At 69.1% G+C, this 57,671-nt stretch carries 47 protein-coding genes, 1 pseudogene and 1 riboswitch (1 of these 49 cut by a window edge); of the genes and pseudogenes, 18 read left to right on the forward strand and 30 right to left on the reverse strand.

Features of this window, described 5'->3' with window-relative positions; translation table 11 throughout:
- The 3 genes in view from AMK34_RS08925 to AMK34_RS08935 are tightly spaced (at most 58 nt apart) and all read right to left on the reverse strand, a layout consistent with a single transcriptional unit that may run on beyond the window.
- Positions 1-313, reverse strand: partial view of a hypothetical protein gene (locus tag AMK34_RS08925; RefSeq protein WP_073844237.1) — the 5' portion only. It extends 146 nt beyond the left edge of the window; 313 of the gene's 459 nt are visible here — the first part of the coding sequence; its start codon is at positions 311-313; its stop codon lies off the left edge, out of view.
- A gap of 3 nt (positions 314-316) precedes the next feature.
- On the reverse strand, positions 317-2,659 hold the full coding sequence (locus AMK34_RS08930) for a molybdopterin oxidoreductase family protein (RefSeq protein WP_073844239.1): 2,343 nt from the start codon (positions 2,657-2,659) through the stop codon (positions 317-319).
- 58 nt (positions 2,660-2,717) lie between these two features.
- Positions 2,718-3,353, reverse strand: coding sequence for a DUF4230 domain-containing protein (locus tag AMK34_RS08935; protein ID WP_073844704.1), 636 nt, complete (start codon positions 3,351-3,353; stop codon positions 2,718-2,720).
- A gap of 111 nt (positions 3,354-3,464) precedes the next feature.
- Between AMK34_RS08935 and mptB the strand changes: the two genes are divergently transcribed.
- Entirely contained in the window at positions 3,465-4,904 is a 1,440-nt protein-coding gene (mptB, locus tag AMK34_RS08940; RefSeq protein ID WP_073844241.1) for a polyprenol phosphomannose-dependent alpha 1,6 mannosyltransferase MptB, read from the forward strand.
- Here mptB and AMK34_RS42970 read toward each other — a convergent pair.
- A complete protein-coding gene (locus AMK34_RS42970; RefSeq protein ID WP_158073279.1) occupies positions 4,808-5,353 on the reverse strand; it encodes an SRPBCC family protein in 546 nt (181 codons plus the stop codon). The genes mptB and AMK34_RS42970 overlap by 97 nt on opposite strands.
- Before the next feature lie 59 nt (positions 5,354-5,412).
- Here AMK34_RS42970 and AMK34_RS08950 point away from each other — a divergent pair, with 59 nt between their 5' ends.
- The gene (locus AMK34_RS08950; protein ID WP_073844243.1) at positions 5,413-5,994 is read left to right on the forward strand and encodes a TetR/AcrR family transcriptional regulator; all 582 of its coding nucleotides are present in this window, start codon (positions 5,413-5,415) and stop codon (positions 5,992-5,994) included.
- A gap of 2 nt (positions 5,995-5,996) precedes the next feature.
- Here the strand turns inward: AMK34_RS08950 and AMK34_RS08955 are convergent, their stop codons facing one another.
- A complete protein-coding gene (locus AMK34_RS08955; protein WP_073844245.1) occupies positions 5,997-6,899 on the reverse strand; it encodes a LysR family transcriptional regulator in 903 nt (300 codons plus the stop codon).
- Positions 6,900-6,981: 82 nt separating this feature from the next.
- Between AMK34_RS08955 and AMK34_RS08960 the strand changes: the two genes are divergently transcribed.
- Positions 6,982-8,193 carry an MFS transporter gene (locus tag AMK34_RS08960; protein ID WP_038511878.1) on the forward strand — a complete coding sequence of 404 codons (1,212 nt, stop codon included), beginning with the start codon at positions 6,982-6,984 and terminating at the stop codon, positions 8,191-8,193.
- A gap of 79 nt (positions 8,194-8,272) precedes the next feature.
- Positions 8,273-8,341, forward strand: a riboswitch (guanidine-III (ykkC-III) riboswitch).
- An 11-nt stretch (positions 8,342-8,352) separates the two neighbouring features.
- Positions 8,353-8,667: a DMT family transporter gene (locus AMK34_RS08965; RefSeq protein WP_073844706.1), complete on the forward strand. Its 315-nt coding sequence runs from the start codon at positions 8,353-8,355 to the stop codon at positions 8,665-8,667.
- A gap of 363 nt (positions 8,668-9,030) precedes the next feature.
- On the opposite strand, the gene AMK34_RS08970 is transcribed toward AMK34_RS08965, so the two are convergent.
- Both AMK34_RS08970 and AMK34_RS08975 read right to left on the reverse strand, forming a co-directional pair.
- Positions 9,031-10,356 (reverse strand): alpha-lytic protease prodomain-containing protein, encoded by a 1,326-nt coding sequence (locus AMK34_RS08970; protein WP_037339582.1) that lies wholly within the window; start codon positions 10,354-10,356, stop codon positions 9,031-9,033.
- A gap of 133 nt (positions 10,357-10,489) precedes the next feature.
- Positions 10,490-11,473 (reverse strand): LysR family transcriptional regulator, encoded by a 984-nt coding sequence (locus AMK34_RS08975; RefSeq protein WP_037339585.1) that lies wholly within the window; start codon positions 11,471-11,473, stop codon positions 10,490-10,492.
- Positions 11,474-11,635: 162 nt separating this feature from the next.
- Between AMK34_RS08975 and AMK34_RS43410 the strand changes: the two genes are divergently transcribed.
- Both AMK34_RS43410 and AMK34_RS08985 read left to right on the forward strand, forming a co-directional pair.
- Positions 11,636-12,949, forward strand: coding sequence for a hypothetical protein (locus AMK34_RS43410; protein WP_241832722.1), 1,314 nt, complete (start codon positions 11,636-11,638; stop codon positions 12,947-12,949).
- An 83-nt stretch (positions 12,950-13,032) separates the two neighbouring features.
- Positions 13,033-13,347, forward strand: a complete 315-nt coding sequence (locus tag AMK34_RS08985; RefSeq protein WP_073844247.1) for a hypothetical protein — start codon at positions 13,033-13,035, stop codon at positions 13,345-13,347.
- 124 nt (positions 13,348-13,471) lie between these two features.
- Here the strand turns inward: AMK34_RS08985 and AMK34_RS08990 are convergent, their stop codons facing one another.
- From AMK34_RS08990 to AMK34_RS09005, 4 genes are all read right to left on the reverse strand, one after another.
- The gene (locus AMK34_RS08990) at positions 13,472-14,659 is read right to left on the reverse strand and encodes a cation:proton antiporter (protein ID WP_073844249.1); all 1,188 of its coding nucleotides are present in this window, start codon (positions 14,657-14,659) and stop codon (positions 13,472-13,474) included.
- A gap of 92 nt (positions 14,660-14,751) precedes the next feature.
- Complete coding sequence (gene secD / locus AMK34_RS08995; protein WP_073844250.1) at positions 14,752-17,022, reverse strand: protein translocase subunit SecD; 2,271 nt, start codon at positions 17,020-17,022, stop codon at positions 14,752-14,754.
- A gap of 55 nt (positions 17,023-17,077) precedes the next feature.
- Positions 17,078-17,464: a hypothetical protein gene (locus tag AMK34_RS09000; protein ID WP_241832723.1), complete on the reverse strand. Its 387-nt coding sequence runs from the start codon at positions 17,462-17,464 to the stop codon at positions 17,078-17,080.
- A 30-nt stretch (positions 17,465-17,494) separates the two neighbouring features.
- On the reverse strand, positions 17,495-18,070 hold the full coding sequence (locus AMK34_RS09005; RefSeq protein ID WP_038511870.1) for a TetR/AcrR family transcriptional regulator: 576 nt from the start codon (positions 18,068-18,070) through the stop codon (positions 17,495-17,497).
- A gap of 81 nt (positions 18,071-18,151) precedes the next feature.
- On the opposite strand from AMK34_RS09005, the gene AMK34_RS09010 reads away from it, so the two are divergent.
- Positions 18,152-18,481, forward strand: a complete 330-nt coding sequence (locus AMK34_RS09010) for a rhodanese-like domain-containing protein (RefSeq protein ID WP_073844252.1) — start codon at positions 18,152-18,154, stop codon at positions 18,479-18,481.
- Here the strand turns inward: AMK34_RS09010 and AMK34_RS09015 are convergent.
- Positions 18,472-19,122, reverse strand: coding sequence for a maleylpyruvate isomerase family mycothiol-dependent enzyme (locus AMK34_RS09015; protein ID WP_073844255.1), 651 nt, complete (start codon positions 19,120-19,122; stop codon positions 18,472-18,474). The genes AMK34_RS09010 and AMK34_RS09015 overlap by 10 nt on opposite strands.
- A 106-nt stretch (positions 19,123-19,228) precedes the next feature.
- On the opposite strand from AMK34_RS09015, the gene AMK34_RS09020 reads away from it, so the two are divergent.
- Positions 19,229-19,642, forward strand: a complete 414-nt coding sequence (locus tag AMK34_RS09020; protein WP_038511862.1) for a RidA family protein — start codon at positions 19,229-19,231, stop codon at positions 19,640-19,642.
- A 76-nt stretch (positions 19,643-19,718) separates the two neighbouring features.
- Here AMK34_RS09020 and AMK34_RS09025 read toward each other — a convergent pair whose 3' ends face one another.
- Positions 19,719-26,099 (reverse strand): DUF7927 domain-containing protein, encoded by a 6,381-nt coding sequence (locus AMK34_RS09025; RefSeq protein ID WP_073844257.1) that lies wholly within the window; start codon positions 26,097-26,099, stop codon positions 19,719-19,721.
- 213 nt (positions 26,100-26,312) lie between these two features.
- Here AMK34_RS09025 and AMK34_RS09030 point away from each other — a divergent pair, with 213 nt between their 5' ends.
- The gene (locus AMK34_RS09030) at positions 26,313-27,263 is read left to right on the forward strand and encodes a hypothetical protein (RefSeq protein WP_241832724.1); all 951 of its coding nucleotides are present in this window, start codon (positions 26,313-26,315) and stop codon (positions 27,261-27,263) included.
- 112 nt (positions 27,264-27,375) lie between these two features.
- Here the strand turns inward: AMK34_RS09030 and AMK34_RS09035 are convergent, their stop codons facing one another.
- From AMK34_RS09035 to AMK34_RS09050, 4 genes are all read right to left on the reverse strand, one after another.
- A complete protein-coding gene (locus AMK34_RS09035; RefSeq protein ID WP_073844710.1) occupies positions 27,376-29,079 on the reverse strand; it encodes an ABC transporter ATP-binding protein in 1,704 nt (567 codons plus the stop codon).
- The gene (locus tag AMK34_RS09040) at positions 29,076-31,598 is read right to left on the reverse strand and encodes an ABC transporter ATP-binding protein/permease (RefSeq protein ID WP_073844258.1); all 2,523 of its coding nucleotides are present in this window, start codon (positions 31,596-31,598) and stop codon (positions 29,076-29,078) included. The genes AMK34_RS09035 and AMK34_RS09040 overlap by 4 nt, the downstream gene beginning before the upstream one ends.
- Positions 31,598-32,296, reverse strand: coding sequence for a TetR/AcrR family transcriptional regulator (locus AMK34_RS09045; protein WP_073844260.1), 699 nt, complete (start codon positions 32,294-32,296; stop codon positions 31,598-31,600). The genes AMK34_RS09040 and AMK34_RS09045 overlap by 1 nt, the downstream gene beginning before the upstream one ends.
- A 598-nt stretch (positions 32,297-32,894) precedes the next feature.
- Positions 32,895-33,446, reverse strand: a complete 552-nt coding sequence (locus AMK34_RS09050; RefSeq protein WP_073844263.1) for a TetR/AcrR family transcriptional regulator — start codon at positions 33,444-33,446, stop codon at positions 32,895-32,897.
- A 98-nt stretch (positions 33,447-33,544) separates the two neighbouring features.
- Between AMK34_RS09050 and AMK34_RS09055 the strand changes: the two genes are divergently transcribed.
- Together AMK34_RS09055 and AMK34_RS09060 are read left to right on the forward strand one after the other, a co-directional pair.
- Complete coding sequence (locus AMK34_RS09055; RefSeq protein WP_073844265.1) at positions 33,545-34,057, forward strand: carboxymuconolactone decarboxylase family protein; 513 nt, start codon at positions 33,545-33,547, stop codon at positions 34,055-34,057.
- Complete coding sequence (locus tag AMK34_RS09060; RefSeq protein WP_073844267.1) at positions 34,054-34,539, forward strand: HPP family protein; 486 nt, start codon at positions 34,054-34,056, stop codon at positions 34,537-34,539. Before AMK34_RS09055 ends, AMK34_RS09060 begins: the two co-directional genes overlap by 4 nt.
- A gap of 2 nt (positions 34,540-34,541) precedes the next feature.
- On the opposite strand, the gene AMK34_RS09065 is transcribed toward AMK34_RS09060, so the two are convergent.
- From AMK34_RS09065 to AMK34_RS09075, 3 genes are all read right to left on the reverse strand, one after another.
- The gene (locus AMK34_RS09065) at positions 34,542-36,080 is read right to left on the reverse strand and encodes a S8 family serine peptidase (RefSeq protein ID WP_073844269.1); all 1,539 of its coding nucleotides are present in this window, start codon (positions 36,078-36,080) and stop codon (positions 34,542-34,544) included.
- A 27-nt stretch (positions 36,081-36,107) separates the two neighbouring features.
- The gene (locus AMK34_RS09070; protein ID WP_073844712.1) at positions 36,108-37,565 is read right to left on the reverse strand and encodes a S1 family serine peptidase; all 1,458 of its coding nucleotides are present in this window, start codon (positions 37,563-37,565) and stop codon (positions 36,108-36,110) included.
- A 160-nt stretch (positions 37,566-37,725) separates the two neighbouring features.
- The gene (locus AMK34_RS09075; RefSeq protein WP_241832725.1) at positions 37,726-40,539 is read right to left on the reverse strand and encodes a LuxR C-terminal-related transcriptional regulator; all 2,814 of its coding nucleotides are present in this window, start codon (positions 40,537-40,539) and stop codon (positions 37,726-37,728) included.
- Positions 40,540-40,924: 385 nt separating this feature from the next.
- On the opposite strand from AMK34_RS09075, the gene AMK34_RS09080 reads away from it, so the two are divergent.
- Together AMK34_RS09080 and AMK34_RS09085 are read left to right on the forward strand one after the other, a co-directional pair.
- Positions 40,925-41,515, forward strand: coding sequence for a papain-like cysteine protease family protein (locus tag AMK34_RS09080; RefSeq protein ID WP_073844273.1), 591 nt, complete (start codon positions 40,925-40,927; stop codon positions 41,513-41,515).
- A gap of 4 nt (positions 41,516-41,519) precedes the next feature.
- Positions 41,520-42,272 carry a hypothetical protein gene (locus AMK34_RS09085; RefSeq protein WP_072026539.1) on the forward strand — a complete coding sequence of 251 codons (753 nt, stop codon included), beginning with the start codon at positions 41,520-41,522 and terminating at the stop codon, positions 42,270-42,272.
- Positions 42,273-42,376: 104 nt separating this feature from the next.
- Here the strand turns inward: AMK34_RS09085 and AMK34_RS09090 are convergent, their stop codons facing one another.
- Genes AMK34_RS09090 through AMK34_RS09100 form a run of 3 tightly spaced genes read right to left on the reverse strand, consistent with a single transcriptional unit; the run spans position 42,377 to position 45,647 of the window.
- Positions 42,377-43,858, reverse strand: coding sequence for a flavin-containing monooxygenase (locus AMK34_RS09090; RefSeq protein ID WP_073844275.1), 1,482 nt, complete (start codon positions 43,856-43,858; stop codon positions 42,377-42,379).
- On the reverse strand, positions 43,855-44,703 hold the full coding sequence (locus tag AMK34_RS09095) for an SDR family oxidoreductase (protein ID WP_073844277.1): 849 nt from the start codon (positions 44,701-44,703) through the stop codon (positions 43,855-43,857). The genes AMK34_RS09090 and AMK34_RS09095 overlap by 4 nt, the downstream gene beginning before the upstream one ends.
- Positions 44,700-45,647, reverse strand: coding sequence for a patatin-like phospholipase family protein (locus AMK34_RS09100; RefSeq protein ID WP_241832726.1), 948 nt, complete (start codon positions 45,645-45,647; stop codon positions 44,700-44,702). Before AMK34_RS09100 ends, AMK34_RS09095 begins: the two co-directional genes overlap by 4 nt.
- Before the next feature lie 48 nt (positions 45,648-45,695).
- Here AMK34_RS09100 and AMK34_RS09105 point away from each other — a divergent pair, with 48 nt between their 5' ends.
- Positions 45,696-46,328 (forward strand): TetR/AcrR family transcriptional regulator, encoded by a 633-nt coding sequence (locus tag AMK34_RS09105; RefSeq protein ID WP_038511819.1) that lies wholly within the window; start codon positions 45,696-45,698, stop codon positions 46,326-46,328.
- A gap of 99 nt (positions 46,329-46,427) precedes the next feature.
- Here AMK34_RS09105 and AMK34_RS09110 read toward each other — a convergent pair whose 3' ends face one another.
- Genes AMK34_RS09110 through AMK34_RS09130 form a run of 5 tightly spaced genes read right to left on the reverse strand, consistent with a single transcriptional unit; the run spans position 46,428 to position 51,280 of the window.
- Positions 46,428-47,372 (reverse strand): helix-turn-helix transcriptional regulator, encoded by a 945-nt coding sequence (locus tag AMK34_RS09110; RefSeq protein WP_073844714.1) that lies wholly within the window; start codon positions 47,370-47,372, stop codon positions 46,428-46,430.
- A gap of 5 nt (positions 47,373-47,377) precedes the next feature.
- Positions 47,378-48,178, reverse strand: a complete 801-nt coding sequence (locus AMK34_RS09115; protein ID WP_073844281.1) for an HpcH/HpaI aldolase/citrate lyase family protein — start codon at positions 48,176-48,178, stop codon at positions 47,378-47,380.
- Positions 48,175-48,963, reverse strand: coding sequence for a mesaconyl-C4 CoA hydratase (locus AMK34_RS09120; RefSeq protein WP_073844283.1), 789 nt, complete (start codon positions 48,961-48,963; stop codon positions 48,175-48,177). The genes AMK34_RS09115 and AMK34_RS09120 overlap by 4 nt, the downstream gene beginning before the upstream one ends.
- A complete protein-coding gene (locus tag AMK34_RS09125) occupies positions 48,960-50,114 on the reverse strand; it encodes a CaiB/BaiF CoA transferase family protein (RefSeq protein WP_073844285.1) in 1,155 nt (384 codons plus the stop codon). The genes AMK34_RS09120 and AMK34_RS09125 overlap by 4 nt, the downstream gene beginning before the upstream one ends.
- Before the next feature lie 17 nt (positions 50,115-50,131).
- On the reverse strand, positions 50,132-51,280 hold the full coding sequence (locus AMK34_RS09130) for an acyl-CoA dehydrogenase family protein (RefSeq protein WP_073844287.1): 1,149 nt from the start codon (positions 51,278-51,280) through the stop codon (positions 50,132-50,134).
- A gap of 86 nt (positions 51,281-51,366) precedes the next feature.
- Here AMK34_RS09130 and AMK34_RS09135 point away from each other — a divergent pair, with 86 nt between their 5' ends.
- The 4 genes and pseudogenes from AMK34_RS09135 to AMK34_RS42535 form a co-directional block, all read left to right on the forward strand.
- Positions 51,367-52,314: a LysR family transcriptional regulator gene (locus tag AMK34_RS09135; protein WP_073844289.1), complete on the forward strand. Its 948-nt coding sequence runs from the start codon at positions 51,367-51,369 to the stop codon at positions 52,312-52,314.
- Complete coding sequence (locus AMK34_RS09140) at positions 52,311-53,093, forward strand: alpha/beta fold hydrolase (protein ID WP_073844291.1); 783 nt, start codon at positions 52,311-52,313, stop codon at positions 53,091-53,093. The genes AMK34_RS09135 and AMK34_RS09140 overlap by 4 nt, the downstream gene beginning before the upstream one ends.
- A 64-nt stretch (positions 53,094-53,157) precedes the next feature.
- Positions 53,158-54,504: an MFS transporter gene (locus tag AMK34_RS09145; RefSeq protein ID WP_073844293.1), complete on the forward strand. Its 1,347-nt coding sequence runs from the start codon at positions 53,158-53,160 to the stop codon at positions 54,502-54,504.
- Positions 54,505-54,902: 398 nt separating this feature from the next.
- Positions 54,903-55,028, forward strand: a pseudogene (locus AMK34_RS42535) (transposase); the annotation flags it as partial.
- A gap of 272 nt (positions 55,029-55,300) precedes the next feature.
- Here the strand turns inward: AMK34_RS42535 and AMK34_RS09155 are convergent.
- Together AMK34_RS09155 and AMK34_RS09160 are read right to left on the reverse strand one after the other, a co-directional pair.
- Positions 55,301-56,539 (reverse strand): HNH endonuclease signature motif containing protein, encoded by a 1,239-nt coding sequence (locus AMK34_RS09155; protein WP_241832727.1) that lies wholly within the window; start codon positions 56,537-56,539, stop codon positions 55,301-55,303.
- 54 nt (positions 56,540-56,593) lie between these two features.
- Entirely contained in the window at positions 56,594-57,646 is a 1,053-nt protein-coding gene (locus tag AMK34_RS09160; protein ID WP_073844718.1) for an FAD-dependent oxidoreductase, read from the reverse strand.
- Positions 57,647-57,671: the final 25 nt, after the last annotated feature.

A 57,671-nucleotide genomic window follows, 5' to 3' on the forward strand; every position in this document is an offset into this window, starting at 1 on the left:
CGGTCCAGGTGATGTCGGTGAACGACGAGAGCGCGTAGAGGTCCTGCAGGTCCCGCAGCAGGCCGACGCCACCGCTACGGGTGCCTTCCAGGCCCGCGGCGTGGAGCCGCTCGGGCTCCTCTTCACGGGCTTCGCCGTACCGCTCGACGATCGGGGCGAGCGCTTCGGTCTGCCGGTCGATCCGTCCGGCGAGCAGCAGGCACGTGTGCTCGACGTCGGGCTCCTCGCCGTGGCCGCTACCGACCTCGCGGAACGCGTCGGCGAGGGTGTTCAGCGAGGTGTGCAGAAGCCCGAGGTAGGTGGCGAGATGCATGGGTCAGCCCTCCACCTTCCGGACGCGGACGGCACCGATCTTGAACAGCGGCTGTTTGGACACCGGATCCCATTCCGTCATGGTCAGTTCGTTGGCGGCGCGGGGATGCCCATCGCCGCCGGTGTCCCAATAGCCGTAGTGGAACGGCAGGAACACGACGCCGGGACGGACCCGGCCGATCCGGGCGGGCACTTCGACCCGGCCCCGCGCGGACTCGACCAGGACGAGATCTCCGTCCGTGACCCCGAGTTCGGCGGCATCGGACGCGGCGACTTCCGCCCACGGTTCCGGCGCGGCCCGCCGGAGCTTCGGGGCGCGGCCGGTTTTGGTCCGTGTGTGGAAGTGGTACACCGTGCGCCCGGTCGTGCAGACGAACGGATACCGCTCGCCGGGCTCCTCCGGCGGTGCCGTGTACTCGGCGGCCTTGAGGAACGCGCGTCCGTCCGGGTGCAACGCCTGGTGTTCCTTGGCCGAAACCGTCCCGCCGGTGAGCAGGTCGTGACCGAAGTCCTCGCAGGCTTCCGAACTCGTGGTGAACACGCCGTCCGCGTAGAGCCGTTCGGTGCCGTCCGGCCGCTCGCCGTCGCAGGGCCATTGGATCCCGCTGCCACCGCGGAGTTTGTCGTACGACAGCCCGGTGTAGTCGCACAACCGGCCCCGGCTGCACTCCTGCCAGGCACGGAAGGCGTCCTCGGGGGTCTGCCAGCCGATCAGCGGATCGCCGTCGCGGTCACGGAAGTCCATCCGCCGCGCGTAGTCGAGGAAGACGTCCAGATCCGCCCGCGCCTCGCCGGGCGGCTCGACCGCCTTCTCCGACAGATGCACCGTGCGGTTGGCGTTGGTGAAGGTCCCCTGCTTCTCGCCCCAGAGCGCGGCGGGGAGGACGACGTCGGCGAACTCGGCCGTCTCGGTCCGGAAACCGTCCTGCACCACGACGAACAGGTCCTCCTTGCCGACGATTTCGCGGATCCGCGGCAGTTCCGGCATGGAGACGGCGGGATTCGTCGCCGAGATCCAGAGGAACCGGATCGAACCCTGCTCGGCGTACCGCCAGATCTGCATGGCGTGCGTCGGCGGCGACCAGTGCGGGATGGTCAGTTCGTCGACGTTCCACAGTTCGGCCAGTTGCCGGACGTGGTCGGGGTTCTCCCAGTTGCGGAACCCGGGAAGGTCACCGTCGGCACCGCATTCGCGCGTGTTCTGCGCGGTGGGCTGGCCGTTCATCTGCAGCACCCCGCCGCCCGGTTTGCCGAGCATGCCCCGCAGCAGATGGAGGTTGTTGACCTGGCAGGCCGCGGCGGTGGCCTGATGCGACTGGTAGAAGCCCTGCAGCACGGTCGACAGCACCCGCTCGGACGTGCCGAAGATCTCCGCGGCCCGCACCAGCGTGTCCGGCTCGATCCCGCAGATCTCGCCGACGTGCGCAGGCGTGTACGGCTCGACGGTCTTTTCGAGTTCGGAGAAGCCGAGGGTGTGCGCGGCCACGTAGTCCTCGTCGATCCACTTGTTCACGATCAGCTCGCGGACCAGCCCGTTCATCAGGGCCTGATTGGTACCGGGCAGCGGCGCGAGATGGAGACCACCGGACTCCACCGCCGCCTCGGCGACCTTCGTCCGCCGCGGATCGACGGCGACGACCACGGGCGGCTCGGGTCCGGCGAGCCGGTCGAGGACCCGGCTCCACAACACGGTCTGCGTCTCGGCCATGTTGTGACCGAAGAGGAAAAGCGCGTCGCAGTGGTCGATGTCGGCGTACGTCCCGGGCTGGCCGTCGGAGCCGAAGCTCTCCTTCATCGCGGCGGCGGAAGTGGCCGTGCACAGCCTGGTGTTTCCGTCCATATGCGGGGTGCCGAGGCCGGCTTTGCCGATGACACCGAGCGTGTAGTACTCCTCCAGGAACAGCTGCCCGCTGGTGTAGAACCCGTGCGACAACGGCCCGGCCTCGTCCAGCAGTTCCTGGGAACGCCGCACGATCAGGTCCATCGCGGTGTCCCAGTCGGACTCCACCAGCTCGCCGTCGCGACGGATCAACGGCCGCGTCAGCCGGTCCTTCCCGTTCCACTGCCAAGACCCGTAGAGCCCCTTGGGTCCCATCCGGCCGTGGTTGACCAGGTCGGTCTCGCGGCCGCGGACGCCGACCATCCTGCCGTCCTTCACCGCGATGTCGCACGCGCAGCCGTTGCTGCACAGGACGCAGGCCGACCGGACCCAGCGGTCCACATCGGATTCCCCGACACCCTCCTCGAGATGGATGTCCGCTCTGCGAGGCCAAGCGTCCCCTCGCCGGTACGGGGTCCGCGCGCCCCAGACCTCCGCGATGCGCTCCGGTACCGCGTCTGCGTTCATGCGGAAGCCGTACCACGCCGCTCACCAGCCGAAACACCGGACAAAGCGGGCGGACGGGTCAGGTGGCCGGTTCCGCCGGGAACACGACCTGGAAGCCCAGTCCTCGCAGCAGCTGCGTGAGCATCGCCCTGGTGTTGGCCTTGGCGCGTTCGAGCAGACCGGAGTGCTGCGCCGCTTCACCGATCCGCTTCTCCGCGGCGAGATAGAACGGCCGCTGATCCTGCACGGACACCAAGGCGCCGAGCCGGTCGATCAGGCCGCGCTCCTGACCGAAGACGTAGCTGCGTCCGTTGTCCAAATTGGGTTTCGCCAGCTTCGGTTCGGGCAGCCGCACCTCGACCGTCCTCCGGTCTTCGGACACGGTCAGCGAATTCTCCACCAGCGGCCCGAAATCGACGTACGCGTCGACGGAGCCCGCCGCGACGAACAACGTGCGTTCCCCGGCGATACTCGCCGGCACCCACGCGACGTCCTTCTCGATGTCCACGACGACCTGGTAGTCACCGACGGCCGCGTGGTACTGGCTCAGATCCCGCACCGCCTGGAGCACCGCGGGCTGCGAACGGTCCACAGTGGACGTTCCGAACGGGTCGAGCTTCGGCAGGAGGCCGGTGACCTGCAGGGCCGCGGCGACGACCAGCAGCCCGACCAGCACGAACGCCCCGAGACGCACCCAGCGTTTCTTCACGCCCACCACCGCCTCTCGTCCGCGGGGAGTACCCGGCGGACGCGGTCCCGAAGCGTCGGCGGCGGATTCCCGTACGATCGGCGGAACCCGGTTCCGCACTTGGAGTAGTTTGGCCGCATGCAGAACGTCTTGCCCGCGCCGGAGAAGGCCGGGCTGAACATCTCGGCGTTGCACTGGGCGGGTTTCCTCGGAATCGCCGTACTCGTGCTGGTCACGTCCGGGATCGGCCTGCCCTCGGTGCTGGTGGTGGCGCTGGGCGTCGCCGGGATGGCCACCCTCGTGCTGTCCTGGCTCGGCATCGGACGGCTCGCCGCCGGGCTGCCCGAGCGGCGGCTGTACTGGATCGCGGTCTCGTGGTGCGCGCCGCTGCTCGTCGCGCGTCCCCTGTTCAGCGGCGACATCAACAGCTACCTGGCGCAAGGCCTGATCGCGGCCAAGGGGCTGGACACCTATCTCGTCGGGCCCGCCGAGGCGCTCGGCGCCGATTCCCCGGTGACGATGGCCGTCAGCCATTACTGGCGGGACACGCCCGCGCCGTACGGTCCCGCGTTCGTCGCGCTGGCCCGCACGATCGCCCAGATCGCCGGGGACGCCTTCGTGCCGACGGTGCTGCTCCACCGGCTGCTGGGCCTGATCGGGATCGTGCTCATGGCGTGGGCACTCCCCCGGCTCGCCCGCCGCGTCGGGGTCTCGCCGTCGATCGCGTTGTGGCTGGCCGTGCTCAATCCGCTGGTGCTCTGGCACATCGTTGCGGGCGTGCACAACGACGGGCTCATGGTCGGGCTCATGGTCGCCGGGCTGGAGCTCGTCCTCATGGGCGCTGCGAAGTCCGGCGCGGCCCGGCCCGCCCTGATCGCGGCGGGTGTGGTCGCGGTGAGCGCGGCCGCGAACATCAAGATCGTGGCCGTCGCGGGCCTGCTGTTCGTCGGCGTCGACCTGTTCCGCCGGGCGACGCCCGCCGGCCGGGTGGCGGTGGCGCTCGGGCTGCCCGCCGGATTCGCCGCCGTCACCGCGGCGATCTCACTCGGCAGCGGGCTCGGCTTCGGCTGGGTCCGCGTGCTCTCCGGGGTCTCGGGCCAGGTCCACAGCTGGATGGCACCCACCAACGAACTCGGCTTCCTCGTCGGCGGGGTCGGCAAGATCTTCGGGGCCGACCTGACCGACGGCGCGATCGAGGTGTTCTCGCTCATCGGCGCGATCCTCGGTCTCGCCGTCGGCGCCAGGCTGCTGTGGCTCACGTACCGGCAGAAGCTGCACCCGCTCTACGCCGCGGGGCTGACGTTCGCCGCGATGCTGGTCCTCGGGCCGGTCGTGCAGCCCTGGTATCTCCTGTGGACGGTCGCACTGCTCGCCGTGAGCCTCACGACCGACCGCGGGCGGTGGATCCTCGCCGTGATCAGCGCCGTGTTCGGCGTGCTGCTCCCGCCCGCGAACGGCGGCGCCGTGTCCTTGGCGCTGGGCTACTTGATCGCCGTCGTGCTCATCGGCGGCACCTTGTTCGTGCTCAAGCGGAAGGGCCTCTTGCCGGAGATCAGGTTCCGCAAGAGCCGGACGTAAAGGCTCCATCGAGCGGGTGTCCCGACCGTGCCGGTGAGTTCACGCTCGGCGCGGTCGAGGCAGTCCTCCAACAGGGCGTCGTGCATCGGCCGCCACAGCAGCGGATACGTCAGCCACGCGGGATGCCGGAGCCGCAGCACCATGAGATGCGCGAGCTCGGTCTTCCCGTTTTCGGTCGTCCGCAAGGTGAATTCGTGGAACCCGTCGAAGCCGCGCGGCGCGGTGAATCGGAACCGCACCGACTTCCCGGGTTCGTAGGACTCGACCCGATACCGCACCGGCCCGTGCCCGCCGGTCGCTCCCACCCCGAGCGGCCGGTCGAACCGCATCGGCGGCCACGCGTCGACGGGCCAGAGCCTGTCGCCGTCCGTGGCCAGCGTGTCGATCAGCGCACCGACGCGTTCCTGTGCCACGTCGACGATCCGGTGATGCCTGTTCCATACGCGCATCGCGCCTCCCAGTTCTAGAGACCTTCCCCTAAAACGATAGTAGAGGATAGTCTCTGAAAATGGGACGGCCACCGCGGCACACCGCCGACGACTTCCTCGACGCCGCCGTGCGGATCTTCGCCACCGAAGGGGCGGCCGGGGTGACCATGTCGGCCGTCGCCCGCGAGGTCGGCGCGCCGAGCGGGTCGATCTACCACCGCTTCCCCGGACGTCCGGCGTTGCTCGCCGCCGTCTGGCTCCGCACCCTGGACGGCTTCCAGCAGGGCTACCTCGAAGCGCTCGAACAGGAACCGGCCGTCGAAGCCGCCGTCGAAGCCGCCGCGCAGGTCGTCCGGTGGTGCCGCGACCATCCCGCCGAGGCGAAACTGCTCTACGGGGGCGACAGGGCACTCGGCGTCGACGACTGGAGCGTCGAGGATCGCGCCCGTGTCGGGGCCGCCAACCACCGGCTCGACACGGCGATCACCAAGGTGCTGCGGAAGCTGCGTCCGCTGACCGGCCGGAGTACGGACGAGCTGATGCTGGCCCTCGTGGACCTCCCCTACGCCGCGGTGAGGCGACATCTCGACCGTGGTGAGGCACCGCCGCCGCGTACCGTCGACCTGGTGACGCGGACGACACGCACGCTGCTGACGGGCTGAGCTCAGGTCCGGGCGGGGATCACGAGGGAGAACTCCCCGCTGTCGACGAGGTCGAGCAGCAGCCGGGCGGCCCGGCTCGGCGGACGCTCTCCCCGGGTGGCGATGGTCAGCGGCCAGGTGAGGCCGGGCTCGTCGAGCGGGATCGTCCGGACCCCCGCGAGCAGCTTGAGATCGGGCACGACGGCGACACCGAGCCCCGCCGCCACATAGGAGGGCACGGCACGCAGGTCGGCGACCTCGACGATGACCCGGCGCGGCGCCCCGAGTGCCTCGAAAGCGCGGTCCAGGGCCACCCGGTTGCCGAAGCCGCGGGGATTGTCCACGAACGACTCGCCCGCGAGGTCGGCCAACGTCAGTGACCGCCGTCCGCTCAGCCGGTGGCCGTCGGGCAGCACGGCGACGAACGGCGCCGAACCGAGCAGTTTGGCTTCGAGCCCGGTGAGATCGGATTCGGGCAGACCGAGGAGGGCGACGTCGAGCCTGCCCTGACGCAGGTCCTCGGCCAGTCCGGTCGAGCCGGTGATCGACACCGAAACATGCAGGTCGACCAGCGGATAACGGCGATGGAACGCGCCGAGCAGATCGGGCAGGTCGAGATCGCCGACGCTGGTCAGCGTGCCGATGCGGAGGCTGCCCCGCAGGCCGGCGGAGGCGTCGGTGACCACGTCGCGCGCCCTGTCGAAGGCTTCCAGCGCGGCCTTCGCCTCGGGCAGGAACACCTTCCCCGCCGGGGAGAGCTCGACCCTTCGCGTGGACCGATCGAACAGCTTGACCTCCAGTTCGTTTTCGAGGGCCTGGATCGTCGCCGAGACGGTGGACTGCACCGCGTACAACCTCTGGGCGGCGCGAGTGAAGCTGAGTTCCTCGGCGACGGCGACGAAACATTCGAGTTGGCGGGTCTCCACGGCTCCGATTATCGCATTCGTCGATAACTGTGACCAGGATTGTTCGTTGGACTTGGATGATCCGAAGATTCACAGTGGAGACATGCTGAACAGCGTCGCCCTCCCCCGTCCCGCGTTCCGGCGGATCAGCCATGGTCGCGGTTTCTGGATCATCGCGGCGGCCTACGCCGCCTCGCTCGCCTTCTCCACCGTCCCCACCCCGCTCTACGTGCTTTACCAGCAGCGCGACGGCTTCCCGACCTACGTCGTGACCATCGTCTTCGCGGCGTATGCCGTCGGTGTGATGGGCAGCCTGTATCTGGCCGGCCACGTCAGCGACTGGCTGGGACGACGGCGAGTGATCCTCGCCGCGACCTTGGCCCAGGCGCTGTCCGCGACACTTTTCCTGGCGTGGCCGGATGTTCCGGGTCTGATCCTGGCCAGGCTCGTCGGCGGCGCGGGCATCGGCGCGCTGACCGCGACCGCCACCGCGCACCTGTCCGAACTCCGCGCTGTCGCCCGGCCGCGGGAGGACCACGGCCGCGCGGGGCTGATCGCGACCGTCGTCAACATGGGCGGGCTGGCGCTCGGGCCGCTGTTCGGTGGCGTGTTCGCGAGCTATTCGACCGAGCCGCTCACCACCCCGTTCGTGTTCTTCCTGGTCCTCCTGCTCGCCGCGGCCATCGCCGTCGCGCTCGTGCCGGAAACCGTGGAACGCGCCGAAGAACGGCCCGCCTATCGGCCGCAGCGCGTCTCGCTGCCGTCGAGCGCGCGGCCGGCCTTCTTCGGCGCGGCGATCGGCGCCTTCGCGGCGTTCGCGATCACGGGCCTGTTCATGGCGCTGACGCCGACGTTGCTGGCGCAGGGCATGCACGAGAGCTCGCGGCTGCTGGCCGGTCTCGCGTCGTTCTCCGTGTTCCTCGCGGCGGCCACGGCGCAGGTGCTCTTCGCCGGTCTGGCCAGGAAAACCCAGCTGCGGCTCGGCCTCGGGCTGATGGTGAGCGGGCTGGTGGCGCTGCCGGTCGCGGTGACGACGTCCCAGCTGTGGCTCTTCGTCGCGGGCGGGATCGTGGCGGGCGCCGGTGTCGGGCTGGGCTTCCGCGCGTCGGTGGCCACCGTCGCCGCCCTCGCCGAACCGCCGGTGCGCGGCGAGGTCCTCGCCGCCCTGTTCCTGGCCGCCTACGCCGGGCTGGTCCTGCCCATCCTGCTCGTCGGCATCGCGCTGATCTGGCTGCCGAGCGCGTGGGCGCTGATCGGATTCTCGGTGCTGGAACTGGGTTTGCTCGCCTGGTCGGCCCCCAAGGTGCTGACCTGACCGTCCACAATGGCGCGCCCGCGTGGTGACCCTCGTCAAACCGGCGGGCGGTCCACGCGCGCGGTGTGCCATCCTGGTCGAGGAACCTCCTGAACGAGGTCCCCGGACGAGTGGGTGCCGTACCCGGCCAGCGACAAGACGGCGCTCTGGGAGCGCGTCATGTCGTGGCTTGTCCTCGTCGTCTCGGGTGTACTGGAAGCCGTGTGGGCCACCGCCCTCGGCAAATCCGAAGGTTTGTCCCGGCCGGTGCCGTCGGTGATCTTCGGCGTCACGCTGGTGGCCAGCATGGTGGGTCTCGCTTACGCGATGAAGGCCCTCCCCGTCGGCACCGCCTACGCGGTCTGGGTCGGCATCGGGGCTTCGCTCACCGTCGCCTACGGCATGTGGTCCGGCGCGGAAACCGTTTCGGTGGCCCGGATCCTGCTGATCGTGGGGATCGTCGCCTGTGTGGTGGGCCTGAAGGTCCTGCACTGACCCGGCACAGGTGGTCGTGAGCGGCGTTTCGGGTTCTAACCCGAAACGCCACTCACGACCCGCGCTCGACCATCGCTGGCCCGCCCACCAACACGACACGCGTGATCAGACGGACGACACGCGTGTCCAGGCGGACGACTCGTGACGGGACCCGGCCGCGCTGATGTCGCGAAAGCCACTTTCGGGACATCAGACGTCCCGAAAGTGGCTTTCGCGACACGCCACCTTTGCCTTACCCCTCAATAGAACCCGAAACGCCACTCACGACCCACCCGGCAAAAGGGACCGCCCCCGACGCACGGACGACGTCGGGGGCGGTCGGGTCCGGGCGCACCCCTGCGTGTGGCCCGGACGGCTAGGTGGTCAGGCGCGCGCCCAGAGCGCTGGGACGTTCGGCGGCTCCCAACCGACCTGAGCGGTGTGGCCCTGCAGGGCCCGGTACGAAACGCCGTCGTAGGTCACCGTCGCGCCCGCGGCGTAGGTGGTACCGGCCGCCCAGGTTCCGCCGGGCGGGTTGTTCGACGTCGTGGTGGTCGGCGTCGTGCTCGACGGCGGGTTCGAGCCCGAGGTCACCAGGCGGAGGCTGTAGACGCTCAGGATCTCCGAGATCGGCTGGAAGTAGAACGTGCCGCCCGAGCTGCAGTTGCCGGAGCCACCGGAGGTGACGCCCTGTGCCTGGTCGCCCGCGAGCCACGAGCCGCCGGAGTCACCCGGCTCGGCGCAGGCGTTGGTCCGCGTGAGGCCGGAAACGGTGCCCTGCGGGTAGTTCACCGAAGCGTTCTTCTGCTGGATCGTGCCGCAGTGCCAGCCCGTCGTGGAACCGGAGCGGCAGACCGACGCGCCGATCGCGGCCTCCTGCGAACCCGCCACCGGAACGGTGCCCGGGTAACGGTTCACCAGTCCGCGCGGGGTGTTGCCCGCGTCAACCCGGACCCACGCGTAGTCGTTGCCGGGGAAGCTGGAGCCCGCGACGGTCCCGCTCGGGTTCGACGTGCGTGTGCCGGTGGTGCCACAGTGGCCCGCGGTGACGAAGCCGCCCTCGACCGAGAAACCGATCGAGCACCGGCCCGAGCCGAAGGTGTAGGCGTTGCCGCCGATGACGTCGATCAGCGGCACCGGGCTTTCGGTGCTGGTCTCGACCCGCACCGCGTCGGCGCGCACGCCGGAAGCGGTCGCCCACGACTTCGCGGCGGCTTCGCCACCGGCGTTGGCCAGGACGACGATCGAGTTGGTGGTGGCGTCGACGTACCAGCCGGGCACGGTCTTCGGCGCGCTGGTTCCCTTGGCGTCCAACGACAACTTCGCCGCGTCGAGCTGCGCGGCGCTCCGGGCGACCGTCTTCGGGGTCGCGCCGGCCGCACGGACGACGCCTTCCAGGGCCGCGTCGGTGACCGCGACGGTCAGCGTGGTCCCGGACGCGTCCAGCCACGATCCGGCGTAGGACGGGCCGAGCCGGGTCTTGAGGTCGCCGTCGGCGCGGGCCGCCTTCTGCTCGCCGGCGAGACGGGTCTTCGCCTGATCCGGGCTGATCTTCAGGTCGCGCGCCAGTGCGGCGACGATCTCCGACTGGACCTGGTCGGCCGCCGAAGCGGTCTGGCCGGCGCTGGCGCTCGGCGTCAGCGCGACGGCCGTGACCAGGCCCGCGCCGGTAAGGGCCGCCGCGGCGGCCGCTACGATCTTTCGGTTCATTTCAGGCGTTTCCTCACCGCGTTCCGGAAGAAGATCTCGTCCCAGACCGTACGAGGCACCTGCTACAAATGGTACATACCATTTAGGTCATATCCACCAAGTGGACTGGACCTTTCGACTGCTTCCGCGCTGGTCAGCCCACTCCCGCGTCCGTGTAGTCGACGCCATAGCCCGGATTCAACTCCAGGTACTTCGAGTAGGTCGGCCGCCGGTCGATCAGCTCGCCGTACACCGCGCGCGACAACGCGATCATCTCCGCGGCGAAGGGACCCATCTCCCCGCGCTCCGACCAGCCGACGAGATTCCGCCAGCTCAGCGGATTCCCCGCGATCGGGACCGCGACGATCCCCGGGATCTCGTGGAACAGCGGCTGACACAACACCACCGCGTGTCCCGACTCGACCATCTCGATACAGGTCAGCACATCGGTCTCGTACAACGAACGCGGCGTGAATCCCGATCTCGCGCATGCGGACGCGAAACAGTCGCCGAAGCATCCGTCACCCGGCGTCGCGCACCAGCGTTCGTCCGCGAGGGCGCCGAGTTCGACCTCGTTCTGCTGCGCGCGCTCGTCTCGCGCGGACATCAGCACGAACACCGGATGATGCGCGAGCGTCCGCCAGCGAAGACCGGGCTCCGGCGGCGGACCCGCGTCACCGCAGACCCCGACGAAGGCGAAGTCCAGCGCGCCCTCGGCGGTCATGTCCGCGAGTTTGTTGGCCGACCACGACGTATGCGTGGCGACGTGGATGTCGGGATGGGTGGTGCCGAGGCGTTGCAGGAGCGCCCCCAGCATCGGCCCCGTCGCCGAGCCGAGCCGCAGGGTCACCGGCTCGCCGGTGCCCGCGTGCTGGGCGAGACGTGCCGCTTCGTCGTGCAGCGACGACACGGCGGGGAGCACCATCTTGGCCCGGTCGAGGACGAGGAGACCGAGCGCGGTCGGCCTCGTGCCGGTGTGATCGCGGAGGAACAGCTTCCCGCCGAGGGTCCGTTCGATGCGCTTCAGTTGTGCTGTCAGTGCAGGCTGGGCCATTCCGAGCGTATTCGCCGCCTTGGTGATACTCCCGAGTTCGGCGATCGCGCACATGATGCGCAGGTGGCGCAGTTCCAGCTCCATCCCTCTACGTTAGTAGACATAACTGGACTGGACCAGACAAACGGTTGAGCCAAATGGCTTCGTATCGCTTGGTTCGCGGTATGCCATCGATGTCAGCAATCCCGGACATGCCGGGGCGTCCGGCCGATACTGTCTCCACGCAACCGACGACGAGGGGGTTCAGTGGCGGACGAGCGTGGACGGATCCGGCGATCGCTGGCGCGGGTGATCACCGACGACAACCTGGATCTGTACGTACTGGGCACCGTCGCCTTGGCGTTCACCGTCCTGGGCGCGACCGGGATCTCGGACGTCAAAACGCTTTCCTCCGTGGTGACGGCGCTGCTGGCCCTGCTCGCCTTCTCCCAGATCCGCTCGCGGCGGCTGACCGAACAGGTCCGGGATTCGAATCGCGGCGGCCCCGCGGCACTCTTCGAACCGGAGTTCCCGGCGGATCTCATCTCCCGGCGAGCGGCGGCCTTCGACATCCTTCTCATCGGCCATTCGATGACCAGGACCGTGCAGGGCATGCGCAGCGATATCCGGTCGATCCTCGACTCGGGCGGACGGATCCGGGTACTGGTCCTGGATCCGACCGACGAAGCGATCGTGGAAGTCGCCGATCGCCGGATTTCCCAAAGCCTCGGACAAGGACGGCTGCGGCAGCGGATCCTCGCGACCCTGGACGAACTGACGTCCTTGAAGAGCAGGACGAGCGGGAGGCTGGAGATCAGGGTGTCGTCGCGGATCTCCTCCGCGGGCTTCAACTGTCTCGACGTCTCCACCAAACGGGGGTTGATCTGCGTTCAGCACTACGAATACCGGCCGACCGGTGAAGCCTCGCCGGTGTTCACAGTGGAACCGAAGGACGCGCCCTGGTACCGGCACTTCGCCGACGAGGCGGAACGGCTGTGGGAGGACGGCACTCCCTGGCCCTTGTCCGCCGCGGATCAACTCGCGCGGGCACGTCGTCCGGTGTTCAGCGAGGACTTCGACGCCGGACTCGCCGAGGCGATCGACGGTACGAGCGCGCTGCTGGTCACCGGGATGGCCCGCAACACCTTGGTGAACAACAGTTACGGCAAGCTCGAAGAACGGTTACGCGCCGGGACGAAGATCCGGTTCGTGCTGATCGACCCCCATTCGCCCGCGATCGACACGGCGGCCTCCCGCTACTACGCCGTGCGTTCGCCGGAAAACGCGAGAGACCGTGTCCTCCACACACTACGGGCGCTGGCCGAACTGAAGAGCTCGACCGGCGGTGACCTCTCCGTCCGGCTCGTCGCGCACCCCGTCGCCACCGGAGTCGTCGTCGCCACAGGCGCGGCCCTGTTCGCCGAGTACTACACCTATCAGGCGGCGGGCAGGCCCAAGTTCGTCCTGCAGCCCGCGGACGGTGCGGCGTACCGGACGTTCCTCGGCGAGGCGGAGGCGTTGTGGAACAACGCCGAACCGTACGACCTGACCTTGGACGACGTGGAGACACCAGGCAACTGACCCGGTAACGGTTCGGGAACGGCGGCTCGTCCGCTCGATTCCCCTCTCATAGAGTGCCCTCTTTCGCGCCCAGGGGAGGGTTCGTGCACATCCACGCCAGACGCCGATCCATCAGCTTCAGCGGCCGGACGATCACGATCAAGGCCGCGGTCAGCAGGCTCAACTACAAGAAGCACACGTTCAGCCTCGAGAAGGTCACAGCGATCAGGAACATCCCGCCGACGGCGTTCAAGCCGGGAAGGCTCGTCTTCGAGGTGACCGGCGCGTCCAAAGCGATCGTCGAGGACGTGCCCATGTACGCCGACAAGGTCGACATGAACACCTTCACTTATGGCGGCATGAATTCGAAGCACGTGAAAGAGCTCGAAGCGGCGATCAGAAAGGCGATGAGCGGCTGACCGGGGCCCGCCGGCGCCACGAAGCCGGTCACGATTGGGATGAAGGCTCCCTTCACCGCATCTGATGCGGTGAAGGGAGCCTTCACCTCGCTCAGAGGCGAGGTGGCCGACGCCACCAAGTCGGTCAGGTCCTCTTGGACTTCCGGTTCAGGAACGCCGAAGCCCCCACACCGTGCGCGGCGACGCTCGCCAGCACGGTCACCGACATGACGCTCAGCGCGACGTCGGCCGCTTCCCCGTCGAGCGAGTTGAACGCCAGCAGCCCGAACACGATCGACGCCGCGCCGCGCGGGGCCAGCAGGCCGATGGTCATCCGGTCCCGCCACCGGAAGTCCGTCCGCAGCAAGGTGAGCAGCACCGGGATCAGCCGGGCGACGGTCAGCGCGACGACACTGACGAGCACGATGCCCCACGTCAGGCCGAACGACAGCACCAGCACCGCGGTGCTGCCGAAGACGAACCACATCAGCAGCCCGCACAGCGAACTGACGTCCTCGGCGAGCCCGAGTTCCTCTTCACCGGGGTGCCGGGCGGTCTTGTAGGCGATCCCGCAGATGAACGCGGCGACGAACCCGTTGCCGCCGATCGCGACGGCTGCGGTGTAGGTCAGCAGCGGCAGGGCGACGGCCGCGACCCGCGCGGAATGCCGGGTCGACCAGCCGTGTTTGGCCGTCACGTTCATCGCCACCGCGGCCACCGCCCCGATGACGGAGCCCGCCAGCACGGCCAGCAACGCCGCCGGGATCGCGGCCTGCAGCGCCTCGCCCGGCGTGTTCGCCTGGTGATGACTTCCCGCGAGGGTCAGCGCGAAGATGAAGACCGGCGCGACGACGCCGTCGTTGTATCCGCTCTCGACGTTCAGCAGATGCCGCACGCGTTCGGGCACCCGCACGTCGTGCACCACCGACGTCGCCGGCGCGAAATCCGTCGGGGCGATGATGCAGGCGATCAGCAGGACCGCCGCCCAGCCGAGGCCCGGCAGCGTCAGCAGGCCGACACCCATGACGATCAGGATCGTCAGCGGCAACGCGACCAACAGCAGCCGCACCGCCGTTTTCGCGTCGTGGCCGAGGTAGCCGCCCTTCACCGCGGTGGCGTCCACGAACAGCAGCAGCGCCAGGATCAGTTCCGCCGCGTTGAGCGCGATCTCGGTGTTGAGCCCGTTGCCGAGATCGTTGCGGGTGGTGAACCCGATCGCCAGCCCGGCCGCGACCATCGCCATCGGCGCGGTGATCTGCCAGCGCTCCAGCCGTGCCGCGGTCATCGTCCAAGCCAGCACGACGACCGCGCCGACGAGCACGCTCTGGATCATCTACCCCGCCCCTCGTTCCCGGTGGACTCCCCTGCCACCGGGAACGAGCATAGAGGCCGGTCGGAGCGCGGCGGTCCACAAAGGAACGTCGATCACACCACCGCGCCGTTGTCGTCCCGCTGCCGTGTCGGATTCGCCTTCCGGGCAGGACGTCCGGCCCCGGGCCACCGCTTGTCGAGCAGGATCGCGACGGGACCCGCGGTGGCCACTGTGGACACCGTGCCGGCGACGAGACCGAGCAGGAGCGCGAGGGCGAAGTCGGCCAGCGAACCGTCTCCGAGGACCAGCAGCGCCCCGAGGACGAACAGCACCCCGATGCCGGTGTTGATCGTCCGCGGCAACGTCTGCAGTACCGCCGTGCCGACGACGCGTGGGAACGGTTCCTTGCGGCGTTGTCCCCGCACTTCCCTCACCCGGTCGAAGACCACCACCGAGTCGTTGACCGAATAACCGATCACTGTCAGCAGCGCGGCGAGGAAGACGCCGTCCATCGACTTGCCCAGCCAGGCGAAGATCCCGAGGATGATCAGGACGTCCTGGGCGAGCGCGGCGACCGTGGCCAGGCCGAGCCGCCAATCGAACCGCACCGCCAGGTAGATCAGCTGCGCCAGGACCGCGAGGCCGAGTGCGATCACCGCCTTGGTGCGCAGTTCGGCGCCGAGACTCGGGCCGATCTTCTCGTCGCGGATCTCGGTGGCGTCGCCCGCGACCCCGGCGACGGCGGTCCGGATCCGTTCGGTGGCGTCCTCGTCGATCGGCTCGGTGCGGACCGAGATGTCCTTCTCACCGGACATCTGCACGACGGCGCGGGGGAATCCGGCGTCGGAGACCGCGTCCCGGACCCGCTCGACGTCGGCGGGCGCCGAAGTGCTGTATTCGACGACCCGGCCGCCGGTGAATTCGACACCGAGGTTCGGCCCGGCCACGAACAGGCCCGCGATCGCGGCGATCACGACCGCGCCCGCCACCATCAGCCAGCGTTTCGGTTTCCCGAGGAATTCGGGATCGCGGAGGTTCACCCACTGCCGGACCCGGCCCTCGTGGGTCAGCCCGGACAGCCGCGATTTGCGCGCGACCACGCCCCGCATCGTGAGGTGCAGCAGCAAACGCGTGAGCACCAGCGAGATGAACAACGCGACGACGACGCCGATCGACAGCGTCACCCCGAAGCCTCGCACCGGACCGGACGCCAGCCAGAACAGCAGGCCCGCGGCGAGCAGGGTGGTCACGTTCGAATCGACGATCGCCGACAACGCGCCGCTGAACCCGCGGCTGACCGAGCGTGGCAACGAGCCACCCCGTTTGACCGAGTGTTCCTCTCTCGCCCGTTCGAAGACGAGCACGGTGGCATCGACGGCCATGCCGATGGCCAGCACGAATCCGGCGAGTCCGGGCAGGGTCAGCGTCGCGCCGACGGCGAGCAGCGCGGCATAGGACACGGCCGCGTACGCCACCAGCGCGCCCACGGCGATCAGCCCGGCCAGCCGGTACACCGCGAGCAGGAACAGCGCGGTCAGCGCCAGCCCGATCACGGCGGCGCGGGCACTGGCGTCGATGGCGGCGGCGCCGAGAGTGGGCCCGACGGTGCGCTGCTCGATGATCTCGACCGGTGTCGGCAGCGCGCCGGCGTTGATCAGCAAGGCCAGATCCTTGGCCTCGGCGGGCGAGAACCGCCCCGTGATCTGCGTGCTCCCGCCGACGATCCCGACCCCGCAAGCCACCTGCGGGCTCACCTGCGGCGACGAGATCACCTTGTCGTCGAGCGCGATCGCCACCCGGCGGGCAGGATCGCCTGGCGGCGAGCACGCGGCCTGCCCGGTCAGGCGTTCCCAGGCACGGCCGGAATCCCCTTTGAAGTCAACCGAAACGAGCCAGCCGCCGCCTTGCGAATCGATCGACGAGAGCGCCTCGTCGACGCCTTCGCCGGTCAGCGCGGCGGGTCCCAGGGTGATCGGCTGCCCGCTCTCGTCGTTGAACACACGGGAGTCCGCGGCGCCAGTGGCGAGGACGGGATGGAAGGACAGCTGCGCGGTGCGGCCGATCACTTCGACGGCCTCGCGCGGATCCCGGACGCCGGGCAGTTCGACGATGATCCGGTTGTCCCCCGAGCGGGCCAGCATCGGCTCGGCGACGCCCAGGGCGTCGACGCGGCGGCGCAGCACCTCGAGCGTCCGGTCGGTGGTCTCCGCGTCGGCGGTGACGGTGGGCGAATCCTTGGTCTCCAGCACGATCTGCGTGCCACCACGCAGATCGAGCCCCAGTCTCGGGGCGGTGGTCAGCAACAGGTACACGGTCGCGGCGAGAACGACCAGCGAGACGACGGCTCGCCCGGTCATGCCCCGCCGCGCGGTTTCGCGCGGCACGAAGTTCTCCTTGGTGATTTCCCGGTTCGGGCGCGCGAGTACGCGCCCGTGAGCGTCAGACGGCTACCGGGAAAGGAGGAGCGCGATCACCCAGCGCGAGGCGGTTCGCCGTGCGCGAGGCGGGAGTGGCTTCGTCGTGGAGTTCGCTGAGGCGGAGCAGCGTCGTGGACGCGGGCCCGTGCGGGACGGTGCCGAAGAGAGGCAGATCACCGTGACCGTGCACACCCAGGAGCGCGGGTTCGGCGGCGAGCCTGCCCGCGGCGCGCACCGGCGCGACGGCCTTGGATACCGAGGAATCGACCGTCGCGTTCGCCCCGCGCGACTCGTCCGCCGAAGCGGAACCGCCCGAGTGGAGCGCGAAGAACAGGCCGAGCGCGGTCAGTACGGCGGCGAGCAGCACCGGCACGGCCTGCTTGGCCGTCCTTCGGCTCGCCACCATCATCGACACACTCCCGGGGTTCTCGCCGACACCCTACTGGGATCCGGCCGCCCGCCACAGGCGCGTGATCCCGGCGCGGACGCGGTCCTCCCCCAGTTCCGGCAGCAACGCGGTCAGATGTTCGGCCGCCAGCGGGGCCAGCAGGGCATGCGCGGCGTGCTCGGGGTCGGGGGTGCCGTCGAGCAGGATCGCGACGTGCCGGTGCCAGAACCGGTACGCCCCGATGCGGTAGCGCGCGCCCGGCGCGGCGGTCTCCGACATCCGCACCAGCGGCAGATGTTCGAGCACGTAGTCGACGTACGCGTCGGCGAAGGCCACGAGCCGGTCGGCCGACGGAGCACCCGGGCCCAGCGGGGGCGGCCCGTGCAGGATTCCTTCCTGGAGCAGGCGTTCCCGCGCGTCCAGCAGCGCGACGGCCAGCCCGGCCTTGTCACCGAAGCGGCGGAAGAGCGTTCCCTTGCCCACCCCCGCGGCCGCCGCCACCTGATCCATCGACACCGCTTCGACCCCGTGTTCGGCGAACAGCGACGCCGCCGCGTCCAGGATCGCGGCCCGGTTGCGGGCGGCGTCGGCGCGCTCCTTGGGCGGCGGCGTGCGCAGAAGATCCAACGAGGTTGCAAAAGCGGACTGCGGTCCGTTATGGTCGTGAGGCACATGCGGACTATAGTCCGATTAACTGGAGGTAGCGACATGACCGCACTCATCACCCGTGACGAGCTGAAGGCCGCGATCGAAGCGAAGACCGTGACGGTGGTCGACGCACTGGGTGGCGAGTACTACGCCAAGCAGCATCTGCCCGGCGCCGTTCCCCTCGTCCTCGCCGACGTCGACGCGCGCGCCGCGACCGTGCTGCCCGATCGCGGCGCCGCCATCGTCACCTACTGCTCGAACCCCGCCTGCCCCAACAGCGGCCAGGTCGCCGACCGGCTCACCGCGCTGGGCTACACCGACGTCCGCAAGTACCGGGAAGGCATCGAGGACTGGGCCGGCGCGGGCCTGCCCCTCGAGTCTCAGGTCTGAGCGGGGACGCGCTCCCGCAGGATCGGGACCCCCTCGCCGTCGAGATCGGCGAGGTAGGCCGTCCGTCCGGTCATGGCCATGATCAGGGCCAGTGTCGTGCCCGAGATAAGCGGCCCGGACCCGACGGCGAAGGGGCCATCGGTGGCTTGCAACCGCAGCCCGCCGATGCGCCCCTTCGCCGTCACCACCAGGTCCGAGCCCCCGTAGTACCCGGCCAGTTCGGTGAGGACGGGGATCGGGTAGTCGCGGCGAAGGCCGAGCGGGCGGCGGATGTCCTCGGCGTGCACGATCGCCTCACCCAGCATCGCGATCTTCGGCAACGGCGGTTTCGTCGTGCTGGTGACCACGCCGCGGAAGCGCTCCAGAGTCTCGGCGCCGTCGGCGCCCATCTGCTCGGCGAGCCGCATGGCGACCTGCTTGTCGAAGTCCCATCGGCAGCGGATCACCCCGATCATCCACCTCAACGGTGTGAGGCTCGCCCCTGAGGTGACATGCGCGAGCACCTCGCGCACCGTCAGCCCGGTACACAGCGACGGCGTCTCCCACTGCTCCTCCGTGAGCTCCGCGAGGTCGTCCGCCAGTGCCGCCCGCTCGGCGTGGACCAGCGGCCAGAGCTCGGTCTTCGTTCCCGTATCCGTCATCCGGAACCCTCCAGTCGTCGTTCGTCGAAGGTGAGACTCCCGGCGCGACCCGGAATCATCGGTACGTTGGAGACGATTTTCCCGAGTGGACGAAAGAAGAGGACTGATGATCCAGCGGTGGAACCCGGAGACCGTCGCGGCGCCGATCGGCCCGTACAGCCATCTGGTCCGCGTGCCCGCCGATCACGAACTCGTGGTCGTGTCCGGTCAGATCGGCGTGCTGCCCGACGGCGAACTCGCCGGGCCCGACGCCGAGTCCCAGACCCGCGCGTTGCTCGTCAACCTCGAGCGGCTGCTCGAAGCCGCGGGTGCCGGACCTGAGCACCTGGTCAAGGTGTTCAGCATGCTGTCCGGCACCGAACACCTCGCCGGGTTCCGCACGGCGTTGCGCGAGACCTTCACCCGCTGGTACCCCGAAGCGGACTGGCCCGCCCAGTCGCTGATCGTCGTGGCGGCACTGGCCCGTCCCGAGCTCGTAGTCGAGGTGGAAGCCCTGATCGCGGTGCCGCGCGCCGTTTAGCAGTGGCTCGGCCCCGGTCCGTGAAGGCCTCCTTGAGGGACTCTGGGTCCCTCAAGGAGGCCTTCACGGCCTCGACCTAGGACTCCCGGCGCCTCCGTCCGGCGAGGAGCAGCAGCGCGCCGATGGCCAGCATCCCGAACGCCAGCACCGTCATCGTCTTCACCGGTGAGCCGGTCACGGCGAGACCGGGCGGACGCGGGGTGGTCGGCGGCTGCGGGTTCGGCTTCTCCGGCGGCTGCGGGTTCGGCGGTGTCGGCGGCACCGGGGTGTCCGTGCCGCAGTCGGGGTTCGCCGAGCCCGGCGGGCAGTTGCCGCCGGGTGTGTCCGACGTGACGACGTTGCGGAGGCGGTGGTCACCGGTCGCCGGCTTCCGCACGGTGACCGCGTAGGTGACGGTGGCCTTCTCCCCCGGCTTCAGCTCGCCCTTCCAGGTGAGCTTCGGCGCGGAGTAGGTGACCGTGCCCATGCTCGCCTTCGCGGTGCCGTCGAAGGTCGCGTCGTCCAGCACCTGGCTCAGGTCGTCGGTGAACGTCGCGTCGTCCACCACGGCCTGCCCGGTGTTCTCCACCGTGACGGTGTACGTGACGACCTCGCCCGGCTTCGCCTCCGTCTTGTCGACCGTCTTCTTGATCTTCAAGCTGGACAGCGGCGTCGTCGTGCCGCACTTCGGATCCTTGCTGCCCGGCGGGCAGTTGCCGCCCGGGGTGTCGGACGTGATCACGTTGGTGAGCTTGCCGTCGCCGTCGGTCTTGGTGACCTTGACGCTGTACGTGACCGTCGCCGTCTGCCCGATCTCCAGGTCGCCGGTCCAGGTCAGCTTCGGCTCCTCGTAGGTCACCGAACCGATCGTCGCCGCACCGTCCTTCTGGAACACGGCGTCGTCGAGGACCTCGGTGAGGTCGTCGGTGAACGTCGCACCGGTCAGCTTCGTCTTGCCCGTGTTGCGCACGGTCACCGTGTACTTCACGACGTCGCCCGGATTCGCCGTGGCCTTGTCCGCCTTCTTCTCCAGCGAGATCCCGGGCACCGGGGTGACGGTCGAACACGCCGGATCGTCGGACTGCGGCGGGCACGTGCCCGGCGTGTTGGTGCTGACGGTGTTCCGCAGTTCGTGATCGCCCGTCACCGGGTTCTTCACCTTCACCGAGTACTTCAGCGTTGTCGTCGCTCCGACCGGCAGATCGCCCACCCACACCAGGTTCGGCGCGGCGAAGGAGAACGTGCCGCCGACCGGGGCCGCCGTGGCGTCGTCGGAGTAGTCGGCGTCGTCGAGCACCTCGGACAGGTCGTCCGTGACCCGTGCGGCGTCCTCTCCGACCAGGGGCACCTTGCCGGTGTTGGTGACGGTCACGGTGTAGGTGACGACGTCACCCGGGTTCGCGGTCTGCTTGTCCGAGGTCTTCTTGACCGTCAGCTCGCGCGACGGCACGTCCGCGACACAGTTCGGGTCGGTCGAATCCGGCGGGCAGTTGTTGCCCGGCGTGTCCGAGGTGACCACATTGGACAGTTTCTTGTCACCGGGGTTCGGGTTCTTGATCTTGACCGTATAGGTGATGACCGACGCCTGCCCGATGCCCAGCGAACCGGTCCACGTCAGCTTCGGCGCCGCATAGGTGACGCCACCGATCGTCGCCGCACCGTCGTTCTGGTAGTCGGCGTCGTCCAGGACCTCGGTCATGTCGTCGGTGAAGGTGGCGTCGATCTGTTCGGTCTGCCCGGTGTTGGTGACGGTGATCGTGTACTTCACCGTGTCGCCGGGGTCGACCGACTTCTTGTCGGCGGTCTTCTTGATGAGCAGCCCGGAGACCGGCGTCGTCGTGCCGCAGTCCGGATCGGTCGAACCCGGCGGGCAGTTCCCGCCCGGAGTCTCCGAGGTGACCACATTGGACAGCTTCTTGTCACCGTCGCCCGGGTTCTTCACCTGGACCGAGTACGTCACCGTGGCCGTCGCGCCGATTTCGAGGTCACCGGTCCACGTCAGCTTCGGCGCCGCGTACGTGACACCACCGATCGACGCCGCGCCATCGTTCCGGTAGACGGCGTCGTCGAGCACCTGGGTCAGGTCGTCGGTGAAGGTGGCACCGGAGATCTTCGTCTGGCCGGTGTTCCGCACCGTGACCGTGTACTTCACGACGTCACCGGGATTCGCGGACTGCTTGTCGACCGCCTTCTTGATCTCCAGGCCCGAAACCGGGGTCTCCGTGCCACAGTCCGGATCGGTCGAACCCGGCGGGCAGTTCCCGCCCGGGGTCTCCGACGTCACGACGTTCTTGAGCCGATTGTCGCCGGTGTTCGGGTTCTTCACCTTGACGGTGTAAGTCACCGTGGAGGTCTCGCCGACGCCGAGATCACCGGTCCAGGTCAGCTTCGGCGCCGCATACGTGACGCCGCCGATGGTCGCCGCACCATCGTTCTGGTAGTCGGCATCGTCGAGAACCTGCGTGAGATCGTCGGTGAACGTCGCACCGGAGATCTTCGTCTGGCCGGTGTTCGTGACGGTCACCGTGTACTTCACGACGTCGCCGGGGTTCGCGGACTTCTTGTCGACCGACTTCTCGATCTTCAAGCCGGAAACCGGTGTCGTGGTGCCACACTTCGGATCCGTGGACCCCGGCGGACAGTTGCCGCCCGGCGTCTCCGAGGTGACCGTGTTGATGAGCTTCTTGTCGCCTGGGGCGGGATTCTTGACCTTCACCGTGTACGTGACCGTCGACGTGGCGCCGATCTCCAGATCGCCGGTCCAGGTCAGCTTCGGCGCCGCATACGTGACACCACCGATGGTCGCCGCACCATCGTTCTGGTAATCGGCGTCATCGAGAACCTGCGTCAGATCGTCAGTGAACGTCGCGCCCGAGATCTTGGTCTGCCCGGTGTTCCGCACCGTCACGGTGTACTTCACGACATCGCCCGGATTCGCGGACTGCTTGTCCACGGACTTCTCGATCTTCAGACCGGAAACCGGTGTCGTGGTGCCACACTTCGGATCCGTGGACCCCGGCGGGCAGTTCCCGCCCGGCGTCTCCGACGAGACCGCGTTCTTCAGCAGGTTGTCGCCCGTGTTGGGATTCTTCACCTTGACCGAGTAGGTCACCGTCGAGGTGGCACCGATTTCCAGATCGCCGGTCCACGTCAGCTTCGGCGCCGCATACGTGACACCACCGATGGTCGCCGCACCGTCATTCTGGTAATCGGCGTCATCGAGAACCTGCGTCAGATCATCGGTGAACGTCGCACCAGAGATCTTGGTCTGCCCCGTGTTCCGCACCGTCACCGTGTACTTCACGACATCGCCCGGATTCGCCGACTGCTTGTCGACAGACTTCTCGATCGTCAGCCCTGACACCGGCGTGGTGGTCCCGCACTTCGGATCGGTGGAGCCCGGCGGGCAGTTACCACCCGGGGTCTCCGAAGTGACCACATTGGACAGTTTCCTGTCACCGGGGTTCGGGTTCTTGACCTTCACCGTGTACGTGACCGTCGACGTGGCGCCGACCTCCAGATCCCCGGTCCAGGTCAGCTTCGGCGCCGCATACGTGACACCACCGATCGTCGCCGCACCATCGTTTTGATAGTCCGCGTCGTCCAGCACCTGCGTGAGATCGTCGGTGAACGTCGCACCGGAAATCTTCGTCTGGCCGGTGTTCCGCACCGTCACCGTGTACTTCACGACATCGCCCGGATTCGCGGACTGCTTGTCCACGGACTTCTCGATCAGAAGCCCCGAAACCGGCGTCGTCGTCCCGCACTTCGGATCCGTCGAACCCGGCGGACAGTTCCCACCCGGCGTCTCCGACGACACCGCGTTCTTCAGCACGTCATCGCCCGGGTTGGGATTCTTCACCTTGACCGTGTACGTCACCGTGGACGTCTCGCCGACGCCGAGATCACCGGTCCACGTCAGCTTCGGCGCCGCATACGTGACACCGCCGATCGTCGCCGCACCATCATTCTGGTAATCGGCGTCGTCGAGCACCTGCGTCAGGTCATCGGTGAACGTCGCACCAGAGATCTTGGTCTGCCCCGTGTTCCGCACGGTGACCGTGTACTTCACCACGTCACCCGGGTTCGCCGACTGCTTGTCGACAGACTTCTCGATCAACAGCCCCGACACCGGCGTCGTCGTCCCGCACTTCGGATCCGTCGAACCCGGCGGACAGTTCCCACCCGGCGTCTCCGACGTCACCACGTTCTTGAGCCGGTTGTCACCGGTGTTCGGGTTCTTCACCTTGACCGAGTAGGTGAACTCCGCGCTCTGCCCCGCGGCGAGCGTGCCGGTCCAGGTCAGCTTCGGTTCCGCATAGGACACCGAGCCGGGCGACGCGGTGGCGTCGTTCTGATAGACCGCGTCGTCCAGCACCCCGGTCAGATCGTCCACGACCTTGAGATCCGCCGCGGTCACCTTGCCGGTGTTGGCGACGACGACCTTGTAGCGCACGGTGTCGCCGGGGGCGGCGGACTCCTTGTCCGCGGTCTTCGTCACCGTGTACGACGGCGACGGCACCTTGGTCTTCGCGCACGCGGCCGCGGGATCGTCCGGGCAGCGGTTGTCCGGCGGGACCACCGGCGGCGGTCCGGTCGGGACGTTCGCGCGGTTCACCAGTTCCTCGCCGATGGCGGCTTCCTCGACCTTCACGCGCACGGTCAGCGTGGCGGTCTCCCCGACCGCGAGACCGTTCACGGCCCAGTCGATCGGCCCGCTCCCGGACGCGGTGCCCTTCGAGGGAGTGGACGACACGTAGGTCGTCCCCGGCGGCAGCGTGTCGCGCACCGTGAGCGCGGGCACGGGGATCACGCCGGTGTTCCGCAGCGTCACCTGGTAGGTCAGGGTGTCGCCGGGGATCGCCTCGGCGAGGTCGACGGTCTTCGTCAGCTGGTACCCGGGCGACGCGACCGTGTTCCGCACCGTGTTCGACGTGCGTTCCTGCGGCCGTCCGGTGTCCTCGCCGCGGAAGGTGAGCTTGCCGGTGTTGTCGAGTTTGGTGCCGTCCGGCACGTCGAGCCCGACCTTGACCTTGAAGGCGACCTTCTGTGACTGCCCCGGCCTCAGATTCCGGAGAGTGCACGTGACCACCTGCCCGGCGGCCGAACAGTCCGGATTGGACCCGGCCACGAACGTGACGCCGTCGGGCAGGGTGTCGGTGAGCACGACGTTCGTCGCGGTGTCGAGGTCGGTGGTGGAGCCGTCGGCGTGCCGGTTGGCGACGTCGAAGGTGTAGGTGACCTCGCCGCCCTTGGTGACGTAACCAGGTGGATTGTCGTCGGTGTTGCCGACCGGGTCGTTGGCCTTGGTGATCTGCAGATCCGGTTCGAGGGCGTCGGTGACGAGCCAGATGGTCTGCGGGTACAGCGCGTCGCCGACGGTGCCGATCTTGACCTGGAGCGCGGTGGTCCCCGCGGGGACCTTGCCGGTGATGTCGATGCTGCGGGCGTCGTACCCGACGTTGTTCACCGGATTGGGATTCCGCGACGTGACGTTCGTGCCCGAACCGGTGGCCGTGACCCGGTCGATGCGGCTGCTGAAGGCGTTGTTGGTCGCCACGCCACCGGGCGCGGGCATCGCGATCGTCTGCAGACTGGCGGCGTCCGGGCCGACCTGGAGGTAGTCGCCGGTGATGGGCGCGTCGCCGTCACCCGCGACGATACCGAGTTCGACGTTGGGCTGACGCGAGGTCGGGGCCTTGATACCGCTCAGCGCGATGGTCGCCGAACTCGGCGTGCTGCCGCCCGCGACCACCTGCATCCCGTCCCAGACCTGCAGGTACCGCAGCGGCTCGCTGGGCAGTTCGTAGGCGACCACCAGCGACCAGCCACCCCAGCAGCCGAGGTTCGTCCGGCTGATCGACTGGCCCTGGCAGGCCTGGATGTCGGCGACCGTGTACTCCCCGGTGCCGGCGTTCGTGACGAGGGACGTGACGTCGGCCGCGCCGCCGTAGGCGTACAGCGTCGGGGACCCGCCCGTGGTGGTCGCGGGGAACCAGTCGTAGGTTTCGGCGGTGATCCGCTGATACGCGCCGGAGCCCGGGGTCTTGATGGAGACCTGATTGCCCCGGCTGCCGTCACCGGAGGTCCCGCTGCTGGCGACCGGATTGAACTGCCAGTACAGCCGGGCGTTGAGCACCTTCGCGCCGGCGGGCACGTTCAGATTCGCCGCGGACGCGGTGTTGCCGGGCGCGGCCGGGTCGGTCTTGATCCACGACACCGGGCTCGCGTTGCTCGCGGACTCGTTGCAGACGACGCCGACACCGCACTGCACGACGGAGTTGGCCGCCATCGTGATGCCGCCGTGCGCCAGCCCGGAATACACCGGCTCCGGCCCGATCGGCCGCTCGGTACCCGCCCCGCGCGGCTGGACCTGTGCGTTCGCGGGCAGCGGGGCGCCCATCAGCAGGGCCACGACGACCACCGTGAGCAGTGCTACGCCCCGGCGCCACCGATTTTGCCCACGCCGTTCCGCCATGCCGCCTCCGCCTCACCCCTCGCTCCCGTCGGCCCAGGTCAGGACGGCGGGGACAGCGAGCCCAAGTGATGGTCATCCTGGGTCGGCAAGATCGTCGTCGGCAAGCGGGAGCAGCGGTGTCTCCTGGATAAAACCCATTGAGTGGCCCCGAAACCCCCGGACGGGTGATGAAACACCGTCCACAACGGACAAAGGCGAGGGTGGCGTTTCGGCGTGAAATCCGGCATCGTCGAACGCGTGATCGAAATTCCTTATCGTGGCTCCGGCCCCTATTGCTATACCCATTCCCTCGCGATGCTGCTCGGCGCGGAAGCTCCCGGCCCCGACGTGCTCGAAACCGTGACCGGCAGCCCCTTCGGCATGCAGTTGGTCGACGGAACGCTGCCGTTTTTCGACGCCTTCGGCTGGGATCCCGATCTCGGCATCGGCGAGGCGCTCGACGCCCTCGGCTGGAGCGCGGAAACGACGAGCGAACCGGATCCGGACGTAGCGTTCGCCCGGCTCGTCGAAAGCCTTTCCGACGGACCGGTCCTGATGGGCCCGGTCGAAATGGGGCACCTGCGCCATCAGCCGGGAATGACCGGCCCGATCGGCGCCGACCATTTCCTGGTCGCGCTCGCCGCGGACGACGAGTCCGTCACCGCCCACGACCCGCAGGGATATCCGTACGCGCGGATCCCGCGGGCGGATTTCGCCGCCGCCTGGCTCGCCGAAACCGTCGCCTACGGCAAACCGCACACGATGCGGACGCGTTTCGTACGGCACACCGTCGTCTCGGAGGAAGCCGCGATCGTCGCGGCCCTCCCCCGCGCGATCAGGCGGCTCAGCGGTGAAACGGACACCGGACTCCCACCCGGCACGGTGGGCAACGGCGACGCCGCCCTCGCGCTCGCCGCCCGGATCGAAGGAGGACCCGACCCGGAACTGCGTGGGCTGCTCGTCAATTTCGTGGTGCGCCTCGGCGCCCGGCGGACGAACGACGCCGCGACCTGCCTGCGCCGGGTCGGCCACGAAGCCGCGGCCGCCGTCCTCACCACCCAGGCGCGGCTGATCGGCTCCCTGCAGTACGACCTCGTCGTCGAGGACGACGCACGGGCCGCCGCGATCCTCCGGACGCTCGCCCCGACCTACGAAGACCTGCGTCGGGCGCTCACGTCAGCCTGAGGATCTCGCGGACGAAGACGACCTTGAGCAGGCCCAGCCGCGCGAGCGCGGCGCCCGGCGATCCGCTTCGAACACGACCGTCGGCCCGGTGAAGCCCTCGCCTTGGTGTGGGTCATCCCGCGGTGATCCTCCAGCCGGTGGCGTCGAGCTGCCGTCGCCAGAACTCGGCGAAACGTCCTTGCGCCGCAAGGAGTTCGTCGACCGTGCCGGATTCCGCGATCCGGCCGTCCTCGAGGAAGAGCACCCGGTCGGCGTGCCGGATCCCGGCGATCCGATGGGTGACGATCACCCGTGTCCTCGGCACGGGGTCGGCGCTGAGCGAGCGGACCACGGCGTCCTCGTTCTCGGTGTCCAGCGCGCTGGTCGCCTCGTCGACGAGCAGCACGGGCGCGGGTTTGAGCAACGCGCGGGCGATGGACACCCGCTGCCGCTCGCCGCCGGAGAGAGCGGTGCCCGCCTCGCCGACGGCCGTGTGTTCCAGCAGCTCGTCGACCCTGGCGAGCCCGACGACCTCGGCGACCCGCTCATCGCTCGCCGTGGGATCCCCGGCGAGCACGTTGTCCCGCACCGATCCCTCGAAGAGATACGGCTGCTGGAAGACGAAGGTGACGAGGTCCCGGCGGAATTCCGCGACATCCGTGCCGTCGGCGAGCACGCGACCGCTCGTGGGCCGGTGCAGACCCGCGAGCAGCGCGAGCACGGTGCTCTTGCCCGAGCCGGACGGCCCGACGATCGCGGTCGTCGTCCCCGGTTCCAGGGTGACGTCGAAGTCCTCCAGCACGTTCTCGGTGTCCGGCGAGTAGCGGAAACCGACCTTCTCGAACCGGATCTGCGGTGCATCGGCCGGTGCGGTGGATTCCCCCGCCGGGACCACGGGCGCGGTGAGGACGGTGCGGATGCGGCCGAGCGTGGTGGTGGCGGTCTCGATACCGGGTGCGAGATCCCCGAGCGCGGTGAACGGTTCGAGGTACCGGGCGATCACGACGATCAGCGCGACGGCCTCGGGCACGCTCAGCTCGCCTCGTGTGGCGAGCAGGACGGTCGTCCCCGCGAGCAGGACCAGCGCCAGTTGACCGGCGACGCCGAAGAGCACCTGCCCCGGGATCTGCAGGCGGAGCAACCGGACGGTCGCGCCGTGGTGCGCGGTGAGCGCGGCGCCGGCGTGACTGCGCGCGGGTTCGACTCGACGGGCGGCCCGCAACGTCTGCTGGGTGCGGGCGAACTCGACGATCCGTTCGGTCAGCGTGGTGTTCGCCTCCGCCGTCGCCCGATCGGCGCGGCGGGTGATCCGGCCGGTCGCCCACAGCGCGCCCAGCAGGACCGGGACCCCGGCCAGCGCGGCGACACCGAGCGGCCAGGAGATCGGCAGGAGGGCCAGCGCGATCGCGATCGGCAGGAGGACCGCGCCGATGAGCGGGGTGAGCAGGTAGCCGACCAGGCCGACGAGGTCGGGGCCGGTGGCGGCGATGGCCTGCCGGGCGGTCTGGATGTGTTCACCGTCCAACCAGGACAGCCGGACGTCCGTCAGCCGCTCAGCGACGTCGTGCTGGGCGTGGTCCAGCACCCCGAAGCCGAGCTCGAAGCCGAGCCGCCCCACGACGGCGTCGATCGCCCAGCCCGCCGCGGTGACGGCCGCGAGCGCGCCGAGCCAGGGCAGCGCGTCCGAAGGCTCCGCGCCGAACAAGGCACCCACCAACGGCACCAGCAGGACGACACCGGCGGCACGCAGGAGCACCGAAAGCACGGCGAGCACGACATAACGCCGGAAGGCCGAGCGTTTCGTCCCGGGGATCAGGCCCAGCAACGTGCGGATCACGCGGTCACCCCCGCACCGGCACCGGCCCGCCACAAGCGGGCGTAGCGCCCATCCGAGGCGAGAAGTGCTTCGTGGGTACCGCTTTCCGCGATCCGCCCGCGGTCGAGGACGACGATGCGGTCGGCGCCGGTGATCGTGTGCAGGCGATGCGCGATGACCAGGACGGTGCGGCCCGCGGTGAGCCGGTCGAGTGCTTGCTGAACGAGATACTCCGACTCGGGATCGGCGAAAGCGGTCGCCTCGTCGAGGACGAGGACAGGGGCGTCGGCGAGGATCGCGCGGGCGATGGCCACCCGTTGGCGTTCTCCGCCGGACAGCTGGGAACCGGCGCCGAGGACGGTGTCGTATCCCTGGGGCAGCCGGAGGATCCGCTCGTGGATCTGCGCGTCCCGGGCCGCGGCGACGACCTGCTCTTCGGTGGCGTCCGGAACGGCGAGGGCGATGTTCTCCCGTACGGTCCCCTGGACGAGTTGCGGATCCTGGAGCACGAATCCGACGCGGCCGTAGAGTTCGTCGGCGGCGAACGCGCGGACGTCCCGGCCGCCGACCCGGATCGCTCCCTCGGTGACGTCGTGGAACCGCGCGACGAGGGCGGCGAGCGTCGACTTCCCCGCTCCCGACGGGCCGACCAGCGCGGTCACCGTGCCGGGACGCAAGGTCAGGGAAACGTTCTCCAGCACGGGAACGCCGGAGCGGTAGGCGAAGCCCACCCGGTCCAGTTCCACGGTGCCCGGCTCGACGGCGTCGCGGGCTGCCAGCTCCACTGTGGACAGTTCCGGTTCGTCGAGCACGACCTGGATCCGGCGTGCGGCCAGCATTCCCTCGCGAACGCCGCCGAGCCCGTAACCGATGCCCAGCAGCCGCGCGCCGAAAGTGGTGCCCAGCACCAGGAACGGGATCAGCGTCACCGGCTCCATCCCGCCGCCCACCACCATCGGCGTGCCGATGCCGGTGATCAGGAGCAGGAAGGTGGCGGGCCGGGTGGCGAAGTCCAGCATGGTCTTCTTGCCGGTGAACGGGCGCTGCCAGTCGCCGAGGAAACCGAGGTACTCGTCGAGCCGTCGCCGGAACGACGAAGCCGCGGCGCCGCCGAACACGCGGATCACCGGCTGCCCTTCCAGATACGCGCCCGCCTCGCCGGCCATCCGCTCGGCCCAGCGCATCGCCTGGCCGGTCTTGGGTCCCGATTGGACGACCATGATCGACGTGGTGACGAGGTAGACGAGAATCGGGACGAGCAGGACGAGGGCGAGCCGCCAGTCCACCGCGAACAGGTACGCCAGCACGGCGACCGGCGCGACGACGGCCGCCACCGCGTCGGGGACGGCGTGCGTGACCAGGTAGTGGAGTGAGAGCGTGTCGCCCTGCACGAGTTTCGCGACCGTGCCCGAACCCCGCGCGGTGAACCAGCCCAGCGGCAAGCGCGCGAGTTTACTCAGCAGGCGTCGACGCAGGTCGCGGGCGAACCGCGCGTCGGCCGCGTGCAGCCAGAGAACGACCGCGGACTCCAAGAGGGTGCCGACGCCGAGCAGGACCAGCGCCGAGACACCGAGCGCCCACAACGATTCGCCGTTCGTGAGCAGCCGCCGGACCAGTTCCACCAGCAGGACGAAGGGAGCGAGGCCGATCAGCGTCACGACGGCCTGCAGGATCCCGGCGAAGATCAGCGTCCGCCGCACCGGCGCGAGCAGCCGTCCGGCCGCCTGTGCCCGCCATGCCCCCTTCGGCGCCGCTGCGACGGGCTTCGGGACTTGGGCGGCCGGTTCTTCCTTCTCTCCGCGGAAAGCACCCATGGCCCGGCCGTAGTACCAATACGCGCGGCCGTGCACCTCGGACTTGGGGAAGCCGAACGCCTCACGCAAGCGCGTCTTCAGGTGTTTGAACGAACCGGCTTCCGTCGCGATCCACGCCTGCCAGTCCGACCAGTCGCGCGTCTCGATCGCCGCGGCCAGCGACGTCGCGTCCAGGCGCGGCACCCAGTGCACGGTCAGCCGCGGGTGTCCGCCCAGCGGAATCAGCCTGTCGGTCTCGTCGTGCTCTTCGAGGTACAGCTCGATCGGGAGGTCGGCCGGGATCACCTCGAGGATCGCGTTGATCGCCGGGATCGAGGCGGAGTCACCGATCAGCAGGTACCCGGCGGGAGGGTCAGCGGGGACCGAGAAGGACGAGGAACCCAGTGACATTACCGGAACCTTCGCGCCCGGTCCGGCGTCACGCAGCCAACGCGACGCCGGACCGGCGGGCTCGTGCAGGACGACGTCGATCGCGAACGTGCCGGCTTCCGGGTCGGCCTCGGTGAGCGTGTACGCGCGCTGGAACTCCGTCGTGCCGCCTTCCGGATCCGGGAACCAGAACCGGAGCCAGGCCGCCGGCTCCACGACGACGTCCTCGAACAGCGTCGGCGAAACGAACCGCACCCGCACGAATTTCGGCGTGATCTCTTCCGTCTCGACGACGGTCGCTTCGTGGTCTCTGGCCCCGAAACCGCGCATCACCGCGCCCTGGAATCCGCGCGCCATCACAACCCCTCCCCCGTGGCGGCCAGATCGGCCACCATCTCGGCGACCGGCCTGCCCGGCGGGCAGGACCCGGCCAGCCCGCGGATCGACGCGGTCAACAGCAGCCGCACGTATTCGGGCCGCGGCACCTGCGGCAACGCGGCGGACGGTTCGGCGAGCCGGTCGTCACGGGACAGTCGGTCGCGGACCGCCTCCCGCTCGCGGTCCAGCCCGTCGCCGTCGGCCTCCTCGGCGGCCGCGCTGTTCTCCTCGGACGCGGTCATCGCGATGGTCATCGACGCGACCGCGCCGCTGAGCACGATCGCCGCGCCGGCCTCGTAACCCCGGCGGACGAGGGCGTCGACCTCGATGTTCAGCAAGCGCTGACCGCCGTCTCCGCGCGGGAACAGCAGTTGCAGATAACCGGCGAGGCCCGGGTGCTCCAGCATGAAGGCCCGCATCTGCAGCGCGAAGGACAACAGGTGTCGTTCGAGGTCGTGCCGCGGATCGTCCCGGAGCCGCAGCTCGGCCAGGATGCTCTCGCCGACCAGCCGCTCCAGACCCCACCGGCTCTCGACGTGGCGATAGAGGGCGGTCGCGGTCACCCCCAGCCGGACCGCGACCGCCTTGACGCTGAGCCCGCGCATCCCGAGCTCGCGACCGGCCCGCACGATGTCGTCCACCGCGACCATGGCCGGGCGGCCACCGACGTTCGGCATGTCGCCCCCTCCGGGAAAGTTATAGGGGGAAACTAAGGGTGGGCTTACCTAATGTCAAGGATGGCTTCACGTGGGGGGCAGTGGGCAGTGGGTGGTTCGGCGGATGCTCGGGCTCGGCGACGCGGTGTCGCCGAATTTCGGCGAGACCGGGACTGCGTCGACCAAGGCCCCGAATGTGGCATTGGGGACACTCGACGGCCCCAATGCCACATTGGGCGCACTGAGCCGCGGCTTGCCCAGCCCGGTGGGGATCCGTTATGCGCGTCCGGTGCGGTGTCGCCGAATTTCGGCAAGATCAGGCCTGCGGGCCAGCGATCTACTCACGGCCCGGGTTCCCAATGTCGCATCAGAGACACTCAGCGACCCAAATGCGACATTGGAAACCCTAAAGCCGAGACCGCCGCGGGCGCACAGCACAGCAGGGCAGCGGCGATCACCTGCCGCATCCAGCGCGACCTCGCCGAAATCCGGCAACAACAGGCCCGCGACCAGCGACCTACCCACAACCCGGGTCCCCAAAGTCGCATCAGAGACACTCAGCGACCCAAACGCGACATTGGGAACCCCCGCGAGCCGAGGCCGCAAAGCCACCAAGCGCTCAGCGCAACAAAGCGGCAGCGATCGCCTTACCCCGAACAGCCGCATCCGGCGCGTTCTCGCGCACCGCGGTCACGATCGCGCCATCCACGATCAAAACGAGCTGCGCGGCAAGTTCCCCCACCTCAGCCCGCCCCGCGTCGGCGAGCAGACCGGCCAGGTACTCGGTCAGCGCCGCCTTGTGCTCGGCCGCGACGGCGTGCACGGGGCTCGCCGGATCCGCCGTCTCCACCATGGTGTTGATGAAGGCGCAGCCGCGGAAGTCCTTGCGGGAGAAGCGTTCGAAGAGGGCGTCGAAGACCGCCAGGATCCGGTCCTCCGGAGCGAGACGGTAGCCGTCGACAGTGCTGGAGAGCCAGTGCCGCCAGGTGCGGTCCCGCTCCCGCAGCACCGCTTCGACCAGCGCGTCCTTGCTCGGGAAATGCCGATAGAGCGACGCCTTGCCGACGCCGGACTCCTCCAGGATGCGATCGATGCCGACCGCGCGGATGCCTTCGGCGTAGAACAGCTCTTCGGCCGTGCTCAGCAGCCGCTCGCGCGCTCGGGTTCCCACGGGCAAAACAGTACCACTCTGTACCGAATTGGTTGACCGCATACGGTACAGATCTGTACCGTCCAACTTGGAACAGACCTGTACCGTTTGGAGAGATCGTGCCCCGCATCCCCCAGCTCACCGAGCATCCGTTGCTGACCGAAGTCCGCACCCAGCTCGGCCGGGTGCCCAACCTCTATGCCGCGATGGCCAACGGCCCGGCGGCGCTGAGCGGCTACCTCACCTTGCGCGACGCCCTCACGCGCGGCGAACTGACCGCGCGCGAGCGCGAGTTGCTCGCGCTGTTCACCGCACAGCGCAACGAATGCGGCTACTGCCTCGCCGCGCACACCTTCCGCGGCGAGAAGATGCGCATCCCCGCCGACGAACTGGACAAGGCCCGCGAGGCGGAAAGCCCCGACCCGCACACCCGTGCGGTGCTCCGGCTGGCGGACGCCGTCATGGCCCACCGCGGCCGCGTCCCCGACGAGCGGCTGGCCGAGGCCCGCGCGGACGGCGTCACCGACGCGCAGGTCGCCGAGGTGGTCGCGCATATCGCGCTCAACGTGCTGTCCAACTACTTCAACCACGTGGCCGAACCCGACCTCGACTTCCCCGCGGTGTCCCGGTGAGACACGCGTCGCCGATCCTGCTGACCGCGGCGGGTGCGGGCGGGGTGGCCGCCGCGGGAATGGGCTCCGGCGTCGGGCCGGCGGCGTCGGCACCGCTCGCCGCCAGTCTCGCCCTGGTGCTGGCCAATCCGGCCCTCCCGTCCGCCCGGCCGGTCGCGGTCTTCGGCGGCCACGCGCTCGCCGTGGTGGCCGGGGTCCTCGCCGCGTTCGCGCTGCCGCCCGGTCCGGTGGCCGTCGCGGTCGCGGCGGCCGCCGGATTCGGCGCCATGCTGCTCTTCCGGGTGGTGCATCCGCCCGCCGTCGCCTCCGGCTGCCTGATGGTCCTGCAGCCGTGGCCCACCGGCGTGTTCCTGATCGGTGCGGCGGCCACACTGGCCGTCGCGTTGCTCCTGCACACCAGGTTCAGCCGCGACATCGGCGGGGCCGCCGAAAGCGACCCCGCCGATGGTTCCCTCCCCGCCCCTGCCGGCGAGTCTCAGTGACTTCAGAACGTAACGGTGAACCCGTCGATGCTGCCGGCGTCGAACCGGTAGACGTCCTGAGCGCTCAGCTTCCAGGTGCCGTTGGCCGTTTCACCGGAGGCGTCGACGGTGAAGGTCTGGTGGACACCCTCGGCCGAGCCGACACCGCCCGAGTTCTTGAGGCGGTAGGCCTTGCCGCTCGGCCCGATCAGGTCGAGCACGAGGTCGGCGCTGTAGGTGTGCGAAACGTCCACCTTGACCGACAACGACGCGGAAGCCTTGCCGTCACAGCCTTCCTGGGTCACGGAACTGGTCACGGCCGCCCCGGCGTCCGGAATGGACACCGGTGTAGTGTTCGATTTCGCCCCGCAGTTCGGGCCGGGGCCGCCGCTGCCGATGAACGACACGTTCAGCAGCTTGTTCGGCGAACCGCTGCCCGCGTTCTTGATGACACCCGCGGTCGCGCCGTTCACCAGTGCGTCCCGCACCTGTTGCGGCGTGGCTCCCGGGTTGGCCGACAGGTAGAGCGCGGCCGCGCCGACGACGTGCGGCGTCGCCATCGAGGTCCCGTTCATCACCGCGGACCCGCCGCTGCTCGGGCTCAGCGACGTGATGTTCGAGCCGGGCGCGAAGATGTCGGTGCAGCTTCCGTAGTTGGAGAACGAAGACCGGTTGTCGGCGGAGTCCGAGGCGTTGACCGTGATCGCCTCGGGCACCCGTGCCGGGCTCGTGTTGCACGCGTCGGTGGAGGCGTTGCCCGCCGCCACCCCGTACACGACGCCCGACGCGATCGACCCCTTCACCGCGTCGTCCCCGACACCGGGGGCGTCCATGGTCAGGCTCATGTTCGCCACGGCGGGCTTCTTCGCGTTGGCCGTCACCCAGTCGACGGCGTCGATGATGCCCGAGTCCGGTCCGGAGTTGTTGCAGCCCAGCACCTTCAGCCCGACGATCTTGACCTTCTTCGCGACACCGTAGGTCTTGCTGCCGATCGTGCCCGCGGTGTGGCTGCCGTGCCCATGGCAGTCCGAGCCGTCTCCGCCCATGAAGTCCTTGCCGAGGCTGGCGCGGCCTTCGTACTCCGGGTTCGACGGGTTGATACCGCTGTCGAGGTCGTACGCGGTGACGCCCGAGCCCTCGTTCGGGTAGTTGTAGGCCTTGTCGAGCGGAAGGCTCTTCTGGTCGACCCGGTCCAGCCCCCAGGTCGGGTTCTGCTGAGTGCCGGTTCCGCGGGCGGTGCCGTCTTCGTACACCGCCTTGACCGACGGGTCCGCGGCCAGTTTGCGTGCCTCGGCCGCGGTCATGCTCTTGGCCGAGAACCCGCGGAGAGCCGCCGTCCAGACCGAACGGACCTCCCCGCCGTATCGTTTCGCGAGATCGGCGGACGCCGTCTGTCCGGCAGCCGCGACGTCGTGGAGGACGACGATGTACTGGTCCCCGTAGTGCTCCTTGGCCGGGATCACCGTGCCTTCGGCTTCGGCGGCGACGGCCGATCCGGCGCCGAGTGCGAGCAGCGGGCTCAGCAGCCCGAGCGCCAGTAGCGTTTTCGTCTTGTCACGCATGGGAAATCACCTCTGTTTCGGCGAAGGTCACTGGACGGTGAGGGTGTACGTGGTGGTCGCGGTCTTGCCGCCGCTGTCCTTCGCGGTCACCGTGACCGGGTACGTGCCGGCGCTGTACGGCGCGAAGACCTGCATGGTCGAACTGCCGCCGCTCGAAACGCTCTGCGGCCAGAACATGGGGCTGAGCGGCAGCCCGGCACCACTGGCGGAGAACGTGATCGAACCGGTGCCGCCGGTCGCGGTGACGGTGGCGCTCACGAGCGTGCCCACGCGGCCGGACCCGGAGGACGGGTTCACGGTCACCTTCAAATCACCGGCGGGAGGTTCGCCCGCGCCGACGGTGAGCGAAAGCCCCGCGGTGGCCGTGTCGGTGGTCCCCTTCCCGGAAATCGTGACCTGATAGGCCTTTTCCGGAGTTCCGGCGGCGGTCTCGATGGTCAGCTTGGCGACCTCGCCCGCCTTGATCGTCGCGGGCTGGAAGGTGGCCTTGGCACCCTCGGGCAGCCCGGACGCGGAGAGCGTGATGTCCTCGGCGCCGTTCTTGCCCGGTTTGCTCGTGACGCTCGCCGACACGTACTTGCCCGGCAGGACCTTCACCGACGACGGCGAAGCCGCGAGCGTGAAGGCGTCACCGGGCTGCTCGCCGCCGATCTGTTCGGCGACCCAGTCACCCATGTCGTTGTTGAGCCTGCTGTAGACGCTGTACCAGCGGAAATCGCTACGGCTCCAGGAAGCGAGGCCGGTGACCTTCCCGTTGACGACGAACGGGCCACCGCTGTCCCCGGGGAGGATGGTCTTGCGGCCGTCCGAGTAGCCCGCGCAGATCATCGTCTTCGGATCGACGCCGTTCTCCACGCCGGTGCACTGGCTCGCGTTCACGATCGGCAGGGTCAGCTTGTGCAGCGTGACGTCCTGGGTGGAGTCGTTGATGTCCTTCTTGCCGTAGCCGAGGCTGAACCCGTCCTTGCCGGGTGTCTCCAGACCGGTGTCGGCGGACGTGGCGACCTTCGCGTAGCCGCCGGGCGGCACCGGGATGTCACCGTCGACGGTGATCACCGCGACGTCATAGCCGTACCAGGGCTGGGTGAATTTGGGATGTGTCTTGTAGTCGACGGCCTTCAGCTGGGTACCGCCCGCGCTCTTCAGGTCGTCGAGTCCATAAAGGACACTCTTCTCGCCTGCCAGCTCCTTGCAGTGGGCCGCGACGAGGACCTTCCGCGGCGCGATGACGGAACCGGAACAGCTCTGGCCCTTCGGCCGCGAACCGCCTTCCCGCAGGGCGGCGATGACATACGGGTAGTCCTTGACCGACGCGGGCGAGCCGCCGATGCTCTGGCCGTGGACGCCTCCCGTCGGCATGGGCGCGGCGTCGGTCGGGGAGATTGCGCGAAGGGTGCCGGCCGGTTCCGCGCCGGCGAGACCCGCCGCCGGTGCCAGCGCGGCCAGGGTCAGGGCGACCACGCCTAAGATCCGTTTTCTGCTCACGGTGCTTCCTTTCCGGGAAATCGCGAACTGCCCGACAACCATCGATCGACGGCGGAAGCGGAACAATAGTGGAATACGGACCGCGCCCCACTATTTAAAGAAAACGCCTCTCACCAGCGGTTTCTCACGTGATACCCAGCGAATCGACGAATACGTGCCCTTAGGGAATGTCGCTGAGCAGATCAGCGGTCAGGACGGTACGCGAAGGCAATCCCAATTTGCGCAGTGCTCGTCCCACGTGGATCTCGACCGTCCTCGGCGAAAGGAACAGCCGCTCCCCGATCTCCCGGTTCGTCAGGTTCTGGGCGGCGAGCCGGGCGACTTCGAGCTCCCTCGGGGACAACGCTTCGCCGTAACCCTTGCGCCCGCGCCGGGGCATCTCCGGATCGCAGCGCCGCAGCGAACGTCGGCAGCGCAGCGCGTCCACGGCGGCGCCGAGGCTCGCGTACGTCGTCTCCGCGGTGGTGAAGGAAGCGACGGCACGCTCCCGCACCCCGGCTTCGGAGAAACATCCGGCGGCGAGTTCGTCGGCGTAGGCGGCGAAATACGGGAGTGGCAAGGCACTGTAGGCCTGCGCGGCGCCCAGTAGCAGTTCACCGGCGGCCAGTGTCTCGCCACGCGCTTGCGTGAGCATGCCCCGGCACAACAACGCCGACGCGTTGGCGACCGGCGCGTCCTTGCCGTCGATGCCCTGCCGGTACTCCGCGAGCAGCTCTCGCGCCTCGACGTGCTGTCCCAGCCCGAGCATGGTGCGCACGGCGAACGGCATCAGCTCGGCCGCCCAGACCCAGTTGTTCTTGCGGCGCACGGTTTCCAGGCCGAATTCGGCCAGGCGCCGGGCGGCCTGCAGATCCTTGCCCGCCTGATGGACGGCCACCCTCCCCGCGTACGCCGAAGCCTGCACCGGGACACTGCCCGCGGACAGCGCGAACGCCGCGTCGAAACTGCGCAGGGCCGCCGTCGGCCGGTGCTGCCCGTACTCGTACCAGCCGAGCACCAGCAGCGGCTCGGCCGCCAGCGAACCGTCCTTGTCGACCCGCGTCAGCATCGCGCGCGCCTTCTCCGCGACGCTCGCCCACTCCCCCATCGCCAGATCCAACCGCAGCTCCGTGCCGTCGGCGAGCGCGTCGAGATAGGGCTGATGGTCGTCGCGGATCAGCCGCCGCGCGGTCGCGAGGTAGGCCCGCGCGACCGGATAGTGCCCGTTCCACGCCACCGCGTCGGCCAGGTTGATGTAGGTGCGGGCCACTTGACGGCAGACCTCGGCCGACTCCGGGGCCCGCGGCAGATCCGCGATGTCCTGCCAGGCTTCGGGATCGGCGACCTGCATCCGTGCCGAAAGCCGGTTGGCGGCGATCGCGGCGAGCAGCCCGGCGTCGTGTTCCCCCTTGCTGACCTGCTCGGCCTCGTCGAGCCAGCGGAGGTTCTCTTCGACCGGGACGGTCCCGATATGCGGCAGCGCCAAGGTGACCAGCCCCCTGGCAAGCAGCGCCTGGCGTCTGCCGAGGTCGGCCGCGCCCAGTTCGATTTCGAGCCTGCCCGCTTCGACCTTGCCCACCTGGTTGATCAGCACCTGTCCGAGGTGGACCCGGATCTCACCCCGCGCGGCCTTGCTCAGCGGCCATTCGCGCAGGATCTCCCGCAGCAGCCGCACCGTGCCGGCGTGCGCGATACTGCGCGGCAGTTCCCTGCCGAGCCGGACGGCGAACGATTCGCGGGCGGTGCGCGGCAGATCCGTGTCCCGCAGGGCCGCTTCGAGCAGACGGCTCGCTTCCTCGGTCCGGCCGTCTTCGATGGCGTTGTCGACCGCGACGCCGGTCCACTGTGTCCACGCGGCGATGTCGCCCGCCAGCCGCGCGTGACGGGCGATGAGCGACGCGAAGGGTTCGGCGTCCGCGGAGAGCCGGGCCGCGGCACGTCCGTGCATCGCGCAGCGCTGAGGCCCGGGGAGCAGCGCGTAGACGGCTTCGGCGATCAGCGGGCTCCCCGAGACATAGCGGCCTCGGCCGAGATCCCGCAGCAGTCCCGTTTCCACCGCTTCGGTGACCGCGCCCTCGATCTCCGCGCACGCCGCGACCGCGCCCAGATCCGGCTCCCCGGCGGGCGATCCCAGCACCGCGGCCGCGCGGACGACATCCCGAGCGGCGGGCCCGATCGCCGCCATCAGCCCGGAAACCCGGCTCCGCACGATCGGCGGCACGGTCGCCGACGCGAGCCTGTCCACCGAAAGCGCTTCGGCCGTGTCTCCGACACTCTGGACCAACGCCGTCAAGTCGACGGCGATCCCGGACGTCCGCCGGTGCGCCGCTTCGGCGAAATCCGGTGCGCAGCGGCCGAAAGAGGCGTCCAGCACCGTCCGCACCTGGACGGCGGTGAACGCCGCGAGCGAGAGATGCGCGGCGGTCTCACGCAACGGCGGGAATCGCCGCGGCCCGCACGTCCCCGCGCTGACCACCACGCTCAGCGCCGCCGCCGGGGAAGCCGCGAGCCCGCGCAGGAACTCCCACGTGTCGTCGTCCGCGCAGTGGACGTCGTCGAGTACCAGTACCGCCGGACCGCAGCCCGTCAACACCTCCCGCACGGCCCGGAACTCCTGCTGCCGGACGGTCTCCGCGTCCGCGTTCTCCGGGAACGCCGGCAGCCACGGCGACCATTCGGGAACGAGCCGCCGCAGGACACCGGTCACCGGGGAGAAGCCCGCCGCGTGGGCGGCGGCCACGGCGCTCTTCCCGAGCAACGCGTCGACCAACGGCGCCAGACGGCAAGGCCGGGAGAACGAACCGCAGCGGGCGGACCACATCACGCGTGAGGCGAGTGCAGGATGGGCGGCCAGTTCTTCGAGCAGCCGGCTCCGGCCCACCCCCGGTTCGCCCTCGACGACGGCGACCGACGGCGGGCGTGAGGCGACGCGCACCAGTTCGGCCAATTCGGCGTCGCGGGCCACGAACACCGGTGCCGTACCGATCGTCGGCATGCTCGGGACCATACCGAGAGGACACCCGCCGAAAGGCGGGAACACGAACAGTGACCACGAGCCGCGCGCTTTCCGCTGGTCCACACCACCGGAGTCACGACTCCACCGCACTGTTAACTCGATCGGGCGACGACGACCTGCGGTGACACCGACGCCCGCATCGGCAATACGGACCCTTAGGTATTGCCGCGAGCCTTGCCATGAGACCACCAGAGGGTGAATCTCAGACTGTTCGCAGTGCCCCTCTGTTACCTCGCCACAGCGCAACTCCCCCGCACGCGCCGGTCGGCCACCCAGTCGGGTAGCCGAAGTCCCCACCTGTCCCTTACGGGCGGCCCGCCGCGCTTGCTTCGCGTTCGACCATCCAGTTAGGAGTGTTCCGACGGTGAAGACCTCGCTCAGGCGCGGGCTGGCCACGGCCTGCGCCGGTGTCGCCGCGCTGGTCGCCCTGCAGGCGCCCGCCACCGCGGCACCCGCCATCACGGCGGCCACCACGATCCCGATCAAGATGCAGGCCCAGGAGAAGAGCAACTGGTGCTGGGACGCCAGTGGCAACACGATCGCCGCCTGGTGGGGCCACTCCCTCACCCAGACGAAGTTCTGCCAGGTCGCGCACAACGAGTCCGGTTCGGACTGCGCGAACAACCAGGGCTACCTGAGTGATCAGCAGCGCGTGTTCCGCTGGCTCGGGTTCAGCAACGTCGGCACCTACAGCTCCTCGGGCCAGACGCTGAGCTTCGCCTCGATCAAGAGCCAGGTCGACGCGCGGCAGCCGATCGGCACCCGGATCGGCTGGCGCAACGGCGGCGGCCACATGCACGTGCTCTACGGCTACGACAACACCAACGGCGCGACGACGGTGTACTACGGCGACCCGTGGGGCTCCAGCCCCCGCTACAACCAGATGAGCTACAACGCCTACCGGTCCAACAACTCGTTCACCTGGACCCACACCGTCTACGGGATCAAGGACTGAAACCATGAAGCGAACCTTCCTCGGCGCCACGATCCTCGCCCTCGGACTGTCGCTGGCGCTCGGCGGCCAGTCCTCCGCGGCCGACGCCCCCAGTGGCGCGCCCACCGCGGCCGACCTCGCCGCGGTGTCCACAGTGGTCACCAGCGACGCGACCACCCAGCGGCTCGCCAAGGCGCAGTTCCCCGGCGCCGCCAAGGCGGACACGGCCCTCGCGGCCAAGACCGCCAAGGCCGATCCGCGGACACCGGTGGCGGTCTACCAGCCGACCGCGGCCTTCATCGCCGGCACCTCCACCGTCCCGGCCGAACTCGCCTATGTCGCCACTCCGGCGACCCTGGGCAACGGTGACGCCGCGACCGTGTGGTCGCAGCGTGAGGGCTCGGGCTGGTCGGTCTACAACGTCGCCTCGGGTGACGTCGAAAAGCGCCTCGCGGCGCAGGTCGGCAAGGGCTACCTCCTGAGCGAACCTCAGGCGGGTGCCTGGTACGCCGTCGACGGGGACACCGTGACCGTCCTCGACGGCTCGTCGGTGGCGAAGACCGGCGAGAAGATGTCGCTCGCCGCCTACCGCGAAGCCCTGCAGAGCCGCTACGGCGACAAGCTGCCCGGCTCGACGTACGACCGCACCGGTGCCGCCGGTGGTTACGGTGCCGCCCCGGTGGGCGACACCGAGGTGCCGTGGTGGCCGTACGCGCTCGGCGCGGTCTTCCTCGCCGCCGCGGGCACGGCCGTCACGCTGCGGCTCCGCAAGCAGTAAGCGCCAAGTATGCGGGCGGGCTGAAGGACGCTTTCACCGCATGCGATGCAAGGAAAGCGTCTTTCACCGCGTGGCATGCGGTGAAGGACGCTTTCAGCCCACCGTCAGGCGAACGTGTAGTCCTCGATGGGGAAGCTCTGCGCCTCCTTGATCGCGTTCAACGTGGACGACGGCCGCAGCAGGGTCGCCTCCCCGTGCGGGTTGAAGTAGTAGCTGTTCGCCGGGGCGCAGTTCCCGAGCGTGAAGATCGAGTCGCCGAGGCGTTCGGTCATCCGGTCGAGGAACGCATCGTTCGCCTCCTGCGTCACCTCGAACTCCGTCGCGCCACGCCGCCGCATCGCGCCGAAGAGCCGGTCCATATGCCGCATCTGCGTCTCGATGGTGGTGAAATAGGACAGTCCCGAGTAGGAATACGGGCTGTTGAGCGAGATGAAGTTGGGGAACTTCGGGATCGCGACACCCTCGTAGGCCTGGAAACGGTTCTCCCGCCACCACTTCCCGAGATCCCGGCCGTCGCGTCCGATGATCTCGATCGCCGGGAAGTTCGCCTCCCAGAGGTCGAATCCGGTCGCCAGCACCAGGACGTCGATGTCCCGCCGCCGTCCGTCCGCGGTCTCGATGCCGCTCTCGTCGATCTTCGCGATCGACGTCGTCTCCAGGTGCACGTGGTCCTTGGTGAAGGCCGGGTAGTACTCGTTGGAGAACGTCGGGCGCTTGCAGCCGAACGAATAACGCGGCGTCAGTTCGGCGCGCAGCCCCGGATCCCGCACCTGACGGCGCAGATGCGCCTGGCACCACAGCTTGCCGAGCCGGTTCGCCATCGGCAGCTGCTTGTAGTGCAGCACACCGGAGACCATCATCAGCTCCAGCAGCGCGGTCCCGGTCAGCCGGGCGGCCCGCTGGGTGAACGGGAGCGCGGCGAACGCGCGCCGGACCGCCTTCGGCACCGGGAAGTCCAGTTTGGGGCTCACCCAGATCGGGGTCCGCTGGTACACGGTGAGGTCCCGCGCGACCTTCGCGATCTCAGGGATCAGCTGGACCGCGGTCGCGCCCGTGCCGATCACCGCGACCCGTTTGCCCGCGAGGTCGTACTCGTCGTCCCAGGCCGTGGTGTGGATGACCTTGCCGCCGAACGTGTCGATCCCGGCGATGTCGGGTTTCTTAGGCTGGGAAAGGAATCCCGTGGCGGTGAGGAGGTATTTGGCGGTGACCGGGTCGCCGTCGGCGAGCGAGACCTTCCAGTGCGCGTCCGCCTCGTCCCAGACCGCGCCGGTGACCACCGAGCCGAAACGCATGTAGCGCCGCAGCCGGTACTTGTCCGCGACGTGCTCGGCGTACCGCTTCAGCTCCGCGCCCGGCGCGAAAAGCCGCGACCAGTGCGGATTCGGCTCGAACGAGTACGAGTAGGTGGCCGACGGGATGTCGACGGCCAGCCCGGGATAGCGGTTCACATGCCAGGTGCCGCCGAGGTCGGATTCGCGTTCGAGGATGAGCAGGTTGTCGTAGCCGAGCCGGTTGAGCTGGATCGCCGCGCCCATCCCGCCGAAACCGGCCCCCACGACGACGGCGTCGTACTGCGTGGTCATGCGTTTTCCTCCCGGTGGGTGTCCTGGTCGAGGCGGGCGCGGTAGCCGTCCCGCTCGGGTGAATCGGGGCGCAGCGCCCGGTCGTCCCGCATCAGCCGCCGGAACGCGTTGAGCGCCGGTTCGGGGGTCACGGCCGCGAGGGTCGCGAGCGCGCCGACGTAACCGGGCACGGCGATCTCCGCGGCCCGTGTGCGGACGGAATCCACCACGGCGTCGGCGATCCGCTCCGGTTTCACCTTGGGGATCGGCCGCATGTCGAGCCCGGACGCGAGCGCGGTGTCGACCGCCGACGGCAGCACGGCCGAGACGCTCACGCCGTGCGGCGCGTACTCCAGCCGGGTCGCCGCGGTCAGCCCGACGACGGCGAACTTGCTGGCGTTGTAGATCGCCAGCCCTTTCACCGGGAACTTCCCGGCCAGCGAAGCGACGTTGACGATGTGGCCGCGCCCGCGTTCCAGCATGCCGGGCAGCGCCAGCCGCATGCCGTGGACGACGCCGAAGACGTTGACCTCCATGGTCGCCCGGTTCAGCGCGTCGGAGAGATCGAGGAAGCCGCCGTTCGGCATGATCCCGGCGTTGTTGACGAGCACCGCGAGCGGTCCGTTCGCCTGTTCGGCCTCGCCGAGGAAAGCGGCGAACGACGCCGGATCGGCGACGTCCAGATGATGCGCGGTACCGCCGATGTCGGCGGCGGTCCGTTTCGCGGCTTCGAGGTCGAGGTCGCCGATGGACACGCGGGCGCCGAGGGCGGCCATGCGTTCCGCGGTCGCGCGGCCGATGCCCTGCCCCGCGCCGGTGATCGCCACGTGCGCGCGAGTGAGGTCGAGATGCGGGTACTTGGTCATGCGCGTACTCCTGCTCGTTCGAAGGCTTCGGCGACCAGGGCGGGCGCCGTCCTCGACGCCGTGGCGAGCACGTGCTCCCGGCGCCGTCCGTCCATGAAGTTCGCGCCCATGGCGGCGAGATCGGCGGGCCCCGGCTCGATCCGCACCACCCGGACACCGGCCGCGCGCAACCGTCGCGCCTCGTCGTCGACCCGCCTGGTCATCGCCGTCCGCAGCAGCCGTTCCAGCCGGGCCGCGCCACGCGCCGGTGCGCCGCCCTCGCTGCTCATCGGTGCGATCAGCACGACCTCGCCGACGTCGTGACCGAGCAGGAGATCAGCCGAGGTCGGCGAGATCGTGCCGCCGTCGAGCAGCGGCTGTCCGTCCACAACGGACGGTGGGAACCAGCCGGGGATCGCCCACGACGCGGCGATCGCCTCACCGAGCCGGGCGGGTGGTGCGTCCGGGGAACCGAGCGCGATCCGCTTCCCCGTCAGGTCCGCGGCCATCAGCCAGGTCGCGGGATGCGGGACCCAGCCGCCGGGTGCAAGCGCGTCCCCGAGCTCGCGAAGCCAAGTCGCATCACCGCGTCCCCGGGGCAGAAGACCCGCGAGACCGGCGAGCGTGTCGACGTCCCGGCGCAGCGCGGCCCGGACCAATCCGGCCGCCGGCCAGCGCGGGGACGGCACCGGCGGAAGCCGGTCCGGCACCCGCCGGACGTGCGCGGCGACGACGGCGTCGCCACCGGGCGCGCCCGCCACCGCGTCGAGGATCGCTTTCGCCGGGATGCCCGCCCCGAGCATGGCCACCGCTTCGGCCCCCGCCGACGTCCCGACCAGGATGTCCGCCTCTCGCGGATCCCAGCCGGCCTCGGCGTGCAGCGCGTCGAGGACCGCGGCCGTCCAGGCGAACCCCAAGGTCCCGCCGCAACCGAGCACCAGCGCCCTCGCGGAATGACGTGTCATTTCCGGAACGGTATGTCATTTGAACGCGTCAGGCAATAAGCTGGCGGAATGACGACGGAGATCCCGGTCAGCAGGGCCGCACGGAAGAAGCAGGAACTACGGCGCGAGATCGTGGAGACCGCGTTCGACTGCTTCGCCGAACGGGGCTACCACGCGACCGGCATCGCCGACATCGCCGCCCGGCTGGGCATCGGGCACGGCACCTTCTACCGGTACTTCCAGAACAAGCGGGACATCGTCGACCACGTCATCACGGACCTGGTCGAGAAGGTGGTCGGCGCGCTGGCCGCGGACAACGCGCCGGACGCGGTCAACAGCCTGGCCGAGTACCGCAAGCAGAGCGCGCGGATCGGCGACGCGCTCGCCCGGATCTTCGGCAGCGACCCGCGGATGGCCCGGTTCCTCCTGCTCGAGGCGGCGGGTATCGACGCCGAGATGCGGGAGCGGGTGCTGGACTTCTACGAGACCGCCGCCGAGCTGACCGCGGGCTATCTGCACCACGGTGTCCGCCTCGGGTATCTACACGAGGACCTGGACGTGGACTCCACCGCCCGCGCGATCAACGGGATGATCCTCGCGTCGGTGCTGTCCGAACTGCGCGATCCTTCACCGGAGCGGCAGGTCGCGATGAGCCGGGCGGTCCGCCGGGTGATGTACGACGGGATAGCGACACACCAGTAAGCGGGGTCTGGGCGATACTGGTGCCACGCTTATGGAACAGGGTCCGGACAGCCGGGTCTAGCGCCTGAAACGCATACCGGCACCGACGAAAACGAACCTTCACGGATTCCGCAGGGTGTGGCTGGGCGGTTCGCCGAACGCCGCGCGGTACTGCGCGCTGAACCGGCTGCCGTGCAGGAAACCCCACTTCGCCGCGACGCCCGTCACCGTCGTGCCGTCGCCGGGCGCGGCGGCACGGAGGTCCGCTCTGGCCAGGTCGAGCCGGATCCGGCGCAGGTAGGCCATGGGCGTGGTGTCCAGATGCCGCCGGAACGCCAGTTGCAGGGCCCGCACCGAGACCCGGCAGGCGCGAGCGACATCGGCGACGCCGAGGTCGAGGTCCGGATTCGCCTCCAGGAAGGCGACCGCGCGGCGCACTGTGTCCGGAACGGCGTCCCGCCGGTCAATCGGGCGCTCTTCGCCCCGGCCCGTGGTGAAGGTGTCCAGTGCCATGGCGGCCATCAGCCTGCCCGCCGCGCCGAGTACCAGCGGGCCGTTCTCCACGCCCGGATCGGTGAACAAGGCGGTCATGTAGTCGACCGTCCGGCTCCATCGCCGGGCCTTCTCCGGGCTCACCGGCTCGTAGCACAACCGCTCCACCACAGGTTCCGGGTCGATTCCGCTGAACAGCGAGAGGTCGATCCCGGTGATCTGCAGCCGCGTGCCGTGCAGCCCCGTCCGGTACTCGCGGTCGGGATGCGGACCGACGAACACGTCCCCCGGACCGAGCCTGCGGTCGCTGACCCCGTCGTCGAGCTCCTGTTCACCGTCCAGCACCCGCAAAAGCACCACCCTGCCCAACGGCTGGACGACGACCTCCGTGGTCAGCGTGTTGTGCAGGAAGTCGAAGTGCACATCGCCGAGATCACAGCGGTTGTGCTCGAAACGGTAGCTTTCGACGCTGCCGCGGACCCGCAGGCGATTGTCCCGGTACGCCTCGGCGAGCAGGGCACACGCCTGTTCCGGATCGGTGGTCGCGAATTCCGTCACCTTCGGTTCGTGCACGCCGCTCACTCCTCACCCGCGCGTTCGAGGATCGCCCTGGCCCGGGCTTCGACCGGCTTGTCGATCATCTGACCGTCCGCCACGGCCACCGAACCGTCGCCCACGAGCGCCGCCACTCCCCTCGCCCACTCGATCTCACTCGCCGACGGGGCCAGCCCACGATCGGCGACCGCGACCTGACGCGGGTGCACGCAGAGTTTTCCGGTGAAGCCGAGGGTTCTGGCGTGGTCGAGGTCGGCGATGAGCGCGGCTTCGTCGTCGAGCGCCGTGGTGACGCCGTCGATCGGGGCCGCCCGGCCGGTGGCCGCCGCGGCGACGACGAGCGCGGACCGCGCGTACCGCAACGCCTCGTGCGACCGGTGATCGACGCCGAGCTGCGCGGCCAGGTCGACACTGCCGAAAGCGGGCCTCACCACCGCGTCCGCGCCGCAGACCGCCACCGCGTTCGCGATGCCGGTCGCCGTCTCCACCAGCGGCACGATCGGGACCCCGGGCAGCCGCCCGGCGAGGGAATCGATCTCGGCGGGATCCTCGGCCTTGGGCAGCATCACCGCGAGCGCGCGCCCGATACTCGCGACATCCTCGTGGTACCAAGCGGTTCCGGCGCCGTTGATGCGGACGACCGCCTGATGACCTTCGTCCAGCCACGCCCGGACGTGTTCGCGGGCGGACTCCTTCCGCTCGGGCGCGACGGCGTCCTCCAGATCGAGGATCACGACGTCGGCGCCGCTGACCGCGGCCTTGGCGAAGCGGTCCGGCCGGTGACCGGGGACGAACAGGAAGGTCTTCGCACTGGTTTCGTTCATCGGCCGAGGCTCCGCATCGTCCCGGTCGCCGTCCGCCGTCCGTGGCGATCGCGCACGGCGGTGCCGCCCTCGTCGGCCCGGACGATCATGCCCTGATGGTCGAACAGCGGCGAGACGAGACGGTAGTCGAAGGCCAGCCGGCCGGTGCTCCCCTGTTTCCTGGCGGCTTCGGCCATCGCGAGCGCCTGCAACGGGCCGTGCGTGAGCAGCCCCGGATAACCCTCGACATCGCGGGCGTAGTCGCGGTCGTAATGGATGCGGTGAGCGTTGTAGGTCAGCGCCGAGAAGCGGAACAGCAGAGTCGGCGAGACATCGATCGCCCATTCGTCCTCGGCCGCCGGCACTTCCGGTTCCTCGATGGCCGCTTCGACCTGTCCGGAGGCGGCGTCGCGGTAGACGATGTCCTGCTCCTCCTCGACCACGACCGCGCCACTCTGGACGATCCTGTGGCCGGTCACGACGAAGGTCAGCCGTCCGGTGCGGCCCTGCTTTTCCGTCGTGGAAAGCACTTCCGTATGCCGCTCGGCGGGCAGCCCGCACCGCAACGGCCCGAGCGCCCGCACTCGCCCGCCCGCCCACATCCGGCGGCGTCCCGGCTCCGGCGGCGCGGGGATCGTGCCACGGACCGGATGGCCGTCCGGCCCCAGGTCGGCCTGCGCGGGCCGATCCAGCAGGTAGAACCAGTGCCACAGCGGGGGCAGGCCGTCGCGGTCCAGATCCGGCAGGTCGACGTCGAGCAGCGAGGCCAGCGCCTCCGCGGGGCCGGGCTGCAGGATTTCCTTCACGTTCGTACCTCCTGCCGGGCACCGAACTCGGCCCGGATCGACTCGTTGTGCGCACCCAGCGCGGGCACCGGCCCCATGACCGGTTCGCGGCCGTCGACCTCGACCGGCGGGAGCAGCGCCTCCAGCGGGCCCGCCGGGGTTTCCACCGCGCGCCAGCGGTTCCGCGCGATCAGTTGCGGATGCCGGGTGAACTGCTCGGGCGTCCGCAACCGGGCGTTGGCGATCCCGGCCCGCTCCAGCAGATCTCCGACCTCGTCGGCGGTCAGGCCGGTGAAGGTCTCTTCCAGGATCGCGGTGAGCTCGCCGTCGTTGCGGACTCGATCGTCGTTGGTCCGGAACCGCGGATCTCCGGCGAGTTCGGGATGCGCCAAGACATCCCGGCAGAGAACGACCCACTCCCGTTCACTTTGGACACTCAGGAAGACCTGGTCGTCACCGGTGCGGAACGGCCCGTACGGCGAGATCGACGGATGCGCCGCCGCCGTGCGCCTAGGCGGTTCCTGGCCGTAGCGGGAGAAATAGGCGGGCTGGCTCATCCATTCGCCGAGCGAATCGAGCATCGCGACGTGCAGGCTCGCCCCCTCGCCGGTGCGCTCGCGCTCGTACAGCGCGGTGAGGATGCCGCTGTAGGCGTACATCCCGGTGGCGATGTCGGCGATCGAGATCCCCGCCTTGGCCGGGGTCTCCGGCGTTCCGGTGGACGTCACGAGACCGGTTTCGCACTGCACCAAGAGATCGTAGGCCTTCTTCGTCCGATATGGGCCTTCCGGACCGTAGCCCGAGATCGAACAGTGGACGAGTTCCGGGCGTTCCGCGCGCAACGTCGCGGCGTCGAGGTCGAGCCGTTCCGCCGCTCCGGGGGCGAGATTCTGCAGAAAGACGTCCGCCCGGCCGATCATCGCGCCGAGCAGCGCCCGGTCCGCCGGATCCTTGATGTCGAGTTCGACGCTTTCCTTGCCCCGGTTGAGCCAGACGAAGTAGCTCGACTGCCCGTGCACGGTCCGGTCGTAGTCGCGGGCGAAGTCGCCGACACCGCGGCGTTCGATCTTGATCACGCGCGCGCCGAGGTCGGCGAGCTGGCGTGAGGCGAAGGGCGCGGCGACGGCCTGTTCCAAGGCGACGACGGTGATTCCCTCGAGTGGTTGGCGCATGAAGCCTTCCTCGGTGGTCAGGACGGGATGCGGTGCCGTTCGATCAGCTGGCGCGCGATCACGCCGCGCTGGATCTCGTTGGTGCCCTCGCCGACGATCATCAGTGGCGCGTCGCGGAAGTACCGTTCGACGTCGTACTCCGTCGAATAGCCGTAGCCGCCGTGGATGCGGACCGCGTCGAGCGCGATCTCCATCGCTGCCTCGGAAGCGAACAGTTTCGCCATCCCGGCCTCCAGATCCGCGCGTTCGCCCGAGTCGTAGCGGCGCGCCGCGTGGTGCACCAGCTGACGCGCGGCCTCGAGTTTGGTCGCCATGTCCGCGAGATGGTTGCCGACCGACTGATGCTTCCAGATCGGCTTGCCGAAGCTTTCGCGTTCCTGGGCGTAGCGCAGGGAATCCTCCAGTGCGGCCCGGCCGACGCCGAGCGCCCGGGCCGCGACCTGGATCCGGCCGATCTCCAGGCCCCGCATCATCTGGGCGAAGCCACGCCCCTCCACGCCACCGAGCAGGGCGGTGACCGGCGCGTGGAAGTCGTCGAAGGAGAGTTCGCAGCTCTCGACGCCCTTGTAACCGAGCTTGGGCAGATCCCGCGAGACCTCGAAACCCGGCCCTTTTTCCACCAGCAGGACGGAGATGCCCTTGTGCGCGGGTTCGGCGGCGGGGTCGGTCTTGCACAGCAGCGCGACCAGCTGGGACCGGCGCGCGTTGGTGATCCACGTCTTGCTGCCGTTGATCACGTACTCGTCGCCCTCACGGCGTGCGGTGCTGCGGAGTGCCTGCAGGTCCGAGCCGCCGCCGGGTTCGGTGAGCGCCATCGTCGCGCGGATCTCGCCCGTCGCCAGCTTCGGCAGGTAGGTGTCCTTCTGTTCCTGAGTGCCATACGTGGCAAGGAGTTTCGCGACGACGGTGTGGCCGCCCATCGCGCCGGCGAGGCTCATCCAGCCGCGGGCGAGCTCCTCCGTCACCGACGCGTAGCACTCGGCGGAGACGTGGGTCTCGCCCCACGGCTCGGGCACGGCCAGCCCGAAGACTCCCATCGCCTTCATCTGGTCGATGAGTTCGCCGGGATAGGTGTTCGTGTGGTCGAGCTCCCGCGCGACGGGCCGGACCTCGCGATCCACGAACTCGGCCACGAGCGCGACGATCTCGGTCTCTTCCTCGGTCATGTTGTTATCATGAGCGATGATGAGACGGTATGTGAAATACCGAATCATGATAGCCGCATACCGGTCCGCGATGTGAAGGGACGCCGGTGGACTTCAAGCAGCTCAAGGCGTTGGTGACGGTCGCCGAGGTCGGCAGCGTGACCCGCGCGGCCGAACTGCTGCACCTGGTCCAGCCCGCGGTCACCCGGCAGATCCGCACCCTGGAACAGGAACTCGGGGTGCCGTTGTTCGAGCGGACCCGCCACGGGATGCGCCCCACCGAGGCGGGCGCGACGCTCGTCGAACGGGCACGCCGGGCGCTCACCGAACTCGACCGGGCACGGGCCGAGCTCGCCCCGAAACCCGGGGTGGTCACCGGCATCGTCACGGTCGGCCTGCTGGAGAGCGCCGCCGAACGGCTCGCCGCGCCGCTGACGACGGCCGTGCTGCGTGAGCATCCGGGCATCGAACTGCGGCTGCTCACCGCGTACTCGGGGCATCTCCAGCGGTGGATCGACGACGGTGACGTCGATCTGAGCCTGCTCTACAACCTGACCAGCACGCCGTCGCTCAATGTCCGCCCGCTGGTCCGCGAACGGCTCTGGGCGGTCGCTCCCCCGTCGGCCGGGCTCGACCCCGCGCGACCCGTGCCGTTCGCCGAGGTCGCCGCGCATCCGCTGGTCATGCCGTCCGAGGGGCACGCGCTGCGCACCCTCATCGACGGCGCGGCCCGCGAGGCGGGCACCGAGGCGGAGGTCACCGTGCAGACCAACGCCATGACCCTGCAGAAACGCCTCGTGCTCGGCGGGCACGGCTGGACGATCCTGCCCGGTATCGGCATCGCGGCGGACGTCGCCGACGGCACCCTGAGCGCGGCTCCGGTCTGCGAACCGGAGGTCTGGCGGACCGTCGTCCTCGGCACGCCGAGGACGGGGCGCGTCACGCCCGCCGTCGACGCCGTCGCCCGGGCGCTGGTCCGGCAGATCCACCGGACCGTGCGCGAGGGCGAGTGGCCCTCGGCGCGGCTCTGGGAAGACCGAACAGGAGAAGAATGAGCACGCTCCCCCGCACCGGCCACGCCGTCGCCGCGGACGGCACCCGGCTGGCCTACCAGTGGCACGGCACCGGCCGGCCGCTCATGCTGCTGGCCGGGCAGGCGAACGACCACACGTGGTGGGACCGCACGCGCGGGGATTTCCCGAGCACGATCACCATGGACTATCGCGGCACCGGCGCCAGTGACGCACCCGATTCCGCCTACTCCACAACGGGTTTCGCGGACGACGTGATCGCGGTGCTCGACGGGCTCGGGGTCGGCGAGGCCGATGTCTACGGCACCTCGATGGGCGGGCGCGTCGCGCAGTGGGTCGCCGCGCGGTATCCCGATCGGGTGCGGCGGCTGGTGCTCGGTTGCACCACGCCGGGCGGCAAGCACGGCGTCGAGCGATCGAACGACGTACGGCTGGCCCTGGCGCGACGATCCTCTGTGGAGGCTCGCGAGACGTTGACGGACTTGATGTACACGCCCGCCTGGCGCGCGGCGAATCCCGGTCCGTACCGGGTGCTGGGCGCGCACGGCATGTCGCCGCACGCGGTGCGCGGGCATCTCGTCGCGAGCAACGGCCACGACGCCTGGGACGTATTGCCGGAGATCAGCGCGCCCACCCTGGTCCTCCACGGCGACGACGATCTGCTCGCGCCCGTGGCGAACGCGCCGTTGCTGACGGAGCGGATTCCCGACGCGCGGATGCACCTCTTCGCCGGGGCACGGCACGCCTACTTCGACGAGTGCCGCCCCGAATCGAGTGACCTGGTGAGCGACTTCCTCGGGTAGACCATGCCTGCCGGGTATGTGCCCATCGCGGATTTCTATTTCTCAACCGCAGGGATCACAGCTCATGATGGTCGGCATTCCCGGAGCGAAGGAGCTTCCCTTGCCGCACAAGACACCCGGCGTCGTCGCGAATGTGGTCCGGGGCTGCCTCGGAAACCTGGTCGAGTGGTACGACTGGTTCGTCTACGCCTCGTTCAGCATCTACTTCGCGGCCAGTTTCTTCCCCGAGGGAAATCTGACGGCGCAGTTGCTTTCGACGGCCGTCGTCTTCGCGGTGGGGTTCCTGATGCGCCCGCTCGGCGGCTGGCTCCTGGGCCTCTACGCGGACCGGTTCGGCCGCCGGGCCGCGCTGACCCTTTCCGTGACGCTGATGAGCTTGGGCTCGCTGGCCATCGCGCTCACGCCGGGCTATTCGTCGATCGGCATCCTCGCGCCCGTGATCCTGGTGGTCGCCAGGCTCGCGCAAGGTCTCTCGGTGGGCGGCGAGTTCGGTTCGAGCGCGACCTACCTGTCCGAGATCGCCACTCCGCGGCGACGCGGGTTCTACTCGAGCTTCCAGTACGTCTCGATCACCGTCGGGCAGCTCTCGGCGCTGCTGGTGATGATCGTGATGCAGTCGCTGCTCACCGAAGCGCAGATGTACGCGTGGGGCTGGCGGATCCCGTTCGTCCTCGGCGCGATCGCCGGGCTCGTGGTGATGTACCTCCGCCGCAGCATGGTGGAATCGGAACACTTCCGACGCGCTTCGGCGGCCGGTTCGCCTCCTGGCGGCTTGCGGGTCCTGCTGCGCGAGCACCGCCGCCAGGTCCTCGCCGTCCTCGGCCTCGCCATCGGCGGGACGGTGGCGTTCTACACCTTCACCAGCTACCTGCAGAAGTACATGGTGAACACCGCCGGAATCCCGAAGCCGACCGCTTCGCTCATCGGTTTCGCCGCCCTCTTCCTGTTCATCTTCCTGCAGCCCGCCGCCGGCGCCCTTTCCGACCGCTGGGGCCGCCGCCCGGTCATGTTCGGCTTCTCCGTCGGCGGCATGCTTCTGACCGTGCCGATCATGACGCTCGTGGGGCGGACGGGGAATCCGTGGATCGCCTTCCTGCTCATGCTCACCGCCATGGTCTTCCTCAGCGGCTACACCGCGCTTTCGGCCATCATCAAGGCGGAAATGTTCCCCACCAACGTCCGCGCGCTCGGCGTCGGCCTGCCACACGCCCTGGCGACCGCGGTGTTCGGCGGCCTTTCGGAACCGATCGCACTGGCCTTGAAGCAGGCTGGGCACGAGAGCGTGTTCTTCTGGTGGGTCACGGGGTGCATCGGGCTGACGTTCGTGGCGACTTTGGTGGTGCGGGAGCCTTCGCGGGGTTCTTCCTTGGAGGTGGGCGAGGTGCCTGCTCGGGATTCCGTTGTGCGGTAAGGCGTTGCGGTAGCCGAATTCTGACAAGGACATACCGGCGATGCGATGCGATGCGGGTCCTTGGGGGGCGTTGCCAGATTTCGGTAACGGGCAGGCGGGCGGCCACGTTTTGAGTCCTGTCCGCCGCGTCAGACTGTTGCCGAATTCCGGCGACAGCTGTCCCAGCCGAAGGAGACTGCGTGAGGACTCTTCGGAGCTGAGCCGTGGTCGTTTTCCGGCGACGGTCCAGCGCGGCAACGACGCATCATGAGGTCGGCCGCCCCGAGGGCGTGTCTGATGTTCTGTGTATGAGATCGACGTTGTTGTGTCGATTGCGGGAGTACATGGTTGACGCCGGCCTTCTTGATCACCTTGTATCCAAAGTGGATGATGGCGTGGTGTTGACCGGCGAGGGACCCGAGCTGCGCAACCGGGGAATCCGGCACGTGCTGATCGTGTCCTGCGACGGCCTCACCGGGTTTCCCGAGACCATCGAGGCAACCTGGTCGCAGACCACCGTGCAGACCTGCACGAGCCATCTGATCCACCCCCCGCCAAACTCGTCGAAGGCGCCACCATCCAAGGCTGGCAGAAAGCCCTCGACTCCCTCACCATGACCTTCCCCGAACGCATCACCCACTACATCAAAGAGAACCCCATTTTCCGATCACTTACACAGAAAACTTGACAAGCCCGCCCCTGCACCATCGCCGATTCCCGGCAACACAACCGGTGGGCTGACAACATCGCGGTCGTTTTCCGGCAACAGCTCCGAACGGTGGTGACACCTGAGCCGTTGCCGTTTTCCGGCGACGGCTCAGAACGGTGGCGCTTCCTCGTCGCGGGGTTCATGCAACGGCGGAGGCGAGCTGTCATAACTCCGCCCCGTAGGCGTCGTGATCGTGAGAGTCCCATCAGAACCCAACCGATAGTTCCACCCAGGTTCGTCCTTCAACCGATGATCACGGCGGCACAGATCGATCAGCTCGGTATCCGCGGTGTGGCCACCGTGTTGCCACGGCAGCGAATGATCGAGGTCGCAGGCCTGCGCCACACGATGACACCCGGGTCTTCGGCACTCACGGTCCCGCACCCGAACGAACTCGTCCAGACCGGCAGTGGGTCGATACCGGTCGCGGCCGAGGTCGAGAACCTGCCCCGAGAGCGGGTCCGTGATGATCCGCCGCAACACCGTATTCGACCCGCCGGCGATCTCACGGGCCAACGACGCCGGAATATGCCCATGCCCAGCCATCTCCGCAGGATCATCGTTCAACCCGAGGTAGGTGTTCAAGCCCATGTAGAGGAACACCTCCGACCGTTCACTCTTCCCGCCCTGACCACCCAGCAAAAGATCAAGAGCGACGTCAGCACGTAGCTGGTCCAGGGTGCGGGTCTCCCCACCGGCCCGCAGGGCGCGGGCTTCACGGTCGATCCGCGTATAGGCGGCAGCCACCTTCTCCACCGGCCCGTCTTCGACTTCGATGGACGCCACCCCGGTCTCACCCTGCCGGATCGATAGGCGACGCCCGCCACGATTCCGCTCCACACGACGAGCCGCCCCCTCACGATCGGCCATCATCGCCGCGTGATTCGCCGCCTTCCGGATCTGATCCGAATTCCGGTCCGGCAACCGATCCTCCAGCACCGCGTCCACCGCACGGGCGTCCTCGTCCGAGAGCCAGGCAGTGGCCGCAGCGACCTTCATCGCCCCGTACCCACCCACCTTCCCGGCATCCAACAAACCCAACGTACGCGGCAGACGAGTCGTCAACGCCTCAGCCGTAGAGACCAGACCAGCAGCATGACCGTCCACAACGGACAGAGCGAACGCGACCTCCTGCACCACACTGCCCGCACCACCACGATGTCGACTCAACCGACCCAAAGCACGGAACCGAACAGCCTCCAACCGCGCGATCCCCTCCGACGCCGCCACGGCGGCATCAACGGCATCGTTGTCCCCCAACGAATCCAGCGAAGCATTAACCTCCCGCAAAACTTCCGACGAGGTGATTTCCTTCAAACGCGCCACAGTGGCGTTGAGTGTGTCCACCCGCAGAACGTACAACCGACCACCGACAGTTTCTGAAACCGTTACACAGCAACACTAATCGACATCAAGCAAACCCTCAGCACCATTCTCCAGCCGCCGAGCGAACTCAGCCGACCGCGGCAGCATCGTCGCCTCATAAACCCCGACCGCCTCACCCAAACTGGCCGAACCGGCCAACGCCAAGGCGAGTTCGCAAGCGTCGAGCATGGCCAGGTTGACCCCGACACCCAGCGGCGGCATCAGGTGAGCGGCGTCGCCGAGCAGGGTCACCCACGGCTTGTGCTCCCACGTATGCGGGACCGGCAGTGCGAACAACGGCCGATCGACATACGGCCCGTCGTTGTCGGTGATCATCCGCAGCAACGACGGCGACCAGCCGGAGAACGCTTCGAGCAGCCGACCTCGGACGTCACAACCCGACCCGGCCCAGTCCGCGGGCATCCGCTGGACGATGTAGACCCGGATGTGGTCGCCGCTGTTGCGCTGCGCGAACAGGCACCGCTCACCGTCGGCCGCCATCGCGCTGCCCTGGCCGACGAGTTCGGCGAGTTCAGGGTGCGCGTTCCGGACATCTTCGAACCAGGCCTCCAGGAAGGTGACCCCGACATACTCGGGCACGGCCGCCGAAACCGCCGGACGGACCCGTGACCACGCGCCATCGGCGCCGATGATCAGGTCCGTCTCGACCGTCTCCCCATCCGTGAACCGAAGAAGCCCGGGAGCCTCGACGCGATCCAGGGTCCGTCCCCACTGGACGGTGTCCGGCTTCAGCGAGTCGAGAAGCAGGCCACGCAGCTGACCGCGGTCGATCTCCGGTTTGAACAGCTCCCCCTCGGCCGGGACATGGTGCGCCAAGAGCCGTCCGTCGGGATCCAGTTTGCGCATCTCCTGCCCTTCCGGCCGGGCGAGCGCGAAGAACTCGTCGAGGAGGCCGGCTTCGCGCAGGGCCAGCTGCCCGTCGTCCACGTGGAGGTCGAGGGTGCCGCCCTGGTTGCGAGCCGCGGGATGGGGGTCGCGGTCGTAGACCGTCACGGGAATGCCGTGCTGTTGAAGGATGCGGGCGCAGGTCAGGCCACCCGGACCCGCTCCGATGATGCTGATCGTCATGAACACCAGAAAAGCAGAACGAGTT

Source organism: Amycolatopsis sp. CB00013 (assembly GCF_001905755.1).
Lineage (GTDB): Bacteria > Actinomycetota > Actinomycetes > Mycobacteriales > Pseudonocardiaceae > Amycolatopsis > Amycolatopsis japonica.

Bases quoted from the DNA above. Each gene is read 5' to 3' on its own strand.
- AMK34_RS08930 (WP_073844239.1), bottom strand. From the start codon at position 2,659: ATGAACGCAGACGCGGTACCGGAGCGCATCGCGGAGGTCTGGGGCGCG.
- mptB (WP_073844241.1), top strand. From the start codon at position 3,465: ATGCAGAACGTCTTGCCCGCGCCGGAGAAGGCCGGGCTGAACATCTCG.
- AMK34_RS42970 (WP_158073279.1), bottom strand. From the start codon at position 5,353: ATGCGCGTATGGAACAGGCATCACCGGATCGTCGACGTGGCACAGGAA.
- AMK34_RS08950 (WP_073844243.1), top strand. From the start codon at position 5,413: ATGGGACGGCCACCGCGGCACACCGCCGACGACTTCCTCGACGCCGCC.
- AMK34_RS08960 (WP_038511878.1), top strand. From the start codon at position 6,982: ATGCTGAACAGCGTCGCCCTCCCCCGTCCCGCGTTCCGGCGGATCAGC.
- AMK34_RS08965 (WP_073844706.1), top strand. From the start codon at position 8,353: ATGTCGTGGCTTGTCCTCGTCGTCTCGGGTGTACTGGAAGCCGTGTGG.
- AMK34_RS08970 (WP_037339582.1), bottom strand. From the start codon at position 10,356: ATGAACCGAAAGATCGTAGCGGCCGCCGCGGCGGCCCTTACCGGCGCG.
- AMK34_RS08975 (WP_037339585.1), bottom strand. From the start codon at position 11,473: ATGGAGCTGGAACTGCGCCACCTGCGCATCATGTGCGCGATCGCCGAA.
- AMK34_RS08990 (WP_073844249.1), bottom strand. From the start codon at position 14,659: ATGATCCAGAGCGTGCTCGTCGGCGCGGTCGTCGTGCTGGCTTGGACG.
- AMK34_RS09000 (WP_241832723.1), bottom strand. From the start codon at position 17,464: ATGATGGTGGCGAGCCGAAGGACGGCCAAGCAGGCCGTGCCGGTGCTG.
- AMK34_RS09010 (WP_073844252.1), top strand. From the start codon at position 18,152: ATGACCGCACTCATCACCCGTGACGAGCTGAAGGCCGCGATCGAAGCG.
- AMK34_RS09015 (WP_073844255.1), bottom strand. From the start codon at position 19,122: ATGACGGATACGGGAACGAAGACCGAGCTCTGGCCGCTGGTCCACGCC.
- AMK34_RS09020 (WP_038511862.1), top strand. From the start codon at position 19,229: ATGATCCAGCGGTGGAACCCGGAGACCGTCGCGGCGCCGATCGGCCCG.
- AMK34_RS09025 (WP_073844257.1), bottom strand. From the start codon at position 26,099: ATGGCGGAACGGCGTGGGCAAAATCGGTGGCGCCGGGGCGTAGCACTG.
- AMK34_RS09040 (WP_073844258.1), bottom strand. From the start codon at position 31,598: ATGGCGCGCGGATTCCAGGGCGCGGTGATGCGCGGTTTCGGGGCCAGA.
- AMK34_RS09045 (WP_073844260.1), bottom strand. From the start codon at position 32,296: ATGCCGAACGTCGGTGGCCGCCCGGCCATGGTCGCGGTGGACGACATC.
- AMK34_RS09065 (WP_073844269.1), bottom strand. From the start codon at position 36,080: ATGCGTGACAAGACGAAAACGCTACTGGCGCTCGGGCTGCTGAGCCCG.
- AMK34_RS09075 (WP_241832725.1), bottom strand. From the start codon at position 40,539: ATGCCGACGATCGGTACGGCACCGGTGTTCGTGGCCCGCGACGCCGAA.
- AMK34_RS09085 (WP_072026539.1), top strand. From the start codon at position 41,520: ATGAAGCGAACCTTCCTCGGCGCCACGATCCTCGCCCTCGGACTGTCG.
- AMK34_RS09090 (WP_073844275.1), bottom strand. From the start codon at position 43,858: ATGACCACGCAGTACGACGCCGTCGTCGTGGGGGCCGGTTTCGGCGGG.
- AMK34_RS09095 (WP_073844277.1), bottom strand. From the start codon at position 44,703: ATGACCAAGTACCCGCATCTCGACCTCACTCGCGCGCACGTGGCGATC.
- AMK34_RS09100 (WP_241832726.1), bottom strand. From the start codon at position 45,647: ATGACACGTCATTCCGCGAGGGCGCTGGTGCTCGGTTGCGGCGGGACC.
- AMK34_RS09105 (WP_038511819.1), top strand. From the start codon at position 45,696: ATGACGACGGAGATCCCGGTCAGCAGGGCCGCACGGAAGAAGCAGGAA.
- AMK34_RS09115 (WP_073844281.1), bottom strand. From the start codon at position 48,178: ATGAACGAAACCAGTGCGAAGACCTTCCTGTTCGTCCCCGGTCACCGG.
- AMK34_RS09125 (WP_073844285.1), bottom strand. From the start codon at position 50,114: ATGCGCCAACCACTCGAGGGAATCACCGTCGTCGCCTTGGAACAGGCC.
- AMK34_RS09130 (WP_073844287.1), bottom strand. From the start codon at position 51,280: ATGACCGAGGAAGAGACCGAGATCGTCGCGCTCGTGGCCGAGTTCGTG.
- AMK34_RS09140 (WP_073844291.1), top strand. From the start codon at position 52,311: ATGAGCACGCTCCCCCGCACCGGCCACGCCGTCGCCGCGGACGGCACC.
- AMK34_RS09145 (WP_073844293.1), top strand. From the start codon at position 53,158: ATGATGGTCGGCATTCCCGGAGCGAAGGAGCTTCCCTTGCCGCACAAG.
- AMK34_RS09160 (WP_073844718.1), bottom strand. From the start codon at position 57,646: ATGACGATCAGCATCATCGGAGCGGGTCCGGGTGGCCTGACCTGCGCC.